The sequence below is a fragment of the Amycolatopsis stemonae genome (assembly GCF_054781455.1).
Genome location: NZ_BAAGUJ010000012.1, coordinates 168,101 through 225,771, shown reverse-complemented (window position 1 = coordinate 225,771; position 57,671 = coordinate 168,101). Strand labels below are relative to the sequence as shown.

At 72.5% G+C, this 57,671-nt stretch carries 47 protein-coding genes (2 of these 47 running past the window's edge); 36 read left to right on the top strand and 11 right to left on the bottom strand.

The annotated features are described in order from the left end of the window. The 7 genes in view from ACYVLJ_RS35675 to ACYVLJ_RS35645 are tightly spaced (at most 10 nt apart) and all read left to right on the top strand, a layout consistent with a single transcriptional unit that may run on beyond the window. On the top strand, positions 1-467 hold the 3' portion of the coding sequence (locus ACYVLJ_RS35675) for an amidohydrolase family protein (protein ID WP_460442000.1). 370 nt of this gene lie to the left of the window's left edge; the window shows 467 of its 837 coding nt (coding positions 371-837); the start codon falls outside the window, past its left edge; it ends in the stop codon at positions 465-467. A gap of 4 nt (positions 468-471) precedes the next feature. Then, positions 472-984 (top strand): MSMEG_0572/Sll0783 family nitrogen starvation response protein, encoded by a 513-nt coding sequence (locus ACYVLJ_RS35670; protein ID WP_003073383.1) that lies wholly within the window; start codon positions 472-474, stop codon positions 982-984. A 10-nt stretch (positions 985-994) separates the two neighbouring features. Continuing rightward, positions 995-2,065, top strand: a complete 1,071-nt coding sequence (locus ACYVLJ_RS35665) for an MSMEG_0568 family radical SAM protein (protein WP_460441999.1) — start codon at positions 995-997, stop codon at positions 2,063-2,065. Between the two features lies 1 nt (position 2,066). Then, a complete protein-coding gene (locus ACYVLJ_RS35660) occupies positions 2,067-3,437 on the top strand; it encodes an MSMEG_0567/sll0787 family protein (RefSeq protein ID WP_460441998.1) in 1,371 nt (456 codons plus the stop codon). Next, positions 3,434-4,264 carry a carbon-nitrogen hydrolase family protein gene (locus ACYVLJ_RS35655; protein ID WP_451976619.1) on the top strand — a complete coding sequence of 277 codons (831 nt, stop codon included), beginning with the start codon at positions 3,434-3,436 and terminating at the stop codon, positions 4,262-4,264. Before ACYVLJ_RS35660 ends, ACYVLJ_RS35655 begins: the two co-directional genes overlap by 4 nt. Beyond that, positions 4,265-5,095, top strand: a complete 831-nt coding sequence (locus ACYVLJ_RS35650) for a carbon-nitrogen hydrolase family protein (protein WP_460441997.1) — start codon at positions 4,265-4,267, stop codon at positions 5,093-5,095. Further along, on the top strand, positions 5,095-6,135 hold the full coding sequence (locus tag ACYVLJ_RS35645) for an MSMEG_0565 family glycosyltransferase (RefSeq protein WP_460441996.1): 1,041 nt from the start codon (positions 5,095-5,097) through the stop codon (positions 6,133-6,135). Before ACYVLJ_RS35650 ends, ACYVLJ_RS35645 begins: the two co-directional genes overlap by 1 nt. On the opposite strand, the gene ACYVLJ_RS35640 is transcribed toward ACYVLJ_RS35645, so the two are convergent. Then, entirely contained in the window at positions 6,117-7,715 is a 1,599-nt protein-coding gene (locus ACYVLJ_RS35640) for an FAD-dependent monooxygenase (protein ID WP_460441995.1), read from the bottom strand. The two genes, ACYVLJ_RS35645 and ACYVLJ_RS35640, sit on opposite strands and share 19 nt — an antisense overlap. A 234-nt stretch (positions 7,716-7,949) precedes the next feature. Here ACYVLJ_RS35640 and ACYVLJ_RS35635 point away from each other — a divergent pair, with 234 nt between their 5' ends. Then, positions 7,950-10,634 carry a BTAD domain-containing putative transcriptional regulator gene (locus ACYVLJ_RS35635; RefSeq protein WP_460441994.1) on the top strand — a complete coding sequence of 895 codons (2,685 nt, stop codon included), beginning with the start codon at positions 7,950-7,952 and terminating at the stop codon, positions 10,632-10,634. On the opposite strand, the gene ACYVLJ_RS35630 is transcribed toward ACYVLJ_RS35635, so the two are convergent. Genes ACYVLJ_RS35630 through ACYVLJ_RS35620 form a run of 3 tightly spaced genes read right to left on the bottom strand, consistent with a single transcriptional unit; the run spans position 10,627 to position 13,853 of the window. Beyond that, positions 10,627-11,157, bottom strand: a complete 531-nt coding sequence (locus ACYVLJ_RS35630; protein WP_460441993.1) for an SRPBCC family protein — start codon at positions 11,155-11,157, stop codon at positions 10,627-10,629. The genes ACYVLJ_RS35635 and ACYVLJ_RS35630 overlap by 8 nt on opposite strands. Further along, positions 11,154-11,366 (bottom strand): hypothetical protein, encoded by a 213-nt coding sequence (locus tag ACYVLJ_RS35625; RefSeq protein WP_460441992.1) that lies wholly within the window; start codon positions 11,364-11,366, stop codon positions 11,154-11,156. Before ACYVLJ_RS35625 ends, ACYVLJ_RS35630 begins: the two co-directional genes overlap by 4 nt. Before the next feature lie 48 nt (positions 11,367-11,414). Then, a complete protein-coding gene (locus ACYVLJ_RS35620; protein WP_460441991.1) occupies positions 11,415-13,853 on the bottom strand; it encodes an FUSC family protein in 2,439 nt (812 codons plus the stop codon). Between the two features lie 113 nt (positions 13,854-13,966). Here ACYVLJ_RS35620 and ACYVLJ_RS35615 point away from each other — a divergent pair, with 113 nt between their 5' ends. Then, positions 13,967-14,419, top strand: coding sequence for a MarR family winged helix-turn-helix transcriptional regulator (locus ACYVLJ_RS35615; protein WP_451976642.1), 453 nt, complete (start codon positions 13,967-13,969; stop codon positions 14,417-14,419). 122 nt (positions 14,420-14,541) lie between these two features. Here the strand turns inward: ACYVLJ_RS35615 and ACYVLJ_RS35610 are convergent, their stop codons facing one another. Further along, a complete protein-coding gene (locus tag ACYVLJ_RS35610) occupies positions 14,542-15,243 on the bottom strand; it encodes an AfsR/SARP family transcriptional regulator (protein WP_451976645.1) in 702 nt (233 codons plus the stop codon). Between the two features lie 512 nt (positions 15,244-15,755). Between ACYVLJ_RS35610 and ACYVLJ_RS35605 the strand changes: the two genes are divergently transcribed. Genes ACYVLJ_RS35605 through ACYVLJ_RS35505 form a run of 21 tightly spaced genes read left to right on the top strand, consistent with a single transcriptional unit; the run spans position 15,756 to position 39,677 of the window. Continuing rightward, positions 15,756-16,328 (top strand): Pvc16 family protein, encoded by a 573-nt coding sequence (locus ACYVLJ_RS35605; protein ID WP_451976651.1) that lies wholly within the window; start codon positions 15,756-15,758, stop codon positions 16,326-16,328. Then, positions 16,325-17,047, top strand: a complete 723-nt coding sequence (locus ACYVLJ_RS35600) for a carboxypeptidase regulatory-like domain-containing protein (protein ID WP_460441990.1) — start codon at positions 16,325-16,327, stop codon at positions 17,045-17,047. Before ACYVLJ_RS35605 ends, ACYVLJ_RS35600 begins: the two co-directional genes overlap by 4 nt. A gap of 22 nt (positions 17,048-17,069) precedes the next feature. After that, entirely contained in the window at positions 17,070-19,337 is a 2,268-nt protein-coding gene (locus tag ACYVLJ_RS35595; RefSeq protein ID WP_460441989.1) for a phage tail sheath C-terminal domain-containing protein, read from the top strand. Between the two features lie 17 nt (positions 19,338-19,354). After that, the gene (locus tag ACYVLJ_RS35590) at positions 19,355-19,813 is read left to right on the top strand and encodes a phage tail protein (RefSeq protein ID WP_451976660.1); all 459 of its coding nucleotides are present in this window, start codon (positions 19,355-19,357) and stop codon (positions 19,811-19,813) included. Positions 19,814-19,823: 10 nt separating this feature from the next. Further along, positions 19,824-21,296, top strand: a complete 1,473-nt coding sequence (locus tag ACYVLJ_RS35585) for a phage tail sheath family protein (protein WP_460441988.1) — start codon at positions 19,824-19,826, stop codon at positions 21,294-21,296. Further along, positions 21,293-21,793 carry a phage tail protein gene (locus tag ACYVLJ_RS35580; protein WP_460441987.1) on the top strand — a complete coding sequence of 167 codons (501 nt, stop codon included), beginning with the start codon at positions 21,293-21,295 and terminating at the stop codon, positions 21,791-21,793. The genes ACYVLJ_RS35585 and ACYVLJ_RS35580 overlap by 4 nt, the downstream gene beginning before the upstream one ends. 26 nt (positions 21,794-21,819) lie before the next feature. Beyond that, complete coding sequence (locus ACYVLJ_RS35575; protein ID WP_451976669.1) at positions 21,820-22,005, top strand: putative phage tail protein; 186 nt, start codon at positions 21,820-21,822, stop codon at positions 22,003-22,005. After that, positions 22,002-22,670: a CIS tube protein gene (locus ACYVLJ_RS35570; RefSeq protein WP_451976672.1), complete on the top strand. Its 669-nt coding sequence runs from the start codon at positions 22,002-22,004 to the stop codon at positions 22,668-22,670. The genes ACYVLJ_RS35575 and ACYVLJ_RS35570 overlap by 4 nt, the downstream gene beginning before the upstream one ends. Positions 22,671-22,683: 13 nt before the next feature. Further along, positions 22,684-23,877, top strand: a complete 1,194-nt coding sequence (locus ACYVLJ_RS35565) for a phage late control D family protein (RefSeq protein ID WP_460441986.1) — start codon at positions 22,684-22,686, stop codon at positions 23,875-23,877. Then, entirely contained in the window at positions 23,874-24,506 is a 633-nt protein-coding gene (locus ACYVLJ_RS35560; RefSeq protein ID WP_451976678.1) for a phage baseplate assembly protein V, read from the top strand. Before ACYVLJ_RS35565 ends, ACYVLJ_RS35560 begins: the two co-directional genes overlap by 4 nt. After that, positions 24,503-24,907, top strand: coding sequence for a GPW/gp25 family protein (locus tag ACYVLJ_RS35555; RefSeq protein ID WP_451976681.1), 405 nt, complete (start codon positions 24,503-24,505; stop codon positions 24,905-24,907). Before ACYVLJ_RS35560 ends, ACYVLJ_RS35555 begins: the two co-directional genes overlap by 4 nt. Beyond that, positions 24,904-26,811: a baseplate J/gp47 family protein gene (locus ACYVLJ_RS35550; protein WP_460441985.1), complete on the top strand. Its 1,908-nt coding sequence runs from the start codon at positions 24,904-24,906 to the stop codon at positions 26,809-26,811. Before ACYVLJ_RS35555 ends, ACYVLJ_RS35550 begins: the two co-directional genes overlap by 4 nt. Then, positions 26,808-28,850: a baseplate J/gp47 family protein gene (locus ACYVLJ_RS35545; protein ID WP_460441984.1), complete on the top strand. Its 2,043-nt coding sequence runs from the start codon at positions 26,808-26,810 to the stop codon at positions 28,848-28,850. Before ACYVLJ_RS35550 ends, ACYVLJ_RS35545 begins: the two co-directional genes overlap by 4 nt. Next, positions 28,847-30,769 (top strand): phage tail protein, encoded by a 1,923-nt coding sequence (locus tag ACYVLJ_RS35540; protein WP_460441983.1) that lies wholly within the window; start codon positions 28,847-28,849, stop codon positions 30,767-30,769. The genes ACYVLJ_RS35545 and ACYVLJ_RS35540 overlap by 4 nt, the downstream gene beginning before the upstream one ends. A gap of 15 nt (positions 30,770-30,784) precedes the next feature. After that, positions 30,785-31,981 carry a hypothetical protein gene (locus ACYVLJ_RS35535; protein ID WP_460441982.1) on the top strand — a complete coding sequence of 399 codons (1,197 nt, stop codon included), beginning with the start codon at positions 30,785-30,787 and terminating at the stop codon, positions 31,979-31,981. Then, positions 31,978-33,966 carry a coiled-coil domain-containing protein gene (locus ACYVLJ_RS35530; RefSeq protein WP_460441981.1) on the top strand — a complete coding sequence of 663 codons (1,989 nt, stop codon included), beginning with the start codon at positions 31,978-31,980 and terminating at the stop codon, positions 33,964-33,966. The genes ACYVLJ_RS35535 and ACYVLJ_RS35530 overlap by 4 nt, the downstream gene beginning before the upstream one ends. After that, positions 33,963-35,093 (top strand): hypothetical protein, encoded by a 1,131-nt coding sequence (locus ACYVLJ_RS35525; protein WP_460441980.1) that lies wholly within the window; start codon positions 33,963-33,965, stop codon positions 35,091-35,093. Before ACYVLJ_RS35530 ends, ACYVLJ_RS35525 begins: the two co-directional genes overlap by 4 nt. Before the next feature lies 1 nt (position 35,094). Continuing rightward, positions 35,095-35,619: a hypothetical protein gene (locus ACYVLJ_RS35520; RefSeq protein WP_460441979.1), complete on the top strand. Its 525-nt coding sequence runs from the start codon at positions 35,095-35,097 to the stop codon at positions 35,617-35,619. Then, on the top strand, positions 35,616-37,307 hold the full coding sequence (locus ACYVLJ_RS35515) for a hypothetical protein (protein WP_460441978.1): 1,692 nt from the start codon (positions 35,616-35,618) through the stop codon (positions 37,305-37,307). Before ACYVLJ_RS35520 ends, ACYVLJ_RS35515 begins: the two co-directional genes overlap by 4 nt. A gap of 1 nt (position 37,308) precedes the next feature. After that, the gene (locus ACYVLJ_RS35510) at positions 37,309-39,381 is read left to right on the top strand and encodes an ATP-binding protein (protein WP_460441977.1); all 2,073 of its coding nucleotides are present in this window, start codon (positions 37,309-37,311) and stop codon (positions 39,379-39,381) included. Then, positions 39,381-39,677 (top strand): hypothetical protein, encoded by a 297-nt coding sequence (locus ACYVLJ_RS35505; RefSeq protein ID WP_451976708.1) that lies wholly within the window; start codon positions 39,381-39,383, stop codon positions 39,675-39,677. Before ACYVLJ_RS35510 ends, ACYVLJ_RS35505 begins: the two co-directional genes overlap by 1 nt. 11 nt (positions 39,678-39,688) lie before the next feature. On the opposite strand, the gene ACYVLJ_RS35500 is transcribed toward ACYVLJ_RS35505, so the two are convergent. After that, positions 39,689-40,459 (bottom strand): hypothetical protein, encoded by a 771-nt coding sequence (locus tag ACYVLJ_RS35500; RefSeq protein ID WP_460441976.1) that lies wholly within the window; start codon positions 40,457-40,459, stop codon positions 39,689-39,691. A 52-nt stretch (positions 40,460-40,511) separates the two neighbouring features. Next, on the bottom strand, positions 40,512-44,105 hold the full coding sequence (locus ACYVLJ_RS35495; protein ID WP_460441975.1) for a phage tail protein: 3,594 nt from the start codon (positions 44,103-44,105) through the stop codon (positions 40,512-40,514). A gap of 363 nt (positions 44,106-44,468) precedes the next feature. On the opposite strand from ACYVLJ_RS35495, the gene ACYVLJ_RS35490 reads away from it, so the two are divergent. Both ACYVLJ_RS35490 and ACYVLJ_RS35485 read left to right on the top strand, forming a co-directional pair. After that, a complete protein-coding gene (locus tag ACYVLJ_RS35490) occupies positions 44,469-46,805 on the top strand; it encodes a molybdopterin cofactor-binding domain-containing protein (RefSeq protein WP_460441974.1) in 2,337 nt (778 codons plus the stop codon). 11 nt (positions 46,806-46,816) lie between these two features. Further along, positions 46,817-47,293: a (2Fe-2S)-binding protein gene (locus tag ACYVLJ_RS35485; protein WP_460441973.1), complete on the top strand. Its 477-nt coding sequence runs from the start codon at positions 46,817-46,819 to the stop codon at positions 47,291-47,293. A gap of 53 nt (positions 47,294-47,346) precedes the next feature. On the opposite strand, the gene ACYVLJ_RS35480 is transcribed toward ACYVLJ_RS35485, so the two are convergent. From ACYVLJ_RS35480 to benA, 4 genes are read right to left on the bottom strand one after another with little or no spacing between them, the layout of a single operon-like run. After that, positions 47,347-50,010, bottom strand: coding sequence for a helix-turn-helix transcriptional regulator (locus tag ACYVLJ_RS35480; RefSeq protein WP_460441972.1), 2,664 nt, complete (start codon positions 50,008-50,010; stop codon positions 47,347-47,349). 17 nt (positions 50,011-50,027) lie between these two features. After that, on the bottom strand, positions 50,028-52,613 hold the full coding sequence (gene benC / locus ACYVLJ_RS35475; protein ID WP_460441971.1) for a benzoate 1,2-dioxygenase electron transfer component BenC: 2,586 nt from the start codon (positions 52,611-52,613) through the stop codon (positions 50,028-50,030). A gap of 8 nt (positions 52,614-52,621) precedes the next feature. Continuing rightward, positions 52,622-53,128, bottom strand: coding sequence for a nuclear transport factor 2 family protein (gene benB, locus ACYVLJ_RS35470; RefSeq protein WP_460441970.1), 507 nt, complete (start codon positions 53,126-53,128; stop codon positions 52,622-52,624). Beyond that, a complete protein-coding gene (benA, locus tag ACYVLJ_RS35465) occupies positions 53,125-54,486 on the bottom strand; it encodes a benzoate 1,2-dioxygenase large subunit (RefSeq protein WP_460441969.1) in 1,362 nt (453 codons plus the stop codon). Before benA ends, benB begins: the two co-directional genes overlap by 4 nt. 206 nt (positions 54,487-54,692) lie before the next feature. Here benA and ACYVLJ_RS35460 point away from each other — a divergent pair, with 206 nt between their 5' ends. The 4 genes in view from ACYVLJ_RS35460 to catC are tightly spaced (at most 25 nt apart) and all read left to right on the top strand, a layout consistent with a single transcriptional unit that may run on beyond the window. Continuing rightward, positions 54,693-55,598, top strand: coding sequence for a LysR substrate-binding domain-containing protein (locus tag ACYVLJ_RS35460; protein ID WP_460441968.1), 906 nt, complete (start codon positions 54,693-54,695; stop codon positions 55,596-55,598). Further along, a complete protein-coding gene (locus ACYVLJ_RS35455; RefSeq protein ID WP_460441967.1) occupies positions 55,598-56,701 on the top strand; it encodes a mandelate racemase/muconate lactonizing enzyme family protein in 1,104 nt (367 codons plus the stop codon). The genes ACYVLJ_RS35460 and ACYVLJ_RS35455 overlap by 1 nt, the downstream gene beginning before the upstream one ends. Positions 56,702-56,726: 25 nt before the next feature. Continuing rightward, positions 56,727-57,578 (top strand): catechol 1,2-dioxygenase, encoded by an 852-nt coding sequence (catA, locus tag ACYVLJ_RS35450; RefSeq protein WP_460441966.1) that lies wholly within the window; start codon positions 56,727-56,729, stop codon positions 57,576-57,578. Beyond that, a protein-coding gene (catC, locus tag ACYVLJ_RS35445; protein WP_451976741.1) for a muconolactone Delta-isomerase crosses the window boundary here: on the top strand, positions 57,578-57,671 show its 5' end (the start). 188 nt of this gene lie beyond the right edge of the window; the window shows 94 of its 282 coding nt (coding positions 1-94); its start codon is at positions 57,578-57,580; its stop codon lies beyond the right edge, outside the window. Before catA ends, catC begins: the two co-directional genes overlap by 1 nt.

Below are 57,671 nucleotides of genomic sequence, written 5' to 3'. Positions count from 1 at the left end.
ACTCGGCCTGCAAGCCGCAGCTGGACAAGATCTTCGCCACCGCGCGAGCGCACGACCTCGTCGTGCACGTCCACACCTCGCCGGGCGCGGCGTCGGACATCGACGAGGTCGGCAAGCTCGTCGACGCCTACGCCGACGACGTCAAGCTGCACCTCGTGCACTTCGGTGGCGGGATGAGCGGGCACATCAAACTCGTCGGAGGCCGGTTCTTCGACTGGATCGCCGCGGGGAAGCAGGTCTACACGGACCTGTCCTGGGCGATCGGCTTCACCCCCCGCTGGCTCGTGGACGAGATCTCGCGGCGCGGCCTCGGCCACGACCGCGTGCTGTTCGCCTCCGACCAGCCGTGGGGCGATCACGAGGGCGAACTCGCCAAGCTGGCCGCCGCGGCCGGCGACGGCGAGCTCGCCGAAATGGTTTTCCGCGGCACTTTCGACGTGCTGTACGGACCGAAGAAAGGGAAATAGACCGATGGCAGAGCTGACCGAGACCGAGAAGACCAGCCTCGACGAGATCCCGCACCCGTCGCTGCCGCAGGGCTCCAACCTGTACGGCGGGACCAAGGTCTTCCCGGACTACCAGGCCGAACCCGGCCAGAGCTACTTCACCCTCGTGCACGGCATCGCGCACGAGTCGTCGGTGAGCTTCGTCGCGATCCTGCAGGCGACCCGCGCGCTGCGGAAGGGCTTCGAAGCCGCGATCTACTTCTACGGCCCGGGTTCGCTGAACTGCCTGGCCACGCGCGGCTTCCCGACCACCGGCAACGCCGCGTTCCCGGGCGAGCTGAACATCAACGACCAGCTCAAGACGTTCATCAGCGAGGGCGGCAAGGCCTACTGCTGCCGGTTCGGCCTGTCGCTGCACGGTGCGCGCGAGGAGGACCTCATCGAGGGCGTCATCCCGACGCACCCCCTCGACGTCCAGGACGCGCTGATCCACTACGCGCGCAAGGGCGCGATCATCAACTCCACCTACATGTTCTAGGGAGCGGCTCATGCGCGTTGGCATCGAAGAAGATCTGGACACCCGCGCCGACATCGCCGTCCGCGGGGTGCGTGTGGACGCACCTGTGCAGCGCAGCAAGGGCGCTGGGCCGAGCGACGACGGGCATCTGGTCGTCGACGGTGCCAACGCCACGCTGCCCTTGAACTCCGACAGCCCGTACGAAGTCCGCGAAGGGCGGATCTTCCGCGACACCATCGACCTCGGCCTCAGCGTGACGCCGGTGGGCCGGCCGAAGTTCTACGACCTGTCCACTTCGGACGGCGTCCCGTACCCGAAGATCGCCCTGATGCACGGGAAGGACGTCCTCGCGACGACCGTCGTGCAGACGTGCATCCGGTACGCCGAGGACCAGCGCTGCCGCTTCTGCACCATCGAGGAGTCGCTGCGGGCGGGGTCCACAGTGGCCGCGAAGACGCCCGCACAGCTCGCGGAAGTCGCCGAAGCGGCGGTGCGGCTCGACGGCGTCCGGCAGATGGTGATGACGACGGGGACGACGTCCGGGCCCGACCGCGGGGCCCGGCACCTCGTCCGGTGCGTCCGGGCGGTGCTCGACGCCGTCCCGGGCCTGCCGATCCAGGTCCAGATCGAGCCGCCGGGCGACCTCGGCGTCCTGAAGGACCTGCGGGACGCCGGGGCGACGTCGATCGGCATCCACGTCGAGTCCCTCGACGACGAGGTCCGGCGGCGCTGGATGCCGGGCAAGTCGACCGTTCCCCTGGCGGAGTACGAAGCCGCGTGGGCGGAGGCGGTCCGGGTCTTCGGCCGCAACCGGGTCTCGACCTACCTGCTGATCGGGCTCGGCGAGGACCCGGACGAGCTGGTCGAAGGCGCGGGAAGGCTCATCGACCGGGGTGTCTACCCGTTCGCCGTGCCGATGCGGCCGATGGCCGGGACGCTGGCCCGGCGGGACGGCGAGGTCGCCCCTTCGCCGTCGCTGGTCGCCGAAGTCACCAGCCGGATCGCGGCGTTGCTCCGCGCGGCCGGGATGACCGGCGCCGACCAAGGTGCGGGCTGTGCCGCGTGCGGTGCCTGCGGCCTGCTCAGCGCGGCGGGAGGCTGACGTGGACCACGACATCCTCGCGTTGCTCGGCGACGTCCGCAGCGTCGCCGCGCGCCCGGCGTTCGCCATCGCCGAAGCCGACCACAATGGACTGAGCGCGTACCGCGCGCTGCGGCACGAGGCTTTCGTGGCCCGGCAAGGGCTTTTCGTGGGGCACGACCTCGACGACCACGACACCGACCCGCGCACCCTGGTCCTGGTCGCCCGGGACGCGTCAGGGGAGGTGCGAGGCGGCGTCCGGCTCGGCCCGGCCACCGACGGCCCGGACCTCGGCTGGTGGCAGGGCGGCCGCCTGGTCGTCGCGCCCGGGTCGCCACCCGGGATCGGCTCGGCGCTGGTCCGCGCGGCCTGCGCGCGAGCCGAAACCGAAGGCGCACTGCGGTTCGAGGCCACCGTGCAGACCCGCACGGAACGGCTCTTCACGCGGCTCGGCTGGCAGCGGGTGCGGCCGGTGACCGTCGCCGGCCACGACCACGTGCTCATGCGGTGGCCGATCGGCCGGATCGCCGCCCTGGCGAGGGCGACCAAGGCCGCGCTCGGCCCGCTGCTGCGCGGGCTCACCGGCGTACCGGGCTTCGTCGGCGACGACGGCGTCCCGCTGCCCGGCACCGACGTCGTCGCGGCCTGCGACGCGATCATCCCGTCCATGGTCGAGCGCGACCCGGAATGGGCGGGCTGGTGCTCGGTGCTGGTCAACCTCAACGACCTGGCCGCGATGGGGGCCACCCCGACCGGCCTGCTCGACGCGCTCGGCGCACGCGACGCGTCCTTCGCCGCCCGTGTCCTCAGTGGACTGCGGAGAGCGAGTGAGGCGTACGGCGTGCCGGTGCTCGGCGGGCACACCCAGTTCGGCGTCCCGGCTTCGCTGTCGGTCACCGCGCTGGGCCGCGCCACCGAACCCGTGCCCGGCGGGGGCGGGAAGCCGGGACAGGGCGTCTGGCTCACCGCCGACCTCGGCGGCGGCTGGCGGCCCGGCTACACCGGACGTCAGTGGGACTCGACGAGCTTCCGCCGCACACCCGAGCTGCGTGCCCTGCTCGGCTCGGTCGCCGCCGCCAAACCGGCGGCGGCCAAGGACGTCTCGATGGCCGGCATCGCGGGCACGCTGGGGATGCTCGCCGAAGCGTCCGGCTGCGGCGCGGTGCTGGACGTCGAGGGCGTGCCCCGGCCGCGGGGAGCGTCCACAGGGGACTGGCTGACCTGCTTCCCGGGCTTCGCGATGCTCACCGCGGGCGCGCCCGCGCCGGCGGGCCCGGCGGTCACCGCGGACTGCGGCGAACTGGTCGCGGGCACCGGCGTCACGCTGCGCTGGCCCGACGGCGAACGGACGCCCGCCATCGACGGCGGCGTCACCGGATTGGGGAACTCATGACGACACTCAGGATGGCCGCGGTCGCCGCGCCCTTCGACCGCGACCTCGAAGGCGACTTCGCGCGCATCGAAAAGCTGATCGGCGAAGCGAAGGCCGAGGGCGTGCGCTTGCTGGCGCTGCCGGAGGCGGCCCTCGGCGGCTACCTCGCCAACCTCGACGGCGGGGCCGAAGGGCCGCCCGCGCTCGCCGCCGACGGGCCGGAGATCCGGCGCTTGGCCGCGCTGGCGGGCGACCTCGTCGTCACGGCCGGGTACTGCGAACTCGACGACGACCGCCGGTACAACTCCGCGGTCTGCGTGACCGGCGACGGAGTGCTGGGCCACCACCGCAAGGTGCACCAGCCGCTCGCCGAGAACGCCAGCTACGGCGCCGGGCGCGCCTTCACCGCGTTCGACACGCCGGTCGGGCGGCTGGGCATGCTGATCTGCTACGACAAGGCGTTCCCGGAGTCCGCGCGGGCCCTCGCGCTCGACGGCGCCGAGATCGTCGTCTGCATGAGCGCGTGGCCCGGCAGCCGGACCAACCCGGCCGCCGACCTCGCGCAGGACCGCTGGAAACGCCGGTTCGACCTGTTCGACCGCGCCCGCGCGCTGGAGAACCAGATCGTCTGGCTCTCGGCCAACCAGTCCGGCGCCTTCGGCGACCTCCGGTTCGTCTCGAGCGCGAAGATCGTCGACCCCGGCGGCGAGATCCTCGCCGACACCGGTGTCACCGAGGGCATGGCCATCGCGGAAATCGACGTCCCCGAGGCCCTGGCCACGGCGCGCCGCTCGATGGGGCACCTGGCGGACAGACGGCCCGACGCCTACCCGGTTAGTGTCCCGTGAATGGGGCAGATCCGGATCGCCGCCGTCGCCGCGCACTTCGGCCGCGACCTCGACTTCGACCTGCAGCGCATCGCGACGCTGATCGACCACGCGCGCTCGTCCGGCGCGGCACTGCTGGTGCTGCCGGACGCCGCGCTCGGCGGCTACCTCGCCGACCTGCGCCACCCCGACCCCGAAGCCCTGCCCCCGGCACTCGACCCGGACTGCGCGGAGCTGAAGACGGTCGCGTCCCTGGCCGCGGAGATGGTCGTCTGCCTCGGCTACTGCGAAGCCGACGGGCCGCGCCGCTACAACGCCGCGGTGTGCGTCACCGGGGACGGGGTGCTCGGGCGGCACCGGAAAGTGCACCAGCCGCCGGGGGAGAGCGTCGCGTACGAGCCGGGTGACGCGTTCGCCGCGTTCGACACGCCGGTCGGGCGGCTGGGCATGCTGATCGACTACGACAAGACGTTCCCGGAGTCGGCGCGGTCCCTCGCGGTCGACGGCGCCGACGTCGTCGCGTGCCTGAGCGCGTGGCCGACGAGCATCACCAACCGCGCGCCGCGGATGGCGCAGGACCGCCAGTCGCGGTTGTTCGACCTCTACGACCAGGCGCGCGCGGCGGAGAACCAGGTCGTGCTGGTTTCGTCCAACCAGACCGGCGCGATGGGCGGGATGCGGTTCCTCGGCCAGGCCAAGGTCGTCGGCCCGGGCGGCGAAATCCTGGCCCGCACGTGGTCGAAGGCCGGCATCGCGGTCGCCGAGCTGGACGTCGAGCTGGAGATCGCCAACGCCCGGCGCGTACTGCACCACCTGGGGGAACGGAAACCCGCGGCATACCGGGAGGCCTGATGCGCATCGCCCTGCTGAGCTACTCGACGAAGCCACGCGGCGGGGTCGTGCACACCCTCGCCTTGGCCGAGGCCCTCGCGGCGCTCGGCGAGGACGTCACGGTGTGGACGCTCGGCCGTGGCGGCGACGACGGGTTCTTCCGGCCGGTCGACCCGCGGGTGCGGTTGTCGATCGTGCCGTTCCCGGACGTGCCGGGCGAGTCGGTGGGGGAGCGGATCCTGCGGTCGATCGCGGTGCTGCGCGCGGCGTTCACGCCCGGCGAGTACGACGTCGTGCACGCGCAAGACTGCATCAGCGCCAACGCGGTCGACCGGTGCGTCCGGACGATCCACCACCTGGACACCTTCACGACGCCGGAGCTGGCGGCCTGCCACGAACGCGCGATCGTCCGGCCGTACGCGCACCTCTGCGTGTCGGAGGCGGTCGCGGCGGAGGTCCGCGAGGGCTGGGGCATCGAGGCGACGGTCATCCCGAACGGTGTCGACTACGACCGGTTCGCCACGGCTGAGCGTTCGTCGTCGCGTGGCCGGTACGTCCTGGCGGTGGGCGGGATCGAGCCGCGCAAGGGTTCGCTGGACCTGCTGGAGGCGTACGCGCTGCTGGCCGAGCCGGACGTCCGCCTGCTCATCGCCGGCGGTGAGACGCTCTTCGACTACCGCGACTACCGGACCCGCTGGGAGAAGCGCGCGGCGGAGCTGGGCGTCACCCCGGAAGTGCTGGGCCCGGTCGCGCACGACGAACTGCCGTCACTGGTGGCGTCGGCCGCGGTGTTCGCCTTCCCGTCCACCAAGGAGGGCTTCGGCCTGGCGGCGATGGAGGCGCTCGCGGCCGGGGTACCGGTGGTGACCCGCGACCTGCCGGTGCTGCGCGAGGTGTTCGGCGGGGCGGCCCGGTTCGCCGCGGACCCACCCGGCTTCGCCCGCGAACTGCGGTCGGCGTTGGCGGGCACCGATCCGGCACCCGGCCGGGCGCTGGCCCGCCGCTACACCTGGCCGGCGGCCGCCGAACGGCACCAGGCGTTCTACCGCGGCCTGTCCTGACCACCCCGAGCTTGGTCCAGCACCGCCCGTGGGTCACCGGGGGAGGACTCGCCGCGCCAGGCGACGTAGCCGTCCGGGCGGACCAGGACGTAGCGGGCGGCGTAGAGGTCGTGCAGGTCCGGGCGGTTGAGCCGGTACCGCTTGAGGGGCACCCCGGCCGTTTCCCACTCGGGTGCGGGCGGCGCGGCGATCTCCAGGAGCGTGAAGCCGGGGCCGAACTCGTCCTGGAGCGACCGGTCCCGGCCGAGCCACTGGTGCGGCAGCCGGTGGCCCGGAGCGGCGGACGGCCGGTACTCCGAACCGGTGGAGGCCGGCGCGGGACCGTCGTCGGGGACGACGAGCGGTGAATCGGGGTACGCGGTGCCGAGCACGAAGCCCAAGGTGTACATCTCGGCCGTCTTGGCCTGCCGGATCTGCTCCGCCGTCTTGGCGCGCAGGGCCTCGCCGTCCGGGCCGTCGCCGGTCAGGCCCGGCACGGCCAGTTCACCGGTCAGGACCTGCATGTTGCGCACGGCTTCGGCGATGGCCCGCTGCGCGATGGGACGGCGTTCGGTCTCGTAGGAGTCGAGCAAGGCCGCGCCCGCCCAGCCGTGCACGGCGGCCGCGAGCTTCCAGCCGAGGTCGGCGGCGTCGCCGATGCCCGTGTTGGCGCCGAAGCCACCCCACGGCGGGTTCTGGTGGGCGGCGTCGCCGGCCAGGAAACAGCGGCCGTCCCGGTAGCGGTCGGCCACGAGCATCCGGGCCGTCCAGGGATCGGTCGCGGTGACGGTGAGGGGCTCCTCGGCGCCGATCATCCGGTGGACCGCGCGCTCGTACCACGCGGCGTCGGCGTCTTCCGGGGCGTTGATGATGATGGCCCACCACAGGCCTTCGGTGTCCAGCGTGCCCATCAGGCCGTTGACCTCGGGATCGACGACCCAGTACTGCACGGCGCGGCCCAGGCCGTGGCGGGCCGCCAGCCCCGGCGCGTCGAAGATCACCTGCACGTTGCGGATCTCGTGGCTCCGCCCGGTCAGCGGAATTCCGCAGGACCGCCGCACGGTACTGCGCGCGCCGTCCGCGCCGACCAGGTACTTCCCGCGCACCACGTGCTCGCGCCCGGCGTCGTCCGTCGCGGTGGCGGTGACGCCGGTGGCGTCCTGGTCGACGCCGGTCAGGCTCCAGCCCCAGCGCGCGTCGACCGTCTCCCGCCGGGCGAGGGTGTCGCGCAACGCCTCCTCGACGTGGTTCTGCGCGCACCAGAGCGCGGGTTCGGCCAGCTCGGTCCGCTGGACGTCGCTGAGGGCGAAGACCCCGTCGAAGCGCTCGAGCCGGTAGCCCGTGAGCGAGGTGCAGAAGACGGCCGAATCGGCCCACCCGAACGGCAGCCGCGCGTTGTCGCGCACGGCGCCGGCGATGCCCAGCCGCCGGAAGATCTCCATCGAGCGCGGGTTCATCTGCTTGCACCGCGGCGAAGCCAGGCTCGGCTCCGGCCGCGGTTCGAGCAGGACGCACTCGACGCCCCGGGCCCCGAGCTCGTGGGCGAGGGTCAGCCCGACCGGCCCACCCCCGGCGATGACGACGTCCGTGCTGCTCGACATGACCTGCTCCCCGCGAGTCGGCGTGACCGGCACAGCGCAGACTACGACGAGCCGCGTCCCGGTGGAGGGCGCGACCCCCAACGACGCGCCCGCCACCGGGTCGCCCCGGCATTCCCCCTCTTCCGCCGTGGCCCTAGGGTTCCCGACGCCGTCCTCGTTTCGTCCTCGCGCCGGCATTCCGGGCTCCACCAGCGCGTTCCCGAGGGCGTCGGCCGGGCACACGAGGGGGATGCGATGAGGTTCCGGATTCTCGGGACGCTGGAAGTGCGCGCGCACGGGGACCGGATCTCCCTGGCGAGCCCGCGCCAGCAGCGCGCGCTCGCCGTTCTCCTGCTCAACGCGAACGCCGTCGTCCCGGTGGAGCGCATGATCGACGCGCTCTGGGAGGACGAGCCGCCGGCGACCGCCGCGAAGCAGGTGCGCAACTGCGTTTCCGCGCTGCGGAGCCGGCTCGGCGAGACCGGCGGGATGATCCTCACCGACGGTCCCGGCTACCGCCTGCAGACCGGCGTCGAGGACCTCGACTCGCTCCGGTTCCGCCGGCACGTCGCGGCGGCGCGGGGCCTCGCCGGGCAGGCGAAACTCGTCGACGCCGTCGAAGAGATCCGTGCCGCGCTTGCCTTGTGGCGGGGCCCGGCGCTCGACGGGCTGCGGACGACCACGCTGGCCGGCCGGGCCGCGGTGCTCGACGAACAGCGCGCCGACGCCGTGGAGCTGTGCGCCGAATGGCGGCTGCGGCTGGGCGAAACGGGCGAAGTCGTCCGCGAGCTGACCGAGTTCTGCGGCGAGCACCCGATGCGCGAGCTGTCGCACCTGCTGCTGATGCGTGCCCTGGCGCAGGAAGGCCGTTACGCCGAAGCGTCGACGGTGTTCCACGGCCTGCGCGGGCGGCTGGCCGACGAGCTCGGCGTCGACCCGAACCCCGACCTGCGGCGGCTGCACGACCGGATCCTCGCCGAGGCGGCCCCGAGCGAACCCGCGCCCGCGCCGGAACCGCCGGCGGAGCACCACTCCTTCGACCGCGCGGTCACCGAGCTGGCCGAAGCCGTCACGTGGCAGTGGCGTGCGGAGGCCGAGCTGCGCTCGCTGCACCGGCCGCGGCCGATCGCCCTGCGCTGGTCGGCCCTCCGGGGCGAGCGGCACGGCGCACTCGGCGACATCGCGGAAACGTTCACGGGGTTGCCCGAGCGGCAGCTGGTCGTGCTCGGCGATCCCGGCTCCGGCAAGTCGGTGCTCGCCTTGATGCTGACGCTGGAGCTGCTGCGCACCCGGGCCCCGGGCAGCCCGGTCCCGGTGCTGCTTTCGCTGGCCTCCTGGGATCCGCGGCGGGAGCACCTCGACCGGTGGCTCGCGGGCCGGCTCGCCGACAACCACCCGGCGCTGCTCAACGCCCGCCGGTACGGGCCGGACGCCCCCACGAAGCTCGTCCTCGGCGGGCACGTCGTCCCGGTGCTCGACGGCCTCGACGAGATGCCTGCCGACCTGCGCGTCACGGCGCTCGACGCCCTGGACCAGACCATGTCCGTGGGCCGCTCGCTGGTGCTGACCTGCCGCTCCGCCGAGTACGAACAGGTCGCGCACGAGTCCGCGACGGTCATGAGCGCCGCCACCGTGGTGCGGCTCGAACCCGTCGCCCGGGAGGAGGCGGTCACCTACCTCTCCGCACGGGAGGGCGCCGGCCGGGACCGGTGGCGCCCGGTGGCCGACCGGCTGCGCCGGGAACCGGACGGGCCGCTGGGCCGGGTGCTGCGGACGCCGTTGATGGTCGACCTCGCCCGGATCGGCTACGGCCGTCCGGGCGCGGACCCCTCGGAGCTGCTCGCCGCCGAAGACGCGGCCGCGCTCGAAGGGCGGCTGCTCGATTCGTTCCTCCCCAACGCCTACGCGCAGGTGCCCGGGTCTCCCGGGCGGAACCCGAAGATCAGCCCGTCCGGGCGGTACACCGCGGCGCAGGCGACCCGCTGGCTGGGGTTCCTGGCCCGGTACCTCGACCGCGCGCGCAGCCGTGACCTGGCCTGGTGGCAGCTCTACCGGTCGGTGCCCGTGCGGACCCGGTCGGGCTTGGTCGGCGTGCTGGTCGCGCTGTTCTTCGTCGTCACCGGCTGGGTGGACGACGGGCCGGCGCTGGCCGCGATCTACGGCCTGTCCTTCGGGGGCGCCGCCTACCTGACCCACCGCTTCGGGCGCGCGCCGGAGCCGTTGCGCACCGAGGTGCGGTTCGCCGGCGCCGCCGGGAAGTTCGCCGGGCGGTTCGCGATCGGTGCCGTGGTGGGCGTTCTGCTCGGCCTGGGCTGGTCGCTGGCCCCCGGTCTGGTCGTCTTCCTGGCGCTCGTGTTCGGGCTGGTGTTCGCGGTGCACGGGTGGCTCGCGAAGCCGGTCGACGCCAGCCGCGTGTCGAGCCCGCGGACGATCCTGCGCAACGAACGCACCGGGGCGATCGCGTTGTCCCTGTCTTTCCTGGTTTCGCTGGGGTTGTTCGACGGGATGGCGTTCGCGTTCACGGCGGCCACGCGGTTCCTGCCCGTGCTGGGTGGTCGTTACGACCTGGCGCTGGCCGTCGCGGGCGGGCTGGCGGGTGCGTTGTTCGGGTGGTTCATGGGCCGCGGCGTCGCGGCGGTCTGCTACGGCCTGGCGGGCGCGATCGCCGGCGGCCAGGTGTTCCCGCCGGCGACGAACCCGGTGGCGCCCTTCGTGGTCGGCGTGTGCTTCGGCCTGGGAATCGGCTTGGCGGTCCTGGTGACGCGCGCGTGGGGCACCTACTTCGTCCACCACGTTTGGCTCGCGGCGACGGGCCGGCTCCCGTGGCGCCTCATGCACTTCCTCGACGACGCCCACCGCCGCGGCGTCCTCCGGCAGACGGGCGGCGTCTACCAGTTCCGCCACGCCCGGGTGCAGGAGCGGCTCGCGGAAGTCACGTGACCCGCTCGCGGAGCCCGGCGGCCAGCCCGGCGACGGTCAGCAGGTCCACGAAGCCGCCGAAGTACTCGACGAGCCGCGGCCGCCGGGCACCGGCCAGCCGGAAGCGGAGGTGGACGCGCGTGCCGCCGGCTTCGGCGGTCAGCCGGATGGCCCAGCTGATCTCGAGCCGCCCGCGGGTGGAGCGGTGGACCAGCGCACGCGGCGGGTCGTGGGTGACGATCTCGAACGTCGCGTCGCGGCCACCCCAGTCGTCGATGACGTCGCCGGGGCCCAGGTGCTGGAGCGCGGGATCGAGGTGACGCAGACCGCGGCGGCTCCGCGGCACGAGCGTCTCGACCCAGCGGGGGAGGTACCAGCCGGCGCGGTGCTTGCCGAGCTGCGCGAACCACGGCCACACCCGCTCGGGCGGCGCGGGCAGGCCGAAGCCGCGGTCCATGACGACATCGGGGTGGGGGACGAGTTCGTCGCCGGGCGCGGGACCGTCGACTTCGCCTCGGCGAGGGGCGACTCCCATGACGTTCACTGCCGCGCTCCCTGCAGGCCGAGTTCCGCACACGTGCTCGCGGTGCCCGGAAAGACTCCCACCGCGCCCGCGCCGGCGTCGACGGTCGCGGTCACCCGGGCGATCATGACGTGCTGGTTCGGCGCGACGCTGCCGATGTCGGTGGGCTCGGCGCTTTCCCCGGCCTCATGGCTGTTCAGCGCGACCGCGGCACCGGAGATCGCGGCCACGGGTCGACCTCTGTTGTCGCGGTGAACCGACCGTGCGGGACCCGGCGGTCAACGGCGAGGCCGGAATCGACAAATCGGCTCGCGAGGGCTGCCGGGGACCGGGACCGCGCTGCAGGCCCTGACCGAGGAGGTCCGGCCCGCGGCCAGCCAGATGTCGTGCACCACCGTCCGGCCGTCGCAGGCCAGGACGGTCGACGCGGCCGGGGCGTGGCGGGCCGCCGCCGTGATCAGGACGTACGTGCCTGCCCGGGGTGCTTCCAGCGCGAAGCTGCCGTCGGCCGCCGAGATTGCGCGGGCCGTCTGGCCGCCGTGGGCGTCCACCAACGTCAGGGTGGCGCGGGGGAGCGGCGTGCCCGTCGCGCCGTGGACGCGGCCGTGGATCGGGGTGACGCGCGGGGGTGCCGGTTCCGGGAGGTGGCCCGGCTCGTCGCCGGTGGCGAGCTCGTGCAGCAGCCGGCGCAGGTGGATCAGCTCGAGCAGCACCGGCTCGTCCGCGCGGGAGCAGTGCCGCGCCAGCGCGACCTCCGCGAGGCCCAGCGGCGCGGCCGGTTCGCCGGTTTCGGCGACGGCCTCCGCGACGTCGGCCAGCGCGCGGGCCGGGGCGGCCAGGGACCGGTCGCCGCCGCGGCGCAGGTGGGCGACCAGGCGGTGGGTGTGCTGGACCAGCGTGGCCGTCAGCGTCAGGCGGTGGCGCATGGTGCGGGAGCCGCCGCCCCACGGCACGGCCGCGACGAGTGGTGCGGCCACCAGCCGGAGCTGGCGCAGATCGTTGTCCAGCACCCGGACCCGGGCGTCGAGGTCCGGGGTGCCGGCGTGGCCTTCGATGCGGTCCGCGACGGCGTCCAGCAGCTCGCCGAGCGTGCGGGCCAGGGCGCGTTCGGTGGTGCGGACGGTGTCGCGGGTGCTCAGCGGCGTCAGCACGAGCCCGACCGCGACGCCGACGGCCGCGCCGATCGCCGTCTCCTCCAGCCGCAGGACCAGCAGCCCGGCGGAGAACTCGTTGAGCACGCTGTAGAGCTGGCTCACCATGATCGTGACGAAGAAGATCATGTAGGCGTAGGAGAGCCGCTGCAGGTAGAAGCCGCAGAACATGCTGCCGACGATCACCGCCAGCACCGCCGCGGTGTGCCCGGCCGTCAGGTGGGCGAGCCCGATGCCGGCACCCAGCCCGACGAGCGTGCCCACGACGCGGTTGACCGACTTGAGGAACACCTCCGACCGGGTCGCGGTGCCGGTGAACGCGACGAACGCGGCGATCACCGCCCAGTAGTAGCGCTGCTCGGACAGCAGCCGCCCGAGCACGATCGCCAGCCCGCCCGCCACGGCCACCTGCACCGCCTGCCGGGTCGTGAAGTCCAGGCGCCGCAACGGGTTCCACGCCCGTCCGCGCGGTTCGACGTCACCCGCCGCCGCGGCCGATCCGGGCAAGGCGCCCATCGCGATCGTCACCGCGGGCTCGAATTCGCCGGTGCCGGCGAGACCGTCGCGGTCGGCGCGGCGGACGACGCCGAGGTAGTCGTCGACCGCCACGGCCACCAGCCGGACCGGGGACGTGCCCGCCCGCGCCAGGAGCGCCTCGGCGGCGCGTCCGGCGGCGGTGTAGTCGTTGCGGGCGAACAGGTCGAGCACGCGGGCCGCGGCCGCCACCAGGTCCGGGTCGGCGCCGGCCTGCTGCGTGCAGGCGGTGACGAGCAGGTCGATCGCGAGCTGCGCGTCCATCGTGGTGCGCCGGATCGAGGCCGCGGGGACGGCGTCCGGCAGCACGGGCACCTCGGCCGACCACGCTTCGATCATCAGGGCGGTCTCGGCGAGCCGGGCCTGGGCCGCGTGGACGCGGCGCGTGAGCCGCTCGTCCGGCCCGGCTGCCAGGAGGTTCGCGCAGCGCCGGACGACCTCGCGGGCCCGGGCACCGAACGCGCGGCGCGTGCGGGCGAGCGTGCGGGCCGGGTTGCCGCGCAGAACCGTCAGCGACAGCAGCAGCACCCAGGCGCTCGCGATGACGACGGCGAGCAGCATGCCCGGCAGCGCGGGCAGCGTCGCGTGCAGGAACGCGGCGAAGAAGTAGCCCATCCAGACCATGAAGCCGTAGAAGAAGAACGGCACGCCGAACCGCCGGACGAACACGGCGGCGAACATGACGACGACGAACACCGCGAGCATCAGGTCGGTGTGCGGCGCGACCAGCACGCCGACGACCATCCCGAGCCCCATCGCGACGGGGAACAGCGCGGCGGTGCCCACCTTCGGCCACGCCGCGGAGCCGCTGAGCGCCATCGAGCCCATCATCGCGGTGATGGCGCCCAGCAGGACGGCGACCAGCGTGGCCTGCGGCCCGGCGCCGGTCAGCGTCGCGTAGCCGTACTCGACGGCCAGGCCGGTCGTCATGGCGACGGCGGCCGAGACGGCGCTCCACAGCCTGGTCAGCCCCGGGTCCGAGCCCATCGCCTTGTCCCTGATCCGGTGCACCGCCGCCGACGCGCGTCCCATCCGAGTGACTGCTCCTACCTCCGCCGTCCGATGTCGGTATCATGCCGACAATTATCGGTATGGTACCGATATCAGGTGTGCCCGGGCAATCGGCCGAAGGGTAGGTTCACGGGATGGACGCGCTTGACCTCATCGAGGCCCACACCGCGGTCATGGTGCGCAACTTCGAGCTGCTCAGCCGCCGCACCGACATCTACGACGACCTCGACCGCGCGGGCTACCTCCTGCTGCGCACGCTCGAGGTGACGGGCCCGGCGGACATCACGACGCTCGCGGCGAGGCTCGGCCTGGACCCGTCGACGGTGGGCCGCCAGGTGTCGGCGATGACGTCGGCGGGCTTGGTGGAGCGCACCCCGGCCCCGGAGGACCGCCGCCGCGGCATCGTCGTCGCGACGCAGGAAGGCCGCACGCGCGCCCGCCGCGTCCACGACCGCCGCCGCGCCAACCTGGCGGAGATGTTCACGGGCGTGCCGGAGGACGAGCTGCGCGTGATCGGGGAGTCCTTCGCCCGCTACAACCGGGCGATCGCCCGCCAGTACGACGTGAGTGTGGTCCCGGAGTCCTGAGCGCCGGATTCCGTCAGCCCGGCCGCGATTTCGCCCAGAAAGCGCGGCAACGCGATCCGGAAATGCCGGTCATCGATGTTTTCACAATGCACGTAGTCCGTTGTGGACGGTGATTCACGAAATCAGTGCGCGGTCATGTGCGGCAGGAGGTGGCGGAGGGAGTCCGACGGTTCCAGGCCCAGTTCTTCGAGCAGCGTGCGGCGGCACTGCTCGTACTGGTGCTGGGCCGACGCGCGGTTGCCGGCCGCCAGGTGGGCGTCGATGAGGACGCGGTGCGCGCTCTCCCGCAGCGGCTCCGCGCGCACCGCCGCCAGGCCGGCCGCCACCGCTTCGCCGTGGCGGCCGGCCGTGGTCAGGCGCTTCGCCATCGCCTCCAGCGCGTACAGCCGCAGCTGGTGGTACTGCTCCTGCTCGATCAGCACCCACTCGTTGTCCGACCACTCGGGCAGCAGGTCGGCGGACAGGTCGTCGCGGGTCTGGCGGGTGAGGATGTCGTCGCACAGGCAGGACTTGTCGAGCAGGCAGTGCGCGCGGGCGACCGCGTCGTGGATGTCGACCGTGATGTTGCCCGCCAGCGCCATCTCGCTCGGTGACGCGTCGATGACCTGGTGGCCGGTGCGGGACGCGCGCCACAGCGACGAGCGCAGGTTCGCGTTCGCGCGGGGCGTCGTCGCCTCCGGCCACAGCGTTCTCGCCACGTAGGTTCTCGTCCGGGGCCGGTCCTGCAGGGCGAGGAAGGCGAGCAGCCGCTGCGCGCTCGACGACACCGGCACCCGGTCTTCCCCCACGAGCAGCGCGAAACCCTTGAGCAGTCGCAGTGTCACGATCTGTGTTGCTTCAGTGCGCATCGGCTCCCCAACCTACGCCGGCACCGTCGGATCCACCCCGCCGTTGAGACAATTCGCGATCCCGGTGCGAAACGTTACGGGGAATTATCGATCGGGTGGCGTCAACAGGGCGTCACGAAAACGTCATCGGCCCTGATCCGAGCGCTTCCAGCCACCTTTGCACGGCCGCGAGCACCTCTTCCGCCGACGTCACGGCGAGCCGTTCGGCTTCGTGCGTCCCGATCGTGCAGAGAACGCGGACCCGAAGGGCGTCCGGATCGCCGCCTTCCAACCACGCACGGAGAACCATGGTGCCGGAGTGTTCCTCGGGTGCCTCCACCACCGCAGGATGCGCGCCGCCTGTCACCGCGGCGTCGCGGGCCCGTCAACGCGGGCCTCGGGAACGCCGCCGTGACGCCGGGGCGACGCGCGGATCGCGGTCCGGCCACGCCACCCCTGCGATGCTGCGGCCCGGCACGAGGGAGCGCGTGCCGCAGGGGAGGACTGGCATGGGCGATTTCGGGGTCGTCGCCGACGTTTCGACGATCATCGTGGACCGGCTCACCGCGGCGCTGCGCGGACTGGATCCGAACGACCCGCCGACGGCGGTGCTCAGCGACCTCGAGGACCGGCCGAGCCGCGCCACGCTCACCGTCTTCCTGTACGAGATCGCCGAAGACCCGACTTCCCGCAACCGGCCGCCGGTCCGGTCGCTGCCGCCGGCCGCGCCCACCAGCCGCAAACCGCCGATGGCGCTGCTGCTGCGCTACCTGATCACGCCGTGGGGCGGCAGCCAGGCCACGCAGCACCAGATGATCGGGCGCGCCCTGCAGGTCTTCTACGACGACGCGATCTGGACCGGCGAAGAGCTGACCGGCAGCCTGGCGGGCACCACCGAGGCCCTGCAGTTCACGCTCACGCCGTTGACCCTCGACCAGAAGTCGTGGATCTGGTACGCGATCCAGAAGCCGTACCGGCTGTCGCTCAACTACGAGGTCCGGGTCGTCAACCTCGACTCGCTCGACGTCTCCGACCTCCGGCTCGTGCAGAGCCGCACGATCAACGGGGCGACCCTGCCATGACGCGCTTCTACCCGGTCGAGACCTCTGTCCTGCACAGCCCGGCCTGGTTCGTCCCGTTCGACGAATTCGCCCAGCGCGCGCGGTCCGCCGACGTCGCCGCCGCGCTCGACCGCTTCGACCCGGACACGAACACCTGGGTGCCGCAGGACACGGCGGCGATCCGCACGCCGAGCGCCGCGATCGCCTACCCGGAGCTCGGCCGCCGCCGGGGGCCGGGCGCCGAGCCGGAACGGTTCCGCGTCCGCTTCTCCGCCCTCGGGCTCGCACCGCTGTACCCGGCGGACGGCGCGGACTTCGACGCGGCACTGGCCGGCGTCGAGTTCGTCGCGCCGCCGTACGACGACGACACCCCGCCCGCCACCGGCAGCGAACCGCGGCTGGTCCGGCTGCTGCCGAGCGTGGCGTTCCCGTACGGGCCCGGCGTCCGCACGGTGTACGGCGTCGTCCTCGACCGGGCAACGCGGGCGCCGGTGGTGAACGCGCTGGTCGAGGCGCGCGGCACGACGAGCCGGGACGGCGTCGCGTGGCAGGAGCGGACCCTGGCCAACGCCGACGGCGCGTTCCGGCTCGCCCTGCGCTGGGAGGGCGACCCGGTCACCGGGCCGCCGCCCGAGCAGGTCTTCCACCTCACGGCCACCGAACGGCCGGGGCGGACCGGGGCGCTGGACGTCCGGCTGCCGGCCCAGCGCGACCGGCGGCACGTCATCGAGATCGCCTAGCAGGAGAGAAGGAGCGAAAACCATGCCCGAATACCTGAGCCCCGGCGTCTACGTCGAGGAGGTCGACGCGGGGCCGCGGCCGATCGCGGGGGTGAGCACCAGCACGGCGGGCATGGTCGGGGTCACCCAGCGCGGCCCGACCGACGGGAAGCCGAAGCTGGTCACGAACTTCCTGGAGTTCCGGACGACATTCGGCGGGTTCCTGCCCGAGCCGGAGCCGGCGATCCGCGACAAGTGGGCGGAAAACCCGGCCGAGGGCGGCCGCTGGTGGCTGTTCCCGTTGGCGGTCAAGGGCTTCTTCGACAACGGCGGTCAGCGCCTCTACGTCAAGCGGGTCGCGAGCGGCGGCGCGCTGGCCGCGTCCGGCACGGTCGGCTCCGGCCTGGTCAGCCCGGTCACCCGCGACGCCGCCGCCGGCGCCACGACGCTGGAGCTGGGCCACGTCGTCGGCTTCACCGGCAGCGACGACGTCACCGTCGTCCGCGGCAGCGACAACGTCGAGATCGGCACCGCGACGATCACCGCCTACGACGCCGCCTCCGGGCGGGTCACGCTCGCCACCGGGCTGGCGTCCGAGGTGAAGGCGGCCCGCGGCGACTACGTGCAGAAGGGCGCGCGCGACACCACGCCGGCGCTGCAGTTCACCGCCTCCAGCGCCGGGTCCTGGGGCAGGACCGCGCAGGTGCGGATCCAGCCGTCGGTGAGCGCTTCGCTGCCGGTGCTGGCGGACCCGGGTGAAGGGCCGCTGTTCGTCACCGCGGTCGCCGCCGACGCCGACCGCGACGCCGCGTCGATCCAGGTGAACGCCGTGCCCGGCCTCGACCCCGACGACCTGCCCGCCGACGTCTGGATCCTGATCGGCGACCGGCGGTTCAAGGTCACCGTCGCGCAGCCCGCGAACGGCCAGGTGACGCTCACCTTCCCGGACGGCACCACGCACGCGCCGTGGAAGGCCGGCCTCACCGTGCGCCGGGTGCGCCGCGCGAACACCGGTGCCGGCCCGGTCCTGCGGGTCAGCGGCTCCAGCCGGCTGTACGAGGCCGCGGCCACCCAGCTCGACACGGGCGACCGGCTGAGCACGCTGAACGTCGTGTCGATCCAGCCGGACGACGTCGTCACGTTCGACGCGAACACCCCGGAGCTCGTCTTCGAGACCGCCAGGGTCCTGCTGATCGAGTCCACTGTGGACACGCGGTTCACCGACCCCGGTGGCGGCTCGGTCACCGAGACGTTCCGCAACCTGCGCCTGACCGGCGCCGGGCCGGGGACCGTGGTGGGCACGCTGGCGAGCCAGTCGCGGCTGGTGCGGGCCACCACACTGGCCGGCCTGAGCACCGACCCCGCGAAGTTCCCCACCCCGCGCACCGGCGCCTGGCTCACCCTCGACCAAGACGGCACGGACGCCTTCGACGGGCTCGACGTCGGCGACTTCGTCGGCACCGACGGCGGGAGCGGCAAGCGCACCGGCATCGTGGCCCTGGAGGACATCGACGAGGTCGCGATCTGCGCGGTGCCTGGCGTCTGGTCCGGCACCGTCGAATCCGCGCTGGTGACGCACTGCGAGCAGCTCAAGGACCGGTTCGCCGTGCTCGACCCGCAGGACGGCCTCGACATCGAGGGCATCCAGGCGTTCCGGGAGCCGTTCGACACCAAGTACGCGGCGTTGTACTACCCGTGGCTGGTCGTCAACGACCCCTCGACCGGCCAGTTCGTCGAAGCGCCGCCGTCCGGGCACGTCATCGGGATCTACGCCCGCACCGACACCGAACGCGGCGTGCACAAGGCCCCGGCGAACGCGGTCATCCGCGGCATCCGGCTCACCGACGGCATCGCGCAGGACGTCACCAAGCGCCACCAGGACGTGCTGAACCCGCGCGGCATCAACGCGTTGCGCTTCTTCCCCGGCCTCGGCCAGCGGGTGTGGGGTGCGCGCACGCTGTCCTCGGACACCTCGTGGAAGTACGTCAACGTGCGCCGGCTCTTCCTGTTCCTGGAGGAGTCGATCGACGAGGGCACCCAGTGGGTCGTGTTCGAGCCGAACGACGAGTCGCTGTGGGCGCTGGTGCGGCAGACGGTCGCGAACTTCCTCACCACGGTCTGGCGCGGCGGCGCGCTCGCCGGCACCACCGCGGACGAGGCGTTCTTCGTCCACTGCGACCGCTCCACGATGACCGACGACGACATCGCCAACGGCCGGCTCATCTGCGTGATCGGCGTGGCCCCCGTGTTCCCGGCGGAGTTCGTGATCTTCCGGATCCAGCAGAAGACCCGCGAGCCCCAGCTCGTCTGACCCGAAAGGCAACGGAAATGCCACCAGTGACGCGGGACGATCCCTATGCCGCGTATAACTTCCTCGTCATCGTGACCAACGTCAGCGACGACGGCGTCGCGGTGAGCGGGTCGTTCACCGAGGCCAGCGGGCTCGACGTCGAGCTGCCCGTGATCGAGTACCGCACCGGCAGCGAGGACATCACGGTCCGCAAGCTCGTCGGGCTCAAGAAGTTCCCGAGCGCGCTGACGTTCAAGCGCGGGGTGACCGGCCACGTCGGTTTCTGGAACTGGGTGAAGGAAGCGCTCGACGGCCGCGTGCGGCGCACGTCCGGCTCGATCGTCATGCTCGACGAGAACCGCCAGGAGGTCATGCGCTGGAACTTCGACCGGGCCTGGCCGACGAAGTACACCGGCCCGTCGTTCAACGCGACCAAGAACGAGATCGCCATGGAGACGCTCGTGCTGGCCGTCGAGAGCCTCCTGATCGACGCGTGAAAGCAGGAACATGACCAGCGCGGCGCTTCCCGGCGTTTCCCTCACCTTCGACCGTGCGGCTTCGGACGACGAGCCGTTGCGCACGGACGTGGCGGTGTTCCTCGGCCGCACCCGGCGCGGACCGGTCGGCTCGCCCGTCCGCGTCGAGAGCTGGAACGACGTCGTCGGCGCGTTCGGCCCGCCCGACGGCACGTCGGCGACGCCGTACGCGCTGCGCGGGTTCTTCGAGAACGACGGCCGCACCGCGTGGGTGCTGCGGGTGTCCGGGCCCGCCACGCCGGCCAGTGCACTGTGGACGGACGGCTTCCTCGTGGTGGCCGCGAGTCCCGGCGCGTGGGCGAACGGCGGCCGGGTGAGCGTGCGGTACCGCGGCAGCAGCGTCGCGGGCCCGCCGGCGGTCACCGTGCGGGTGCTCGTGCCCGGCGAGCCGGCGGAGACGTTCGCCGGGATGGCCCCCGGTGAGGTGGTCGGCCGCGTCGCCGCGTCCCGGCTGATCCGGGTGGTCCCGGTGGCCGGGGCGGCGCCGATCCCGCCGGACGCACCGCTCTCGATGGCGTGGGAGCTGACGCTGTCCGGGGGCACGGACAGCCCGCCGGGGCGCGACGACTACGCGTCGGTGGTGACCACGCAGGCCGAGCTGCCGGAACCGGCGCTGGTGGCCCTGCCCGACCTCGGCGCCGACCTGACCGGGACCGAGCACACGGAGCTGGTGCTGAACCTGCTGGGCACGGTGGCACCGCTGCTGGACCGGCTGGTGCTGCTGGACGTCCCGCCGGACAAGTCCACAGTGGACGACGTGGTGGCCTGGGCCGGCGCGCTGGCGGGCTTCGGCGACGAGGCGCTGCTCGCCGCGGCGGCGGTGTACCACCCACCGCTGCGGGCGCCTTCGCTCGACGGCGCCGGGCTGCGGACGGTCCCGGCGTCCGGGCACGTCGCGGGCCTCATCGCCCGGCTGGACGCCGAGCGCGGTGCCGCGGTCACCCCGGCGAACGCCACCCTGCTGGACGCGGTGGACCTCGAGGTCGAGTACCCGGAGGCCCAGCAGGTGCGGCTGTTCGACGCGAACGTCGACCTCGTGCGCTGCCTGCGCGGCCGCGGCCTGGTGGTGTGGGGCGGGCGGACGCTGTCGCCCGACCCACGCCGCGTGTACGTCGCCCACCGCCGGCTGCTGCACCTGCTGGTGCGGGCCGTCCGGCGGGCCGCCGCGCCCCTGGTGTTCGAGGTGAACTCGCCGGAGCTGCGGCTGTCGCTGGTCCGCGCGATCACCTCGGTCCTGCTGGAGGCGTTCCGGACCGGGGCGCTCGCCGGCACCCGGCCGGAGGACGCGTTCCAGGTGGTGTGCGACGACTCGAACAACCCGCCGGAGCAGGACCCGGGGCAGGTCGTGTGCGAGATCGACGTCGCACCGGCCGTGCCGATGGAGTTCATCCGGCTCCGGCTCGTGCTGGGCCAGGACCGCGGTCTGGAGGTGATCGAGGAGTGACCACGCCCGTCGAGCAGCTGCTCGCGCTCAACGAGCCCCTGCCGAAGTTCCGCTTCGTCGTGACGCTGTCGGCGGCCGACGTCTACCTGCCGCCGGCGCAGGCCCTGCTGCTGCCGGTGGTCGCCGCGGGCGCGTTCCAGGAGGTCACCGGGCTCGGGGCGCAGCTGGAGGTGGTGACCTACGCCGAAGGTGGCCGCAACGACACCGTGCACCGGCTGCCGCTGCGCCACTCGTGGAACCCGATCACGCTCAAGCGCGGCGTGGTCCGCGACCGCCTGCTGTGGTCCTGGTACGAGACCGGCCTGCACGATTCGCTCGGCGCCCGCCGCGACGGCGCCGTGATCATGCTCGACGACGCCGGCGTGCCCGCGAAGTCGTGGATCTTCCACGGCGGGCTGGCCGCCAGGTGGAGCGGGCCGGACCTGCACGGCGAGCAGAGCGCGGTCGCGGTCGAGTCACTGGAAATCGCCCACGAGGGCCTGACGGCCGTCCTCTAGAGGACAGCGCTTTGAGGAGACACAGCGTGCCCAAGAACCTGATCATCCACAACCTCGAGGTGCGGTTCCAGGTGGAAGGCGACGACGGCGCCCTGTTCACCAGCCTGTTCAACAAGCACATCCAGGCGTGGGCGCGGCTCTACGAACAGGAGTGCGCCCGGGCGGAGCGCAGCGACGACGACCGCAAGATCGGCGGGGGAGCCCCGGCATGAGCGTCACCCCGTTCTCCGCGGTGAGCCAGGGCGCCGACGCGCACCTGGAGATCGAGCAGCCCGCGAACCCGCAGGGCGTGCCGAAGCGGATCCCGCTGAAGTTCAACCCGACGGACTACAAGCTGAGCAAGAGCAACACCTTCGCCGAGATCACCATCCCCGGCCTGGAGTCGCCGCCCATCCAGTACATCCGCGGCGGCAGCGAGTCGCTGACCGTGCAGGCGCTGGTGGACACCTCCGACACCCTCGCCGACGTCCGCAAGTCCTATGTGGACAACATCCGGCGGCTGATGCGGCCGCAACAGAGCCTGCACGCCCCGCCGATCGTCAAGTTCGTCTGGGACCGGACGGTGTTCCGGGGCGTGGTGGAGAAGCTGGACGTCAACTACGTGCTGTTCGCCAAGAACGGCGTGCCGCTGCGCGCGCAGCTCGACCTCACGCTGAAGGAGTACCGGCCGGCGCGCGAGCAGGACCTCGACCCGCCGCGGACGTCGCCGACGGTCGAGAAGAGCTACGTCGTCCGGCGCGGCGACACCTGGGACCGCATCTCGGCCGCGGTGTACCGGCGACCGGACGCCTGGCGGGAGCTGGCGCGCGCCAACGGCATCACCGATCCACGCGACCTGCGGCCAGGGCTGGTGCTGACCGTGCCCCGGCTGCCGTGAGAGGGGGAGTGAGATGACCGCGCCCGCGGGCACCCGGCCCGAGATCGCCGACCCCGACCGGTACGCGCCCGAGTTCGAGGTCGTCATCACGGGCCTCCAGGCCGACGCGTCGACCAAGAACGACATCATCGACCTCAAGGTGCACCGCGACCTCGACGAGATGTCCGGTTTCGACCTGGAGCTGAACAACTGGGACGACGTCGCGCTGAAGTTCAAGCACAGCGACTCGCCGCAGCTGCAGATCGGCACGCTCGTCTCCGTCCGGCTGGGCTACGCGGACAAGCTGTTCACCGTCGCCACCGGCACGATCAGCTCGCTGGCCCCGAAGTTCCCGGACGGCGCGTCGCCGACCGTCTCCATCACCGGGGTCGACGGGATGCTCGCGCTCAAGGACCGCAAGCCCACCAAGGACGAGGACAAGAACTTCGTCGGGAAGACGGACTGGGAGATCGCCGAGCAGATCGCGCGGCGCAACCACCTGGCGTTCAAGACGACCCACGAGGGCCCGCCGCACGACCTCGTGGTGCAGAAGAACCAGTCCGACGCGCAGTTCCTGATGGAGCGGGCCAAGCGGATCGACTTCGACTGCTACATCCTGCCCGACCCGGAGACGAGCACGCAGACGCTCTACTTCGTCAAGCCGACCGACGGCCGCGACAGCCGCCCGATCCGGCTGTTCCGCCTCGCCTACGCCCCGGGCCTGGCGACCGGGCCCACCGCGCAGCCGGCCGGGCTGGTGCCCAACCTCATCGACTTCACACCGACCATGACGATCTCCAACCAGGTCAGCCAGCTCACCGTGCACGGCTGGGACCCGGTCAAGGCCGAGCCGATCGAGTACGTCGCGACGGCGAAGGACCTGCCCGGCGGGCAGAACTCGGCCGACGGGCAGAGCGGGCCGCAGGCGGCCGAAACCGCGGCGGGTGGCCGTCAGGAAGTGGTGGTCGACGCGCCGGTGCTCAGCCAGGAGGAGGCCAAGGAATTGGCCATCGCGCTGCTGCGGGAGAAGGCCTACGAGTTCATCACCGCGACCGGCCGGGTGGCCGGGCTGCCGGAGCTGCGGCCGGGTGACAACCTGGAGATCTTCGGGCTCGGCAAGCGGTTCTCCGGCACCTACTTCGTCAAGCGCGTGGAGCACGCCCTCAACACCAGCGGCTTCTTCACGACGTTCACCGGGCGGAAGATCTTCCAGGGGGACAAGCAATGACGGCGATGCCACGCGCCATGCAGTACGACCAGCGCTACTACGGCGTCGCGCCCGCGGAGGTCGTGGAGAACGACGGCGACGACGAGGGCCGCGTCAAGGTGAAGTACTACTGGTTCGACAAGGGCGCGTCGATCAGCCCGTGGGCCCGGGTCAGCCAGCTGCACGCCGGCGGCGGCTACGGCTCGGTGTTCGTGCCCGAGGTCGGCGACGAGGTGCTGGTCGCGTTCTTCCAGGGCGACATGCGGCAGCCGTACGTGCTCGGCGGGCTCTACAACGGCAAGAAGAAACCGCCGACGGCGCACGACGACGGCCGGGACCAGAAGATAGTCCGCACCAAGGCCGGGCACCGGATCCTCTTCGACGACAAGGAGAAGGAGATCACCATCAGCACCGCGTCGGGCGCGACGGTGGTGCTGAAGGACAGCGGCGAGATCACCGTCGAGGCCAAGACCGTGACGGTCAAGGCGAGCGACGTCGACCTCGGTGGCGGCTCGACCGAGCCGGTCGTGCTCGGCAACGCGTTGCTGCAGGCGTTCGTCCAGCACACCCACCCCGCGCCGGGCGGTGTCACCGGTCCCGCGACGCCGCTCCCGCCGTCCGTGCTCGCGAAGAAGGTGAAGGCGACGTGAGCGAGCCCTTCCTCGGCACCGGCTGGCGGTTCCCGATCGTGCCCGACGAGGCCGGCCGGCTGTCCTACGCCGTCGGCGAGACCAGCATCGAGCACTGCCTGCGCGCGCTGCTGCTCACCGCGACGGGCGAGCGCGTGATGCGGCCGGACCTCGGCACCACGGTGAGCGAGTCGGTGTTCGCGCCCGGCAGCGTCCAGAACCTGCGCGAGCTGGAACGCTCGATCGCCGACGCGGTGCGGAAGTTCGAGCCGCGGGTGGAGCTGGACTCCGTGCTCGCCGAGGCCGACCCGGCCGGCGAATCCCGCGTCACGGTCTCCGTCGCGTACCGCATCCGGCGCACCAACACCAAGGCCAACCTGGTGTTCCCGTTCTCCGCCGGCCTGGCGGGGAGCACGCCGTGACGCTGCCCGTGCCGAAGCTCGACGACCTCACGTGGGCCGACCTGATGGCGGCCGTCACCCGCCGCATCCCGGCGGAGTCCGACGGCACGTGGACGCTGCACGCGCCCGTGGACCCCGGGATCACGCTGCTGGAGCTGTTCGCGTACCTGCTGGAACAGCGGCTCTACTGGCTGGACCAGGCCCCGGACGAACTGGTCGTCGCGATCCTGAAACTCCTCGACCTGGAGCCGCCGCGCCCGGCGCAGCCGGCGGCGACCGTCCTCGCGCTGACCACCGGCTCGCCGGAGCCGACCGTGGTTCCGCAGGGAACGGTCCTGGCACGCGACCCGGCCGCGGCGATCCGGTTCACCCTCGACGACGACGTCACCGCCTTCCCCGTGGCGGGCGAGGTCACGGTGGTGACCGACCGCGACCGCACCGCGGATCTCCTCGCCCGCCGCGGGGTTCCCTTGCTCGGCAGCGACGGCGCGCCCGCGTCGGCGCGCTTCACGCTGCCGCTCGACGGTGCCCACCCGGCGTCCGGCTGGCTGTCGCTGCTCTTCGAACTCGACTCGGCGCTGCCGCCGTCGTGGACGTCGGACGTGGCCGTCGCGCCACCGGCCGAGCTGACCTGGTCGTGGTTCCGGCCCAGCGGCGACGCCTCCGGGCCGTTCGAACAGGTCCAGGACGGCACCGGCGGGCTGCGGCGCTCCGGCGTGGTGCGCCTGCGCCCGCCGGAGGACTGGTCCACGACGGCCCGCGGGCTGACGGTGTCCACCAAGGCCGCCACCTACGCGTCGGCGCCGCGGCTGCTGAGCCTGACGGTCAATGTGTCGGCCGCCCGGCACGTCGAGAGCCGGACGGTGACCGGCCTGGCGGACCAGACCGGCGACTGGCTGAAGCTGCCCGAGCAGCGGCTCGTCCTGCCGGACGCGGCCGACCGGCTGCTGACCGCCGCCCTGGACCTGGGCGGTGAAGACTGGAAGTCCGCGGTGGACTTCACCTTCGGCACCTCCCGCGACCGGGTCTTCCTGCTCGACCGCCACGAAGGCGCGCTCGAGTTCGGCGACGGGCTCACCGGCCGGATCCCGCTGCGGTCCGGCGACTTGCGCGTCGACTACACGATCGGCGGCGGGCAGGACGGCAACGGCGGCCTCACCGACAACTGGCTGCCGGTCGACAACGCCCTGCCCGTGCGCGGTGCGAACCCGGTCCAGGCCGAGGGCGGCGCCGACCCGGAGACGGTCGCCCAGGCCCGGGTCCGTGCGGCGGGCGCACTGGGCGAAGTGACCCGGGCGGTCACCCCCGGCGACTACGTCACCCTGGCGGTGACCACCCCGGGCGTCGCGGTCGGGCGGGCCTACGCCTCGGTCGGCGAGCACCCGGGCTTCCCGTGCGCGCGGGTGCCCGGCGCGGTGACCGTCCACCTCGTCCCCGCCGTGCCGCGCGCGGACTTCGCCGCGCCCGACTTCGTCCCGGCACCACAACCGGATCCGGGCGCGCTGGCCGCCGTCGCGCGCCGGCTCGCCGGCACCCGCCTGCTGACGGCCGAGGTGTTCGTGAAGGTCCCGGCCTACCGGGACGTCCGGCTGCGGGTCGACCTGGCCGGCGCCCCCGCCGACCGCGTCAAGGTGTCCACTGTGGTCGGTGAAGCACTGCGCCGGTTCCTCGACCCGCTGGTGGGCGGCGAGGACGGGACCGGGTGGCCGTTCGGCGAGGCACTGCGGCCGTCCGGGCTGCTGCGGGCCGCGCAGCAGGCGCTCGGCGACCTGGCGGACGTCGCCGCCGTCGCGATCGGCATCGACGGCGCCGACCCCGCGGAGACCTGCGACGACGTGCCCCTGCGCGCCGGCGACCTGCCGGTCGTCCGCGAGGTGCGCACGCACGTCGTGCCCGTCGTCGAACCGGGGGAGGGCTTGCTGTGACCGGCGACGTCTGGTGGGCGCGCGATTCGGGCGAGGAGGGCCACATCGTGCCCGGCCCGGGGCCGTCCGGTGTGCAGCCCGAACTCGTCGACGCGACGCGGGAAGCCGTCCGCGGCGCGGTGCGCGACCGCATCCCGGGCTACACCCCGGACTGGACCAACCCCGACCGGCAGGACGCCGGCGTCGCGCTCGTGCGGCTGTTCGGCACCCAGGTCGAGCCCGTGCTCACCCGGGTGAACCGGCTGCCGGAGAAGATCCTTGCCGAGCACCTGAACACCGCGGGCGTGCGCCGCCGCCCGGCCACCGCGGCGGCCGCGTTGCTGGAGTTCACCGTGAAGCCGCCGGACGGCGCGTCCGTGCTGGTCCCGGCCGGGTTCCAGGCGGCCGCGTCCGGCGTCGGCGAGCAGGTCGTCTACGAAACCGACCACGACCTCTATGCCACGCCTGCCACGCTGAGCGTGCTCGCTGTGCAGCGCGGCGGCGCGCTGGAGCCGGTCCCGCTCGGGCCGAACGGGCCGGGCCGCCCGTTCGCGCCGTTCGGCACCGAGCCGCAGCCCGGCAACGCGCTGTGGCTGGGCCTCGACGGCGTCGCCGGCCCGTTCCCGGCGCTGTCGCTGGGATTCGTGATCGCGGCCGCGGCCCCGGCGCCCGCGTCGGCCGGCGGCCTCACCCCGCTTCCCCTGGCGCCGCAGCCGGTGCTGCGCTGGGACGTGCTGGACGGCGGCCGCTTCGTGCCCGCCGACGTCGTCCGGGACGAGACCGGCGGGTTGCGCGCGAGCGGCACCATCGAGCTGCGGCTGCCGCGGACGTGGGCGACCGGCCAGCCGCCGACCAGGCGGCCCGGCCCGGCGCTGCGGTGGCTGCGCCTGCAGGTCACGCAGGGCATCTTCACGGTCGCGCCGCCCCTGGTGTCGGGCCTGCGGCTCAACACGGTCGCCGCCACCGCCGCCCACACGATCTTCGACGAGCCCCTGGAACCGATCCAGGACGCCGCGACCCCGGCCGAGCAGCGGCAGCTGAGGCTGAGCCAGGTCCCGGTCCTCGCGGGCACCGTCGACATCGAGGTCGACGACGACCCGGGCGTCGACCTGTTCGGGACCGCGGGCGAGAACGCGGCGCCGTGGCAGGAGGTGCCGAGCCTCGCCGCGTACGGCCCGGACGACCGCGTCTTCGTCGTCGACTACGACACCGGCGTGGTCACCTTCGGCGACGGCGTCCACGGCGCGCCCGTGCCACCGGGCTTCCGCACCGTGCGAGCCGTGCGGTACCGCGTCGGCGGCGGCAAGGCGGGCGCGGTGGCGGCCGGCGCGATCACCGGCGTCGTGACCGCGCGGCCGTTCGTGACCGGGGTGAACAACCCATTCCCGGCCACCGGCGGCACCGACGCCGAGCCGGACGACGACGTGATGCGCCGGGGCGTCGGCGAGCTGCGGTCCCGCGGCCGGGCCGTCGCGCCCGCCGACTACGGCCTACTGGCGCTGAGTGCGCCGGGCGCGTCGGTCGCCCGCGCGAACGGCGTGCCCGGCCTGCACCCGGACTTCGCCGGCACACCCATCCCCGGTGTCGTCGGAGTCCTCGTCGTGCCGCCGATCGAGGACGGCGCCACCGAGCCGCCCGAGCCGAGCGCCGGGACCCTGCGTGCGGTGGCCGACTTCCTCGGCCGTGAGGTGGCGCCCGCCGGGATCACGGTCGTCACCGGCCCGGTCGCGTTCCGGCGGGTGGCGGTGGAGGCCCGGGTCCTGCTCGACGCCGGCCAGGACCGCGCCGCCGTGCTCGCGCGGGCGTCCGACGCGGTGACGACGTACCTCGACCCGGTGCGGGGCGGGGAAAACGGGGCCGGCTGGCCGTTCGGCGGCGCGGTGCGGCACACGGCGCTCGTGCGGCGGCTCCTGGCCGTCGACGGCGTGCTCGCGGTGTCCGGGCTCGCGCTCACCGTCGACGGCCTGCGCCTGCCGCCGTGCACCGACCACGCGATCCCGCCGAACGACCTGGTGTGGCCGGAGCGGCCGCTGCTGATCCCGGTGGAGGAGTCCCCATGACGTGCACCCCCACCCCCGGCACCTTCCGGCTGCTCGACGACGTCGTCGGGTGGGACCAGGCCGCGGTGGCCGGCGTCGTCGGGTTCGGCGACCCGGCGGGCGTCCGGCTGGCCTTCGACGGCCCGTCGCCGGCGGGGCCCACGCGGACCCAGTTGCTGCCGTGGTTCCCCGACCCGCGCCTGGCCCCGGGCTGCGCGCCGTGCGGCTGGTACCTGCTGTCCGGGAACCGGGTGCTGCGCCGGAACACCTGCGACGGCGGCTGGCCGCCGCTGTGGCCGCCCGGCTGCGACCCGCGGCTGCTGCACGAGCCGGTCGCCGTGGCCGCCCGGGGACACCGGATCGCCGTCGCCGGCTCCGGCAAGGTCTTCGTGTGGCGCAACGAAGGCGATCACCTGACCGCCGTGATCGGGCTCCGGCACGCCGGTGTCGTCGCGCTCGCCCAGGACGAGCAGGTGCTCGTGGCCGCCCGCGACCGGCTCCGGCGGTACGGCGCCGACGGCCGGCTCCTCGAGGTCGTCCGGACCGGCGTCGACGGCGAGATCATCGGGATCCGCACCGGACCCGGCCGCACGATCTGGCTGCTCACCGCGGACCACGGCCGGCTCCGCATCCACCGCCGCGACCACCACCGGTTCCGTGAGTCCACAGTGGACGAACTGGCCGCGGCGCTGCCGCCGAGCACCCTCGTCGCCGCGGACGACGACGGCTTCTGCCTGCGGGAGATGGGACCCGACGGCGAGGTGACGACGTGCTACGACTGGACCGGACAGCCGCGCGAGGAGCCCGCGCCCGGGGCCGGCCAGTACGTGCCGCAAGGGGAGTTCACCACCGGCCTGGTCGACAGCGGCATCTCGCGCTGCCGGTGGCACCGCGTTCGGGTCAGCGCGGACGTACCGCCGGGCACGGCCGTGTCGGTGGCGGTCGTGGTGTCCGAGGACGGCAAATTCGCCGAAAGCGACTGGCAGACCGCGCCCGCGGGCGTCACGGACTTCCTCGTCGACCAGCCGCCGGGCCGGTACCTCACCGTGCGCGTGCGGCTGTCCGGCGACTCCGCCGCGACGCCGGTCCTGCACCGGATCCGGCTCGACTTCCCGCGCTCCACCAGCGCGGACCTGCTGCCCGCCGCGTTCCGGCAGGACCCGGCCGCCGACGACTTCACCGAGCGGTTCCTGTCCCTGTTCGACGCCACGACGGCCGAGATCGACCGGGTCGTCGAGCGCTACCCGGCGCTGCTCGACCCGGCCGGGGTGCCGGACGCGGCGCTGCCGTGGCTGGCCGGGCTGCTGGGGTTGTCGTTCGAAGCCGGGTGGGACGCCGGGACGCGCCGGAAGCTGATCGCCGCCGCGCCCCGGCTGTACCGGCGTCGCGGCACGCCGTGCGGGCTGTCCGAGGCCGTCGAGATCGTCTTCGGGGTCGAGCCGGTGATCGACGAACTGGCCGGCGACCGCCACTGGGCGCAGGTGCGCGCGGCCGCGAAGCCGGCGACCGCCCGCGGCCTCGGCTCGGTGCGGCTGTTCGGCCGCTCGTCGTCCCGGCTGCGCCTGGACACCTCGACGCTGGGCGCGACGCCGCTGCGCGCGTTCGGCGACCCGGACACCGATCCCCTCACCGAGCACGCCCACCGGTTCCGGGTCCTGCTGCCGGCCGGGGCCGCGGACGAGGACGCGGTGCGGCGCCTGGTGGTGCGGCAGGCGCCCGCGCACACGAGGGGAACGGTGCGCACCGGCGGGGCGGGGTTCGTGGTCGGCACGCGGTCGACGGTCGGGGTGGACACCGCGTTCGTCCCGCTCCCGCCGCCCGTGGTGGGCGGCGCGCGCCTGAACCACGACGGAGTACTGAGGCCCGGACCACGGGGCGCCCGCCACGGGGTGAGCGCCGGTGTGGTGTCCGCGGTCGGGGTCCACACGCGAGTGTCTTGAGAGGACAGAAGAGAGATGACCGAGGCAACGACACCGGAGCAGCCCTTCCGCCGGCTGCGCTACTTCCACGGGCAGTTGCTCACCGCCCGCGACTTCCAGCGCGAGCAGGAGTACTTCCGCGAGAAGCTGAAGCTGCGCATGCGCTGCCTGCTCGGCTACGGCGTGGTGTGCGGGCTGTTCGTCGAACCCGCGCCACCGGAGGACGGCAAGGAGAAGGCGGAACACCAGGCGAAGGTGCGCATCACCGCCGGGCTCGGCGTCGACTGCGACGGCAACGAGATCGTCGTGCCGGGCGGCTGCGCGATCGACCTGTGGGAGGCCCTGCACGAGGACGAGCGCACCGGCGGCACGGTGTGGGTCGGCGTCGAGTACGCCGAGCGCCCGGTCGAGCCGACCCGGACCGTGTTCAACTCCGCCTGCGCGGACACCTCGGACTGCGACTTCGGCTACACCGAGGAGACCTACTGCGTCCGCGTCACCTCCCAGACACCGCCGAAGGACGAGCGCTGCGAGACCTGCTGCACGCCCTGCGAGCACAAGGTGCTGTGGCTGGCCAGGATCGACGACGTCGACTTCGCCCAGCCGGTCCGCGAGGACCAGATCCACCTGGACGTCCGCCGCTTCTTCGGCCGGCGCGTGCCGACCGTGATCACCGGGATCAACTGGCGGCACGGGCACACGTACACGGTGGACGAGGCGAAGGAGCTGCTCGGCACGCAAAAGGACGGGGGCGGGCTCGTGGTCCACTTCTCCGACGGCGTCCGCGTCGACAGCCTGCGCCGCGGCGTCGTGGAGATCCAGGTGATCGAGGGCGGCGCCGGCCGCAACGCCGACACCTGGTACATGGGCGGCCGGTTCGAGGAACCCACGCCGGAGGACGGCGAGTTCACCGACCACTTCCGGTACCGGCAGACCACCCGCGAGACGCTGCAGGACGGCGACCGCGTGCTGATCACGGTCCGCGCGGCGTTCATCCTCGACCACTGCTGCCGTCCGGTCGACGGCACCAACGTCGGCGGCCGGGTGCCCTTCGTCGGCGCGGCGACCGCCGAGGCCGACGCGGAATCGGGCCACGACCACCACCCCGAGCCCGAGCCCGACCCGACCGGCTGCCTGGTGCCGCCGACCGGCATCGGGCCGTGGACGTCCGGCACCGGCGCGGGCGGCGACGTCTTCGAGAGCTGGTTCTTCGTCACCGAGGAGCGGTCATGACCACCACCGACTGCGGGTGCGGGTGCGGCGGGACGTCGGCCTTCCCGGCCGCGTTCGCCCGGCCGCGGTTCTTCGCGGGCCAGTTGCTCACCGAGGACGACCTCACCCTGCTGACCGACTACGTGGCCGGGAAGGACCGGCTGCACAACCGGATGGTGTCCGGCCCGGGTGTCGTCTGCGGACTCGAAGTCACGTGCGACTCCTGTCCGGGTGGGACGGTGCTCGTCCACCCGGGACACGCGCTCGACTGCTGCGGCAACGACATCGTGCTGTCCTGCAAGGAAAAGGTCGACGTGCAGGCCCTCGTGCGCGAGCTGCGCGTGACGTCGCCGGGCGTCCACTGCGGCGACCCGTGCGACGACGACCAGCGCCACTTCGGCCTCTTCGTGCGGTACGAGGAGAGCATGGCCGACCCGGTCGCGCCGTTCGCCACCGAAGAGCCGTGCCCGACGCCGGGCTGCGTGCCGTCGCGGGTGCAGGAGGGCTTCCGGTTCGTCGTCAAGTGCGACACGGGCGACGACCACCGGTTCAACCCGGCGACCAAGCTCCTGGCGCAGATCGGCGACAAGGACACCTTCGAGCAGGTCCGGCTGCTGAGCGGGCGGCTCGAGCGTTACCTGGACCCGATGTCCGTCGCCGGCCCGGCGTCCACCCGGACGATCGAGTTCGCCGACGCCGACGCCGTCCGCTACGCCGACAACCTCCGGCTGCTGCAGCAGAGCGGCGAGGGTGTGCCGCAGCCACCGGCGGCCCGGCAGATGACCGAGTACGTGCGGGCGCTGGCCAGTGCCATCGCCCGGTACGACACCTACGACGCCGCCGGGCAGGAGGACCTCCGCACCAAGCACAACCTGGGTGACGTCGACGCCGCCCGACGCGTGCTCGGCTCGGCCTGCGACCTGCTCGCCCGGACGAACGCCGAGGACGTGTGGCCGGAGGCGGCGCACCGGTCGGTCGCGCTGTCGGTCGTGGCCGAGGCGAAGAGCCGGGTCGCGACCGTCGATCCGGACGCGCCCCTCGAAGTCCGCCTGCTGGCCCAGGGCACCCCGCTGAACAACGTGCTGGAGGCGGAGTTCCGGGCCGACCTCGTGCGGATCCGGGACTGGCTGCTCGGCCGGCTGGACCGGGTCGCCGGCGTCGCGGACTGCCTGCTCCACGACGACGTCCGCAAGGTCGCCGTCCCGCAGCCCCTGCCGGTCCCCGAGCCGGATCCGGCGCAGCACCTGGCGATCGCCGACCTGGGGCTGCTCGCGGACGCGGCCGGGAAGCTGACCACGGCCGTGCGCCGGTTCGTCACGGACGCGGCGTGCTCGACGCTGAACCCGCCGTGCGTCGACTGCTCCGACGAGGACGTGCTGCTCGCGCACCTGGAGCTGGACGGCTGCGACGTCGTGCGGGTCTGCTCGGCGACGCGGGAGCAGGTGCTGCCGGGCGGCTCGGCCTACGGCGAGTGGCTGCCGAAGCTGTACCAGCTGCGGCACTTCGCCGAGCAGGTGTGCTGCCAGCCGACACCGGTGTACGAACCCCCGAACGTGCCCGCGTCGGGCCCGATCCCGCGCCCGTACGTGCCCGAACTGCTCGAAGAGTGGCGGCGCAGCGGCCCGCTGGAGCAGATGTGGACGCTGCTGGTGACCCCGGCGCCGGGGGAGACCGTGCCGAAGCCCGTGCGCGAGCAGGTGTACACCGTGCCCGCCGAAGTGACCGACAGCCTGCAGGAGCTCAACGCCCTGCGCGGTCAGGTGAGCGATCTCGTCGCGACCGTGGAGGCCTTGCGGGGGCAGCTGGACACCGCCCGGCAGCAGGTCTCGGAGGTGCGCGACGAGCTGCCGGAACGGCTGTCCGACCGGCTTTCGGAGCTGGAGAGCGCGCCGGAACCGGAGTCCGGGGAGGAAGAGGAGGCGAAGCCGCCGGCCCGGCGGACCCGGTCGTCGACGAGCCGGTCCGGCAGCTCCGCCCGCAAGCCGCGGTCGGGTGAGACGTCGTGACCGGACCCCTGCGCCCGGAGTTCCGCGAAGGGCAGGTGCTCGCCGCCGCGGACCTGGCGGCGACCGTCGCCTACGCCCGCGCGACGGCCGTCCGGCACGCGCGCCTCGCGCACGACTGGGGCATCGCCGACGGGCTCGGCCTGACGACCGAGAACCGCACCGACCCGGCGACGAACGCCCGGTTCGTCGAGGTGAGCGTCCAGGCCGGGCTGGCGGTCGACGGGACCGGCCGGGAGATCGTGGTGCCGGCGGCGGTCGTGCTGTCGGAGGCGGACTTCGAGGCCGTCAACGGCGCCGACCGGCCGACGACCGAGCCGTACCCGGTGTTCCTCACCGCCGCCGACCGGGCGCAGCCGGCGACCGGGCCGACGTCGTGCGCGAGCTCGGCCGGGCCCACGCGGGTGGAGGAGTCCTACCAGATCCTCTTCAAGCGGCTCGGCGACGAGCGGCTGGTGGCCGACCAGCAGCCACCCGCCGTGAACGCCGCCCCGGCCGCCCCGCCGGTCCAGTGGCTGGTGCTGCTGGGTTTCGTCCAGTGGACCGCGGGCCACTTCACCGCGGTGTTCCCGACGGCCCGGGGGGTCGCGCCGCGGTTCGCCGGGGTGCGCGCGGACACCGTGTCGGCCCGGTCGGGCACGCTCGCGCTGCGGACCCAGCCCGCGGTGGGGGAAGGGAAGCCCGCGCTGGTGCTGTCCGGATCGGACGCGCCGACGCTGGTCTACGGGCTGTACAAGGGCACCGGCGAAGTCGACCCGCTGATGACCGTGGAGGCCAACGGGAACCTCACCATCGCGGGCAGTTTCTCCGGTCAGATCTCGGCGGGCAGCGTGCTGGCGATGTCGGGCAGCGCGACGGACGGCATGGTGCTACCGCTGCCGTCCGGGGTGACGCCCGAAGAGGTCGCCGACGGCCGCGTGTCGTTGCACGTGTATGTGACACCGCGGATCCCGCCCTCGGACAAGGGACTGACCGTGCCGGCCGAGGCCACTGTGGACGATCAGCGGCGGGTCCGGTGCCGGCTGCGGTTCTACGACCCCGCCGCGACCCCGGCGGCGGTCACCGAAGAACCCGGGTCGGTCGACTTCCTGGTCCTGGCCACGGTCGCGGCGACGAGCGGGGGTGGCTGAAATGAGCGTTTTCGCGGTGTACGAGTCGAGCACCGGCACCCTGGTGGGCGCGGTGAAGGCGATCGACGTCCCGGTGCCGGTGGCGGCCGCGCTGGTCGGCGACGCGCTGCCGGTGCGGCTGCCACTCAGCACGGGCGAGGTCGCGACCCTGGCCCTGCCGGGCGGGGAGCTGGCGGTGCACGAAGCCGACGACCAGCCGGCGGTGTTCGTGGAGCCGTTGACCTACGGTGTCGCGCTGCAGCCGAACCAGCAGCCGAAACCCACGCTGGTGAAGCTGGCGAAGGTGACCGAGCCGCTCAAGATCGACGCGACCGGGCTGGTCGTCAAGCTGCCGGAGAAGCCGGCGCAGGACACCGCGGTGTTCGCGCTGGTCTCCGACGGCACGGACACGCTGCCCCTGCGCGGGACCATCACCAAGGACAACGACCACGTGGCGCTCCCGGTCACGGTGGGCCCGGGCGCGCACGCCGTGCTGGTGCTGGTGGCGGGCCGCGCGGGCCGGCTGACGGAGGTCAAGACGCCGTGAGCGCTGTCGGCGAGATCACCGTGCACCGCTGCGTGGTGCGGGTGGTCCGGCGCGGCGGCTGGAGCTGGGGTCCGGACCCACGGGGGCTCGTCCGGCGGGTGCTCGACGCGCTGCCGGACCTGCTGGCCGCGGAGTTCGACGAGTACGTCACCGGCGACGGCCCGGACGTCGAGGTCACCGAGCCGGTGCGGCTGTCGGTCCGGCTGTCGGCGCGCGGAGGCCGGGTGCTGGTGCCGGACGGTCTCGTCTTCGAAGCCGTCACCGGTGGTCTCGCGCCCGGGTCGGTGCCCGTGCCGGTCGCGGTCCCGCCGCCCGGTCCGGCCTCGTCCGCCTCGCCGGATCCCGCCGACGAGGTACCCGGAACCGTCCACAGTGGTCCGGAGACCGAACCGCCGACGTTCGCCGTGTTGGTCGCGGAACTGGCCGCGCGGGACGAGCTGGCCGCGTTGCTCTCCTTGCTGCCTGAGGAAACCCTGGTTCGCTATCTCTCCGCGCTGCTGGTCTCCGACGGCTTCGAACCGCCCGGTGCGGTCGGTGGTGGTCCGGCCGCTGCCGAGGTGCCGAGCGGGCCGGTGACCGTGCTGGCGGCGGAACTGGCTCGCCGCCGGTCCCTCGCGCGGCCGCCCGAAACCCGCGCGGAGATCGCCGAGCTGGTGCGGTCCTCGGACGCGGTCGCCGAGGTCGTCCGCGCGGAGGTGGTGACCGCTGTCCCGACGGCGGCTGGGGAGACGAAGGTCAGCTCGGTGCTGCCGTTCCTGCTGGCCGGTCCGCTGGCGAGAACCGGCTACCTGGACGCGCTCGGCCCGGCACTGTCCGGAGTGGACCTGCTCGAGGAAGCCCCGCTGTTCGCCGCCGCCCTGGCGTACCAGGTGCTCGGTGCGCCACGGCGGGGCTGGCGGCGAACCCCGGAGGACGACGCCTCGGCCGCGGCGTTCGCCGGGTGTGCGTCGGTACCGGACCTGACCGGCTTCGCGCGGCGGGTCCGCCCCGCGTTGCCGGTGCTGGACGGCGTGCTCGCGCTGTCGCTCTGCCCCGGCCACGACCCCGCCGACCCGCTCCTGGTCACCGGCGTCGACGACGGCCTGCTGCTGGTCGACGCCGAGGGCCTGTTCCCGGTCGCGTGGGCGGCCACAGTGGACGGTCTGCTGCCGCACTGGATCGCGTGCGGGCGGCCCCCGGTGCTGGTCCGCGACAGCCCGCTCCCGCCGACGTGCCTGCGGGACCTGGCCGAGGCGGGCGTCCGGTTCCTCACCGACGTGCGTCCGGTGCGCGACGATCCGCTGACCCGGCTGCGCTGGCGAACTCCACTGTGGACGACCGGTGGCGTGGAACCCCGGCTGGCCGCGCACCTCGCCGCCGGCGGGCTGGACGAACTGGTGCGCGCGCTGTTCGTCGAGCGGCGGGCCGCGCCCCTGGCCGGCGACCGCGCGCTGGAGCGCAGTGTCGCGCTGGCGGCGTCCCTCGGCCTGGGCATGATCGCCTGGCAGCTGTGGGAGGGGGAGTCCCCCGTGCCGGCGCTGACGAGGTTCGCCGACCTGGAGGGCACGGTCCGGTTCACCCGCGACGCGGTGCGCGTGAAGCTCCCGCTGGGCCGCCGGCACGCGGACCTCGCGCGGGGCGGCCTGCTCGCCGACGTGCCGGACGTGGTCTGGCTGGGCGGCCGGACGCTGATCTTCTCGGGGGGCTGACGTGAGCGGAGTGGCGGTGGAGCACCTCCGGGTGCGCCTGGCGGAGCTGCACCTGGCGCTGCGGACGGCCGTCGCCCGCCAGTCCGAGGCCGCGGCGCTGCTGACGCGTCCGGACCTGACGCCGTTCTGCGTGACGGACGAGCAGGTGGACGGGCTGCTGGACCGCGTCGACGCGTTCGCGGAGGCGATGACCGAGCCGCCGTCGCCCCCGCGTCCGGAGCCGGAGGCTGAGCTGCACCTGCGTCGCCTGGCGGCCTCCCGTGGCGTGACGCTGCCGCTGGACGCCCTCGCGACCCGGTACGGCCTGGCGCGGGTCGAGCAGGACGCGCTGCTGCTGGTGGCCGCGCCGGAGCTGGACCCGGGCTACGAGCGCGTCTACGCCTACGTCGTGGACAACCTCAACCGGCGGGCGCCGTGCGTGGAACTGCTGGTCACGGTGATCGGGGAGACCCCGCCGGACCGCCTGGCGCTGCGTCGCGCGCTGGGGTCCGCGGGCCTGCTGCGCCGCTACGGCCTGCTGCGGGCGTTCGGCGACGCGCCGTCCGAGCTGGCCCAGGAGCTGGCGCTCGGCCCGGGGGTGTTCGAGTACCTCGTCGGCTGGGGCGGCGACGTCGGCATCCTCGGCCACGACCCGGGCGAGGTCACGCGGCCGGAGCGTCCGGTGGCGTCGCCGTACCTCGGGTCGCGGCGGCTGACGACGCTCGGCCGCGCGCTGGCCGCCGGTGACGTCGACGTGGTCGGCCTGTGGGGCTGCCCCGCCGACAGCCAGGTCGACGCGGCGCGGGCCCTGGCCGCCGCGGCCGGCAAACCCCTGCGTCACCGGACCGCGGACGTCGCGGCGGACCTGCGCACGGCGGCCGCGCTGGACGCGATCCTGTGGGTGCGGACCGAAGGTCTCGGCCCGCGCCCGGACGAGGCGCTGGTGCGCTCGGAGGTGCCGCTGTGCCTGACGGGCGTGACGCCGTGGCGCCCGCCGGGGCTGCTGGCCGCGCGCACGTACGGCGAGCTGACGATCCCCGCGCCGGGTTTCCCGGAGCGCCGCGCGATGTGGTCGTCGGCGTTCCCGGTGCTGGACGAGGCGGTGCTGACGGACCTGGCGGCCCGCTACCGCATGAGCGGCGGCGAACTGCGCGCGGTGGCGGCGGTCGCCGACGCGGACGCGCGCCTGTCCGGCAACGGCCACCCGATCACGGCCCACGTGGAGCCGGCGATCGCGACGGTGACCCGCGGTCGCACGAGCGGTGCCGTCCGGTCGATCATCCCCCGCCGCGGCCTGGCGGACCTGGTGCTGCCGGAGGCCCAGATGGGCCAGATCACGGAGATCGCGTCGGCGTTCCGCGCGTGGCCGCGCATCGCGGAGTCGTGGGGTTTCGCGGCGAAGTCGGCGACCGGCGGGGTGAAGGCGCTGTTCACGGGCGAGCCGGGCACGGGCAAGACGATGTCGGCGGAGGTCGTCACCGGGATCCTGGGGCTCGAGCTGCTGAAGGTGGACCTCGCGCAGGTGGTGTCGAAGTGGGTGGGGGAGACGGAGAAGAACATGGAGGCGGTGTTCCAGCAGGCGGAGGACAGCCACGCGGTACTGCTGTTCGACGAGGCGGACGCCCTGTTCGGCAAACGCGGCGAGGTCAAGCACGGCACGGACCGCTACGCGAACCTGGAAGTGGGCTATTTGTTGCAGCGCCTGGAAGCGAGCGACGGGCTGATCATCTTGACGAGCAACCTCAAGGAGAACATCGACCCGGCGTTCACCCGGCGCTTCCACTTCGTGGTCCACTTCCCGCGCCCGGGCGTACCCGAACGCCGTCGCCTGTGGGAGCTGGCGTTCCCCCCGGAAGCACCGCTGGCGGCGGACGTGGACGTGGACGTGTTGTGCCGCTTGGACATGACGGGCGCGGGCATCACGTCGGCAGCCCGCACGGCAGCACTGTCGGCGGCCGACGCGGGCAGCGCGGCGATCGCCATGCGCCACGTGGTCCGGGGCGTGTCCCGCCAGTTCCAGCGCGAGGCGCGCTTGTTCCGCCCGGCCGAGCTGGGCCGGTATGCTGAACTCCTGACCGACAACGGGAGTGCGTGATGCACGAGCTGATGCCACCGCAGACCAAGCCCGCGGTTCCGGTCACCGCCCACGAGCTGAGCACCGCTGCGGCGGCGGACCGGGGCAAGAAGAAGCTAGTGCTGGTCCCGGCGGTGATCGGCAACGCCCAGGCGGCCAAGACGGCCATGGACGGGTCTTCGAAGACGGTGCCTTCGCATTTGGCGTCGACGTTGGCGGCGGGCCAGGACCGGGTGGGCAACGCGGCGATCGCCGGGGCGGCGCTGCGGGTGGTGCCGATGGCGGTGCCCCACAAGGCCGCTTGCCCGGGTTGTTGACTCGTCAGACCTCAGCCCTTCGAGCTGGACTCGTGCAGCATGTCGATCACCTCGGAGCCCGGGTAGGGCACGTTGGCTGGCCACGTTGCGACGAGTCGTTCCAACAAGGGGTGGAACCGCGTCGAATCCAGGTGGGCCAGGTTGAAAGCGGCACTTACCTGGACGTCGAGGTCGTCGATCTCGAGGGCCCGCAGGAGCACTTCGGTGATCTGGTCCGCAGCCGACCCGGCCAGCGCGTCGAGGGCGGCGGCCCGCTCCTTTCCCGGGCGGCCGGCGTCGTGGACGATGCCGGTGAGGGTCTCGGCGAGCACGGGATTCGGCGTGGTCGATCGTTCCATCACCGTGCACGCCGCGGACAACCCGGCCTCCCGCACACTGACGCCGGTCGCTCCCGCCAGGGCCGAGGCCACCGGTTCCGCGTCCGTCTCCTCGGCAAGGTTCAACATGGCGCCGAGGGCGCTCGCGTGGTTCGCCCCGGCTTCGTCGATGCCGCTCTCGTCCGCGGGAAGGGGGGCTTGCCGGAGCAGTTGGCGTGCTTTGTCGAGCACTTCTCCGGCAAAGGGCGAGTACGGGTTTCCGGTGCCGTGCCGACTGGACATTTCCGCGTAGTCGTAGTGGTCGAGTGCGACGCCGATCGCGGCGGTCCGGTCGCTGCGCAACAGCGTCAGAAACGCGCGCGAGACGGTCTCCGGGTCCCTCGACGACTCGAGTTCCGCGCGAGCCTCGTCGAGTGGTGCATCCCCTAGGTGGACGCCCTGCCAATGGTAGGTGTCGAACGTCATCCTGCTCGCCTCGGTCGACGGGTGCGGCGCGTGAGCCTAGCAGAAGGCGGGATCACAACCACGTGATGGCATCGCGAGGAATCTCGCCCTTGATCAGCACTTCCTGTGTTCTGATGACGTCTTCCAGGACCTGTCGCAGCTTCGGGCTGCCCGGGTCGCTCAGGTTCCACAGGTCTTGGCCCTTTCTGGACGTCAGATCGAAGATGATCTTCGAAGGGATCTTGAACAGATCGATGCTGATCCGGCCGTACTGACCGCCGAGTGATTCTTCTTGCGGGTTGGTGATGTCGCCCGATTCGATCTTGGTGGTCGAGATGAACGGTGACGGCTTCTTCCCGCCGACGTGTTGCACGATGGTGGTCTTGGCGCGAGTGCCGGTCGGCACGATACCCAGGTCCTTCTTGCCCAGGCGTTTCGCGTCGGCCGCCGAGATGTTCCTGGTGATGTGCCGCGGCACATACTGTTCCGCGCTGTCGTGCACGTACTCGGCGCCCGCGGAGTTCTTGAACAGGACCTGGCCCGAGCCGGTGCCCACCTGCGTGTACTCCGTGGCGTGCCGGAACTCGCCGACAGCTGTCGGCTTTGTCTTCGTGCCGGGACGAGTGAGGTAAAGGACCCAAGAATCGCGCATGTGCCGCCACTCGACCTGGTAGCCCGGTGCCAGGTGGGCTTGCGCGGCGCTCGAAGTCAGGGCCTGGACTTCCGCGATTTTCGCCTTCGGCGGGAGGCTCTTGAGGGCCTCGCCGACGGCTTTGCGCAGATCGTTCGCGTCGTCCTTTATGGAGAACAACTCGAACTTCGCCTCGGGGTTGACCGTGGCGACGACGTCCCAGGCGTGTTTCCCGCCCTGGGGAGTGGCCTCGAGCGTCGTCAGGCGGTGCTTGCGCCGGATCAGCCTGAGGCGCAGTCCGAGGACCAGGCTCAACCGCACTCCGCCGCTCATCAACGACTTCGTCTCGGCGACGGCCTGGTTCAGCCGGGCTTCCTTTTCGGCGGGTGTTTCCTCCTTCTTCTTCTTGTCGGCACGGCCGGGCTTTTCGCCGTCCCTCTTCGGCTTCTTCTTGCCGAACCTGTCCTTGAGCTTCTTCGCAAGCGCCTTGACCTTGGCCCAGACCTTCTTGGCCAGCCCGACGATCTTGTCGATCACCCAGTCGATAGCCTTGTTCACCGGCCGAGCGAGCTTCTGGAAGACCTCCTTGACCTTCCCCGCGATCCCGCCAACGCCCAGCAACGCCGCCAACGCCCCGATCAGCACCGGGATCGACCGCGCCAGTGACTTCTCGACCAGGCCGGCCACGCCACCGCCGCCGCCCTTGGCGATGGAGATCACCGCGTCCAGGACCGTGTTGACGAACTCCAGGATCTGGCGGCCGTTCGTCACGATGAACTTGACGATGTCGATGATCATCTTGCAGGCGCGGATGAACGCCGATGCCGGGTTGAACAGGGAAATGATCCACGTGATGCCGGCGATGACGATCGTCGGCAGCAGGAACGACACCAGGTTGTCGATCAGGTTCTGCTTCAGGTCGCCGACCCGGGTCTTGAGGTCGTCCCACAGTGCGCGGATTCCGCGTTTGCGGACCTCCAGCACCAGCGGCAGCGCGTGTTCGCCGACCTCAATGGCCGTCATTGCTTCCTTCGGCAGCTTGCGGGCCAGGCGGGCGCGCAGGTTCGCCCACGTCAAGCCGAGCAGGCTCGCGATCATCAGCAGGATGCCGATGACGTCGAAGGTCGTCGGCAGCGTGATGCCCGCCGTCGCCGCCGTGCCGAGGAGCCACGAAAGCACCCCTTGCTGCAGGTGCATCAGCGCGTTGTTCTTGAACTGCTTGAGCCCGCCGCCGACCGCCGAGATCAGGTTGCCCAGGAAGCCGATCGGGTCGCGCAGGATGCCCATCACCGCCTGCGCCGCCTTCGCCAGCACCCCCAGCAGCAGGTCCTTCAGCTCCAGGATCGTCTTGATGACGCCCTTGATGCCGTCCAGGGCCTTGTCGACCAGCCCCTTGTTCTTCTCCTTCTCCGCGGCGATCTCGTCGTCGACCGCCTTGACCGCGTCGGTGTACTTCGTGGCCAGCGTGTCGACCAGTTCGGTGCTCTTGTCGTCGACCGACTGCGTCAGCTCGTCGAACTTGTCGGCGAACCCGGCGGCCGCCTGCTTGCCCAGGGCCTTGAGGTCCTTCGGGAGGCTGTCGACGGCTTTCTGCAACTCCGTGCGGCCCGTGGCGATGCGCTGCTTCGCCCGCGTCAGCTCCCGGCCGATCGTGTCCGCAACGGCCGAGATGACGCCGCGCATCCGCTTGACGTAGTTGTCGCGCGCCTCGACGAAGATCTGGTTCGCTTCTTCGGGCAGGCCGAACAGCTTGTCGTGGCCCCACTTGATCAGGCCCCACGCCCCGCTGTAGCGCTTGTCCTTGTACTCGTCCATCTTGCGCCGGTGTTCGGCGGTGAACGCGTCGCGCGCTTCCTTCTCGCCCTTGGTGAACTGCTCGTCGACGAGCTTGTCCAGTCCGGTGAGGATGCCCTCGACGTCGGTTTTCATCGTGTCGAAGACCCTTTGCAGGGTGGCCGTCACCTGCGCCCGCTTGTCCTCGTCGGACGACTTCGCGGTCTTCTTGCCACTGCCGACCTGCCGGCCGGTGCGCACCCGCTGGCCGGCGATCGCGCCCATCGCGGCGGCGCCGAAGTGCTGGGCCTGCGCGGTGGTCCGGCGCAGCTGCTGCGACTCGTTCTTGCGGAGCTCCGGCGGCGTCGCCTCCGAATGCTTCTCCGCGGCCTTCTTGTCCTTCAGGGCCGGGGTGAACGCCGGATCGGTGCCCAGCTGCTTTTCGGTGACCTGGTTGTCGGCCATCTCCTGGTCGACCTTGGCCGGGCCCGCCGACAGGTCCGTCGCCGACGGCGGCAGCTTGTCCGGGGCCGCCTTCGCCGGGTCGGGCGTGGCCGGCGTGCCGGGCGGGCGGTCGTCCGCCATCGGGACGACCTGCTTGGGGACGGCGGCCGAGGTGTCCGGGGGAGCGGCGGTCGTGTCGGCGATCTGCTGGGCCGAGTCCGATTTCCCCTCGCCGACCTTGCCCTGCACTTCGGCCTTGATCTCGGCGGGCTTGCCGGAGTCGGCGAACTCGTCCGCCTGCTCCAGGTTCTTCGGCGCCTTCTCCGCGATGGCCTGCTCGACGGCCTTGATGAACGCTTCCTTGTCGAACTCCTTCGGCTTGGCGTCGTTCATCTTCTCGGCGTTGGCGGTCTTGCCCTGTGCCACCTCGTCGTCCTTGGGCGGCACGGAGGCGTCCTGCGCCGACGTCGCTTCCTTGCCGGCCGGCGGGTGGGACGCCGCGACCGTGCGCTTCTTGTGCGCGATGTCCTTCTTCAGCACGGCGAACTTCGGGTCGGACCCCGGGCCCCGTGCCAGGCCCGCCGCCACCGCGCCGTTGCCGACCTTGTCCTGCGACTGCTTCTGCGACGGGTCGGCCAGCGGCTTCTTGTCGCCCGCGCGCAACGCGGCGAGCGCCGCGGCGTTCGACGGCGGCAGCCCCGCCGGTTTCCGCTGCGGCGGACGTTCCTTCAGCGCCACGGGCGCCGTGGCCGGCGTCGTGGCCGGTGCCGTCGTCGTCACCGCGGGCAGCTTCGCGCGAGCCGTCGGTGGCGGTGGCATGGGACAGCTCCTCCCACTCCGAACCCTCGGAAAGCGTGGCAGCAGGCCGTCACCAGGACGTCGCGAAAACGTCTTCGCGCCGATCGGGCGAGATTGGGCCCGCAGGAGCGGAGAGAAGCACGGAAAGTGACCGCGGATGCGGCTGCGGGCCGGTCGGAAAACGGCTACAGCGGGAACGAGCGACGTCGCATCCGGTTATTCACTCTTTCCGGTGAAGCACCCGAGGATACGCAGGTCAGGGGCCTGGAAGTGTCCAAAAGTTGGACACCCACTGCTCCATTTGCCGGGCATGGTGATGTCTCACCACTTCCCGAACCCGGTGGAACCCCTCCCACCGCCCCACCATCTCGAAAGGGGAGCAGTGTGACCCTCAGCCACGACGCTCCGGACGTCGGGGACACGCCCAAGGGCGTCTCCCGCCGCGGTTTCTTCGGCTACGTCCTCGCCGCCGGCACCCTGGTCGTCGCCGCCGACGTCGCGCAGAGCACGCCCGCGGCCGCCGCCGTGCCCTCCCCGCCGCAGCCGCCCGAGCTCTACGACCTCAACGACGCCCTCACCGACGCCGCCCTGCCGACCTCGCAGCTCGTCACCGTGACCGTCCACCCGGACGGCACCGCGTCCTTCGAGCTCCCGCGGATGGAGGTGGGCCAGGGCATCACCACCTCGACCGCGATGATCATCGCCGAGGAGCTCGACCTGCCCGTCGAGAAGGTGCGCGTCAGCCTGGCCCCGGCGCGCCCCGAGCTCGTCTTCAACCAGCTCACCGGCGGGTCGAACACCACGATCTCGACGTTCACGCCGATCCGCGTCGCTTCGGCGATCGCGAAGCTGCAGCTGCTCGAGGCCGCCGCCATCCTGCTCGGCTCGAACGTCGCCCTGCTCAAGTCCAAGGCCGGCGTGATCACCGCGCCGGACGGCTCGTCCGCGACCTACGGCCAGCTCGCCTCGAAGGCCGCCGCGAGCCAGACCAAGCAGGTGAAGCTCGATCCGAGCCAGCTCAAGCCCGCGACCGCGTTCAAGGTCCTCGGCCAGCCGCAGAACCGCGTCGACGCGCTCGACATCGTCACCGGCCGCAAGCAGTTCGCGATGGACATCGACGTCCCGGGCGCGCTGCCGACGATGATCTGCCGGCCGCCGACGCTCAACGGCACGCCGAAGGCGATCCAGAACAAGGCCGACGTGCTGAACCTGCCCGGCGTCACCGACGTCGCGATCATCCCCACCGGGGTGGCCGTCCGCGCGGAGACGTTCGGCCAGTGCATCGACGGCGTGCGGGCGCTGAAGGTCGACTGGGGCGCGGGCAGCGTCGAAGGCCAGGACGACGAGTCCGTCCTGGCGAACCTGCGCAAGGCCGAACTGCCGCTCGCCGTGCCCAAGGTGCCGCTGCTGACCAAGACCGTCGACGTGGACTTCGAGTTCATGTTCCGCTCCAGCGCCGCGCTCGAACCGTACTGCGCGGTGGCCGACGTCCGGCCCGGCAGTGCCGAGATCTGGGCCGGCCTGAAGTCGCCGATCGTCGCCCAGGGCGAGGTCGCGCAGGCGGTCGGGCTGCTGCAGACGCAGGTCAAGGTCAACGTCATCACCGGCGGCGGTTCGTTCGGGCACAAGCTGTTCGGCAACCACGCGGTGGAGGCCGCCCAGGCGTCCAAGGCGTTCGGGAAGCCGGTGCGGCTGATGTGGCACCGCGCCGACGAACCGCGCCAGGGCCGGCTGCACCCGATGTGCACTTCGCGGCTTCGCGCCACGATCCTCGCCGGCAACGTGCTCACGTTCGAGCAGCGGGTCACCTCCGTCGAGACGTCGTTCCGGCACGGGCTCGGCGAGATGCTCACCGCCGTCGCGACCAAGCTGCCCACCGGGCTGGGCAACCTCGGCGTCGCGGAGACCGTCTTCGCGCTGACCCAGGAGGTGCCGTACAACTTCGGTGTCGTCGACCAGCTGCTCACCGAGACCGACCAGCGCTTCAACACCGGCTCGATGCGCAACGTCTATTCGCCGGACACCGGCTGCGCCGCCGAGCTGATGGTCGACATCCTCGCCAAGACGATGGGCAAGGACCCGCTGGCGTTCCGGCTGGAGTTCCTCAAGAGCGACGTCGTCAAGGGCGTGCTGCGCAAGGTCGCCGACGTCGGCAACTGGGGTCGCAAGATGCCCGCCGGGTTCGCGCAGGGCATCGCGATCCACAAGGAGTACAAGGGCGCGAGCGCGTGCCTGGTGGAGCTGGACTGCCGGCCCGAGACGGTGAACCGCAAGATCCGCGACGGCGTGGGCGGGCCGCGCGTCACGAAGGCGGTCATCGCCATCGACGCGGGCCTGGTGGTGAACCCGCGTGGCCTGGAAGCGCAGATGACGGGCTGCTTCGCCGACGGCATGGCGCTCGCGCTGACCAGCAGCGTGCACCTCAAGGACGGCCACTTCCTCGAAGCCAGCTGGGACAACTACTTCTACACCCGCCAGTGGAACATGCCGACCGACTTCACGGCCATCGTCATGCCCTCGCACGGCGAGCAGCCCGGCGGCGGCGGGGAAGCCGGGGTGGCGTGCTCGTACGCGGCCGTCGCGTGCGCCTACGCCCGCGCGACCGGGAAGGTCCCGAAGCGGTTCCCGATCAACCACGACGACCCGATCGGCTTCGAGGTCAAGTCGTTCGTCCCGCCCGTGCCCGAGTCGCCCACCGACGGTCTCGACCACACCTACTGAGGAGAAGATCGATGAGCAAGCACACCTTCGTCCTCAACGGGAAGCCGGTGACCGTCGACGTCGACGACGACGTGCGGGTCCTGTGGGTGCTGCGTGACGTCCTCGGCGTGCGCGGGCCCAAGTACGGCTGCGGCATCAACGTCTGCAAGGCCTGTACGTCGCACTTCAACGGCAAGGCGTTCAACCCGTGTTCGGTGCGGGTGGCCGACGTCAAGGCCACCGACGAGATCACGACGATCGAAGGCCTGCCCGCCACCGTGGGCGCCGACCTGCACCCGATGCAGGAGGCGTGGCTGCAGTACGACGTCGCCCAGTGCGGCTACTGCCAGCCCGGCCAGATCATGGCCGCGGTCGCCAAGGTGAAGCAGGTTCGCGCGGAGGGCCGGGAAATCGCCGAGAGCGACCTGGACGAGATCCGCAACGTCTGCCGTTGCGGCACCTACGCGCGCATCCGCGAGGCGATCAAGGCCGGCGCCGCGAAGATGTAGTCCCGGCGCGGAAGGTGGCCGGAGCCCGCGGGTTCCGGCCACCTTCCGGCGGGTCAGGCCCCTTCGGCCGGGGCGTTGTACCGGGCCGCGAGCGCGGTCCGCGAGCGGACGCCGAGCTTCGCGTAGACGCGGGTCAGGTGGTACTGGACGGTCTTGCTCGACAGGAACAGTTCCGCGGCGACCTCCTTGTTCGACATCCCCTGGGCGACGAGCCGGGTGACGGCCTCCTCCTGCGGCGTCAACGTCGAGTCCGAACGCGCGAGGTGGACGCCGCCGGCCTTCAGTTCGCGGTCGCAGCGGTCGACGTAGGTCGTCGCGCCCATCGCGGCGAAGCCGTCGCGGGCGGCGGTGAGGGCGACGTCGGCGCGGGCGCGGCGGCCGAGGCGGCGCAGGGTCTGGCCGTAGCCGAAGTTGATGCGGGCCTGGTCGTAGCGCAGGGGCAGGGTGGCGATCCGCTCGAGGGCTTCGTCGAACGACGCGGTCGCGGCGGCGACGTCGCCCCGGACGCCGTGGAGCCGGCCGCGGGCCGCGGCGAGGCGCGCGCGGGCCGAAGCGTGGTCGCGCTTGGCGGCCAGTTTTTCTTGCGGCACCAGGAACTCGCCGGCTTCGTCGAGCCGGCCGAGCAGGATCAGGGCGTGGGCGTACATGTCGTGCCAGGGCCAGTGGCCGGGCTCGTCCGCACTGGACGACGGCGCCGGGCGGGTGAACGGGTGGAGCGAGCGCAGCACCCCGGCGTGGTCGGCGCGGGCTTCGGCGACGTGGGCCCGCGCCAAGTGGCTCGGGAGCCGCATGATCGGGTAGTCGCTCGCGCCGGGGGCGCTGTGCAGGAGCAGCGCCTCGGCGGTGTCCCACTGGCCGCGCAGCGCGTGCACGGCCACGGCCGTCCACGACAGCAACGGGCCGGTCAGCAGGATTCCGGTGCGCTCCTGCAGGTGCAGGGCGTCGCGCACGGTGGTGAGCGCGCTGTCGAGCTCGCCGGTGAGGAACTGCGTGCGCGCCAGCCAGGCGCGGGCCCACAGCGAGATCCGCGCTGAGCCGCCGAGGTAGCTGGTGGGGATCGCGGTTTCGAGGTCGAGGCGGGCGTCGTCGAGCCGGTCGGTGAGCAGGTTGAGCCAGCCCCGCGCCATCGTCGCGCGCTGGGCCTGCGCGCCGTGACGCAGGCGGGTGGTGAGCTGCTCGTAGTCGCGCCGGGCCTGCTTCGCGCGTCCGGTGGCGGCCAGGCCGAGGCCGCGGATGGCGGCGGCCTCGACGGCCGGGGGCGTGTCGGCGCCCGCGAGCTCGATGGCGCGGTCGGCCCAGAGGACGAGGTCGCGGCCGTCGTAGCGGGCGAGGGCGTCGAGGACGTAGCGCTGGCAGATGAGGGCCGCGGTGTCCGGGTCGCGCCCGGGGTTGACGATGTCCCACGCGCGGCGCAGCCGGGTGCCCGCTTCGGCGGCGCGGCCGCGGACCACGGCCAGGTAGCCGAGGACGGCGTCCCGCAGCGGGGTTTCGCGGGTGCTTTCGACTTCGGGGACCAGGGCCGCCGCGCGGAAGACGTCGCCGGCGCCGATCAGCGCGTCGACGGCCCGGGTGATGCGGGCCTGCCGCAGCCGGGGGTCGTCGGTCAGCCCGCCGGCGTCGCGGAGCAGGGTCGCGGCGGTGCCCCAGGCGCCTTCGGCGGCTCGCTCCCGGGCCAGGTCGTCCAGCCGGGCGGCGACGGCGGCGTCGGGTACCGGGCTGGCGGCGGCCAGCAGCCGCAGGGCCCGGACCGGGTCGTCGACCAGCACCGCGACCCGCCGCTGGAGTGCGGCGCGCACGGCCGGGCCGCGCTCGCCCAGGCCGGCGGCCCGCACCATCGGGTCGGGCGGGCCGGCTTTGGTGAGCCCGCGCGGAGCGAGCCGGACGAGCCCGGCGGCGGCGGTTTCGTCCAGCAGTTCCAGGGGATCGGTGTCGAGTTCGGCCAGGGCGAGGACGTCCTGGACCGGCGTGTCGGTGCCGAGGACGGCCGCCGCTTCGGCGAACCGCCGCGCGGCCGGCGAGCACGCCGCGAGGTCGCGCCGGACGCGCGCGTCGACGACGGCCGGGGCGGGCAGCGTGGGGTCGAACCGGGTCCAGGTCGTCCTGGGCAGCTCGGTGAGCAGCTCCACCACCGGCTTCGGCCGGCCGAGGCTGTGGCGCAGCAGCCGTTCGGCGATCGAGGGGTGGAGCGCGACGCCGTAGGACGCGGCGAGTTCGCTGATCTGCGCGGCGTCCAGCGGCGGGATCAGCGGGTGGTCGGTCGCGATGCGCGGCAGCAGGTCCAGCGCCGCGGCACCGGCCCGGGGGTCGCCGGTGGTGGCCGTGGCGATGACCCGCAGGTGCGCGTCGGAGTGGTGACGCAGGGCGGAGGCCAAGGTCTGCAGGGACGCCTCGTCGGCGAGGTGCGCGTCGTCGATGACGAGCAGGGTGCCGGGCTCGAGCCGGCCGGCGAGTTCGCCGGCGGTCCGGAGCGGCTCGGACGTCGGCAAGCCGGGGAACGCCTGGGTGAGCAGGGCGTACGGGTACCCGGACTCCCACGCCGCCGCGGTCATGCGGTGGCGGGGTCCCTGGTGGCGCTGCGCGAGCTGCTCGGCGATGGCCGACGTGCCGATGCCGGGCGGCCCGGCCAGCAGCACGAACCGGTGGCCGGTCCGGAGGCCCTGCTCCAGGCCGGCCACGAGCTCCGCTCGCCCGATCAGCGGCTCCGCCGGTCGTGTCACGTCCACCTCACGCGGGTTCAGCCGAGGTCGCCCCCGGCCACGGGCAGGACGGTCCCGGTCACGTACGAGGCCTCGTCGGAGGCCAGGAACGCGATCGCCGCGGCCTGCTCGTCCAGCGTGCCGTATCGCTTGAGCAGCGACGACTCGAGCGTCTGGTCGACGTGGGCCCGGAACCACGCCTGCTCACGCTCGGTCTCCAGCGCCGAGCCGCCGCGGGAGACGCGCCGCGCGGGGGCCTCGGTGCCGCCCGGAGCGACTGCCACGACCCGGATCCCCGCCTCGGCGTACTCGAAGGCGAGCGACGCGGTGACGGCGTTGACCCCGCCCTTGGCCGCGGAGTACGGGATGCGGTGGATCCCGCGCGTGGCCGCCGAGGACACGTTGACGATCACGCCGTGGCCCCGGGCCGCCATCGACGGCAGCGCGGCCCGGCAGGAGAACAGGGTGGTCAGCAGCGAGCGCCGGATCTCGGCTTCGATCTCGGCCGGGGAGAACTCGGTGAAGGGCTTGAACCAGATCGCCCCGCCGACGTTGTTGACGAGCACGTCGATCCGGCCGAACCGGGCGAGCGCCGCCTCGGCCACGGCCTGCGCGCCTTCCCACGTCTCCAGGTCGGCGACCACGGCCTGGCCCGCCAGTTCGCCGGCCACGCCTTCGACGAGGTCCGAGCGGTCGGCCAGGACGACCGAGCCGCCTTCGGCCGCGATCCGGCGCGCGGTGCGCTCGCCGATGCCCTGGGCGGCGCCGGTGACGACGACGACCTTGCCGTCGAAGCGGCCGGGCGTGACGAACCCGCGACGGGGGTCCGGGCCGGCCATGGCCCGCCGGGTGGTGACCTTCGAGCGGTCCGCGTGTTCGGCGATGAGCCGCCGGGCGGTGGTGCGGTCGCCGGCCTCGAACGCCGTCACGATGTCGAGGTGGTCCTGGGTGCAGCGGGGGTGGCACCAGGTGGCGCCCCGCAGCGTGGTTTCCATGTGGCCCTTCACGCCCAGGGCGCGGTAGGCCTGCAGGAGGTGCTCGTTGCCGGTGAGGGTGAACAGGTAGTCGTGGAAGGCCGCGTTCGCCTCGGTGTAGGCGGCGGCGTCGACGAACCGGTCACCGTCCACAAAGGGCACGGCCGATTCGGCGAGCAGCCGGTAGCCCGCGAGCTGCCGGGTGGACAGGCGGCCGATGGTGAGTTCGAGCGCGCCGAGTTCGAGGGCCTGGCGGGCTTCGAACACGGCGTCCGACTCGTGCACCGACGGATGCTCTTCGCCGATTTCGTAGTGGCCCGGGTCCGTGGGAGCCGGGGGCACGGCGAAGATTTCCTGCCCGGCGAGCGCCCGGGCCGCGGGGTTCGCGAGCACCGGTTCGCCGACGTCGAGCCCGCGCGTGCCGCCGCCGTCGCCGGGCCAGATCGGCTGGCCGCCGATCGTGCGGGCGGTGGCGGCGTCCTCGGCGGCCGGCCGCGCCGCACCGCCGTTCAGGGCCGCGAGGGCGGCCTCGGGCAGCACGGTCTGCCCGGCCAGGGTGCGGCTCGCGCCGGGCTGCTCGGCCGGCCGCGGCGCGGGCAGGACGACCGCGGGTTCCGGCTCGGCCGCGACCGGTTCGGCGCTGCCGGCGGCGAGGGCGAACTTCTCGTAGTAGAAGCCCGTCGGTTCGAACCCGGCGTCGGAGAAGTGCGTGCGGACGGCCTCGACCATCGGCGGCGGGCCGCAGAGGTAGACGGCGACGTCGCCGTCGTGCAGGTGCTCGTCGCGGATGAGGGTGGTGACATAGCCCTTGTGGGGCGCGGTGCTGCCCGGGTCGGCCACGCAGTGGTCCCAGGTGAGGTTTTCGACCTGGGCGGCCAGTTCCTCGAGCGTCTCGACTTCGACGAGGTCGTCGTCCGTGCTGACGCCGTAGACCAGGTGGGCGGGCCGCGTCGAGCCCGCCGCCCGCAGCGTGCGCAGGATCGACAGGATGGGCGCGAGCCCGGTGCCGCCGGCCAGCAGCAGCACCGGCCGCTCGGTCTCGCGCAGGAAGAAGCTGCCGTGCGGACCGGTGAACGTCAGTTCGTCGCCCGGCTTCGCGCGCTCGGTCAGGTACTCCGACATCACGCCGCCGGGGGTGAGCTTCACCAGGAACGTCAGGTTCTTCTCGTCGGGGGCGTTGCTGAAGGAGTACGAGCGCGTCTCCTCCGTGCCCGGCACGGCGATGTTGACGTATTGGCCGGGCAGGAACGCGAGCTTGTCCCGCTCCGGCGTCTCTAGGGTGACGGCCACGGTGGTGGGGGAGAGCCGGTCGAGCGCGGTGAGCGTCGCCGGGTAGGTCGCGGCCTGTGTCTTGGCGACCGCCGAGGTACTGGCGATCCGCAGGACCAGGTCGGACCTCGGTTTCATGCTGCACGGCAGCACGTAGCCGCGCTCGGCTTCGTCCGCGGAGAGCGCGTCGTCGAGGTAGGTGCCGCCGTCGAACTCGCCGGACTCGCAGAACGCTTTGCACGTGCCGCAGGCGCCGTCGCGGCAGTCGAGCGGGATGTTGATGCGCTGCCGGTAGGACGCGTCCGCGACGGTCTGGTCCGGCCCGCAGGTGATGAACCGGGTGACACCGTCCTCGAAGGACAGTGCTACTTGGTGCGTCATGGCGGGCCTCAGATGTGGTAGACGTCGACGACGTGGTGGATGTAGTCGTTCTTCAGCACCACGGTCTTGCGGCGGATCAGCGGCGCCGGGCCGGAGAAGTCGATGGTGTAGAACGATGTCCCGTAGTACGGGTCCACGGTCCTGTACCGGAAGTACATGGTGTGCCAGTTGAACCGGACGTCCACGAGGTCCCCGCGCCGCTCGATCAGCTCGACGTTCGTGATGTTGTGGCTGGTGCGCGGTTCCGGGATCGACGTCGCGCTGGAGCGCTCGGTGCGGATCCGGAACACCCGGTCCTCCAGCCCGCCCTTGTCCGGGTAGAAGATCAGCGAGATCGACGTCTGGGGGTCTTCGGTGAGCAGGTCGTCGTCGCCCCAGGACGGCATCCAGTAGACGACGTCGTCGGCGTAGCACTCCAGCCACTTCTCGAACTCGCGGTCGTCGAGGTAGCGGGCTTCGCGGTAGAGGAACTGTTCGATGTCGTGCTGGGTGATCGTCTTTTCGGCCGTGGTCATCGGGTTTCTCCTCGCTCCGCGGCGATCGCGGCCCGCATGGTTTCGCGCCAGTAGCCGTGCTGGACCGGGTACAGGCCTTCGTCCTCGTTCTTCTTGCCCGCCGAGATGACGCCCTTCATGTCGAGGGCCTCGGCGACCTCGTCCGGGCCCGTGAGCCAGTGCTGCGCGCCGCGGCTCATGTCGTTCCAGGGCGCGGCGGTGGCGCGGAAGGTGAGCTGGCAGGAGCGGAACTCCTCCAGGTCGTCCGGGGTGGCCATGCCGGAGGCGTTGAAGAAGTCCTCGTACTGGCGGATCCGCCACGCGCGGGCGTCGGCGCTCTCGCCCTTCGGCGCGATGCAGTAGATGGTGACCTCGGTCTTGTCCGGCGCGATCGGGCGGAAGTGCCGGATCTGCGTGGAGAACTGGTCCATCAGGTACACGTTGGGGTACAGGCAGAGGTTGCGGGAGCCGCGGACCATGAACTCGCCCTTGGCGTCGCCGAACTTCTCCTTCAGCTCGGCCATCCGGTTCCACAGTGGACGGTCCTGCGGGTTGCCCGCCCACGTCCACAGGCACAGGTGGCCGTTGGGGTAGGACCAGTAGCCGCCGCCGGACTTGCCCCAGCTGCCGGCGTCGAGGGTCTTGGTGCTGTTCTTGGACTCGCCGGTGTTGCGGCGCGCGGTCGTCGCCGCGTAGTTCCAGTGCGTGGCGGTGACGTGGTAGCCGTCGGCGCCGTTCTCGGCCTGGACCTTCCAGTTGCCGTCGTAGGTGTAGGTCGACGCGCCGCGCAGCACTTCCAGGCCGTCAGGGGACTGGTCGACGAGCATGTCGATCACCTTGGTCGTGTCGCCGAGGTGCTCGTCGAGTGTCGTGACGTCGGGGTTGAGGCTGCCGAAGAGGAACCCGCGGTAGGACTCGAACCGGGCGACCTTCGTCAGGTTGTGGGAGCCGTCGGTGTCGAAGGAGTCGGGGTAGCCGGCACCGTCGGGGTCCTTGACCTTGAGCAGCTTGCCGTCGTTGCGGAACGTCCAGCCGTGGAACGGGCAGGTCAGCGTGGTGCGGTTGTCGGTCTTGCGGCGGCAGATCATCGCCCCGCGGTGGGCGCAGGCGTTGATCAGGCAGTGCAGTTCGCCGTCCTTGTCGCGGGTGATGACCACCGGCTGACGGCCGATGTAGGTGGTGAAGTAGTCGCCGGGGTTCGCCAGCTGGCTCTCGTGGGCGAGGTAGATCCAGTTGCCCTCGAAAATGTGCTTCATCTCGAGCTCGAAGACCTCTTCGTCGGTGAAGATCCGCCGGTTCGCGCGGTAGACACCCGCCTCGGGGTCTTCGACGACGGCGTCGGCGACGACGGCGGACACGTGCTCCAGCATCTCGGTCATGGATCCTCCAGCGGCGCGGATCGGCTCTGATCGTCCGAACCATGACAGACCGTGCGACCCGTCACACCGGACATCTGCCTAGATCTGACCCAGGGTGCGATTGATAGGTACTGTTTATCAATCGGTCGAAATAAAGTCTTTGTCTTCGATCAGCTTCCTCCCTACCGTGAGGAGATCGGCGGCAACGGCTCGTGAGGAGGTCCGCCATGGAACTGCGCCACCTGCGTTACCTCGCCGCCGTCGCCGAGACGTGCCACTTCGGCCGCGCGGCCGAGCAGCTGCACATCGCCCAGCCGGCACTGTCGCACACCATCCGGCAGCTGGAGGACGAGCTGGGCGTGGCGCTGCTGGCCCGCACGACCCGGCAGGTCCGGGTCACCCCGGCCGGCGAGTTCTTCCTCGCCGAAGCCCAGCGGGTGCTCGCGGCCGTCGACGCCGGGGTGCGCGGCGTCCGGCGGATCGGCGAAGGCAAGCTCGGCCTGGTCCGGATCGGCTTCACCGGGACCGCCGCGTTCTCCCACCTGCCGCACCTGGCCCGGGCGCTCGCACAGCGGGTCCCGCAGGTCGAGCTGGAGGTCCGCGCCGACCTGCTCACGGCCGAGCAGTGCGAGCTCCTCCGCACCGGCACGCTCGGCATCGGCGTGCTGCGCCCGCCGGTCACCGGGGACGACATCGACTTCCGCGTGATCGAGGCCGAACCGCTCATCCTCGCCGTCCCGGCCGACCACCGGCTGGCCGTCGAGCCGGTGGTGGCGATGACCGACCTGCGGGCCGAACCGCTGGTCACCTACACCGGGCGCAACTCGGTGGTGCACGAGGCGGTCGCGCGCAGCTGCCGTGAAGCGGGTTTCACCCCGCGGCAGCAGCACGAGGCCCCCGGCACCGCGGCCCTGCTCGCGCTGGTCGCCGGCGGGCTCGGCATCGGCGTCGTGCCCGCGTCCGCGCGGTCCCTGCCGCTGGCGGGCGTCGTCTTCCGGGACCTGGCCGGGGCCGCGACCGTCGAACTGGCGCTGGCCTGGCACCGCGAAACCCCGTCCCCGCTCGTCTCGACCGTCCTCGCCGCGCTCGAGGACGTCTTCCCGTCCACCCGACCACCGGCAGAGGTCAGCTGATGAAGATCACGCACGTCGAGGCGATCCCGTTCGCGATCCCCTACCGCAAACCGCTGCGGTTCGCCTCCGGCGAGGTCCACGCCGCCGAGCACGTCCTCGTCCGGGTGCACACCGACGACGGCGTCGTCGGCGTCGCCGAAGCGCCGCCGCGGCCGTTCACCTACGGCGAGACCCAGGCCGGGATCGTCGCCGTCGTCGACTCGATCTTCGCGCCGCAGGTCACCGGGCTCAGCCTGCTCGACCGCGAAACCGTCCACACGCGACTCGCCCGCACCGTCGGCAACCCGACCGCCAAGTCGGCGATCGACATGGCCATCTGGGACGCGCTCGGGCGCAGCCTCGACGTCTCGGTGACCGAGCTGCTCGGCGGCTACACCGACCGGATGCGCGTGGCGCACATGCTCGGGTTCGACGAGCCCGCCGCGATGGTCGCCGAAGCCGAGAAGATGCGCCAGACCCACGGCATCACGACGTTCAAGGTCAAGGTCGGCCGCCGCCCGGTGTCCCTCGACACCGCGGTCGTGCGCGCGCTGCGGGAGCACTTCGGCGCCGGCGTCGACCTCTACGTGGACGGCAACCGCGGCTGGACCGCCGCCGAGTCGGCCCGCGCCATGCGGGAAATGGCCGACCTCGACCTGCTCTTCGCCGAGGAACTGTGCCCGGCCGACGACGTCCTCGGCCGCCGGTGGCTCGTCTCGCGGCTGGACGTCCCGTTCATCGCCGACGAGTCCGCCGTGACGCCCGCCGACGTCACCCGCGAGGTCCTCGGCGGCTCGGCGACGGCGGTGAGCATCAAGACCGCCCGGACCGGCTTCACCCGGTCGCAGCGCACCCACCACCTCGCCGAGGGCCTCGGCCTGGAAGTCGTGATGGGCAACCAGATCGACGGCCAGCTGGGCTCCCTGTGCACGGTCGCCTTCGGGGCCGCCTTCGAGCTGACGTCACGCCGCGCGGGCGAGCTGTCCAACTTCCTCGACATGAGCGACGACCTGCTCACCGAGCCGCTGTGCATCAGCGACGGCGAACTCGCCGTCCGGCCCGGCGCCGGCCTCGGCGCGTCGATCGATCCCGAAAAGCTCCGGCGCTACCGCCAGGACCGCTGACCCCACCACGAATCAAGGAGCATTCATGACCGCCATCCACGAGACCGCGACCGCCGCGGCTTCGGGCGCCAACGCCACCGAGCGCTTCAAGAGCGACAAGTTCGCCGGCGTCGCCGGGACACCGCCGGAGCGCGTCAGCCTGCTCGCGCGCGAAGTCCTCGAAGCCGTGCACGGCACGATCCGCAAGCACAAGGTGACCTACGACGAGTACAACGCGCTCAAGTCGTGGCTGATCGGCGTCGGCGAAGACGGCGAATGGCCGCTGTTCCTGGACGTCTGGGTCGAGCACGTCGTCGAAGAGGTCGCGACCGAGCACCGCGAGGGCAACAAGGGCACCATCGAAGGCCCGTACTACGTCCCCGGCGCCCCCGAGCAGGGCGCGCGAGGTTCGGTGCCGACGCGGGAGAACGAGCCCGGCACGCCGCTGACCTGGACGGGCCGGGTCACCTCGACCGACGGGTCCGCGCTGGCCGGGGCGAAGGTCGAGCTGTGGCACGCCGACGCCGACGGCTTCTACTCCCAGTTCGCGCCGAACATCCCGGAGTGGAACCTGCGGGCGTCCTTCACCGCCGACGAGTCCGGCCGCTTCGAGATCCACACGGTCCGCCCGGCCCCGTACCAGATCCCCACGGACGGCGCGTGCGGCAAGCTGATCGCGGCGGCCGGCTGGCACGCGTGGCGCCCGGCGCACCTGCACGTCAAGGTGTCGGCCCCGGGCCACGAACTGCTGACGGCCCAGCTGTACTTCCCGGGCGACGAGCACAACGACGACGACATCGCCTCGGCGGTCAAGCCGGAACTGCTCCTGAACCCCCGCCCGGTGAACGGCGGCGAGGCCATCGAATACGGCTTCGTCCTCGACCCGGAGCGGTCCTGATGCTGTACCACGTTCGCATGGACGTCCACCTGCCGGCGAACCTGGACCCGGCCACGCGAGCGGACCTCATCGAGCGTGAGAAGGCGTACAGCC

What these genes read in the sequence shown, in the direction of transcription:
- ACYVLJ_RS35670 (WP_003073383.1), top strand. Translation starts at nt 472, where the DNA reads ATGGCAGAGCTGACCGAGACCGAGAAGACCAGCCTCGACGAGATCCCG.
- ACYVLJ_RS35665 (WP_460441999.1), top strand. Translation starts at nt 995, where the DNA reads ATGCGCGTTGGCATCGAAGAAGATCTGGACACCCGCGCCGACATCGCC.
- ACYVLJ_RS35655 (WP_451976619.1), top strand. Translation starts at nt 3,434, where the DNA reads ATGACGACACTCAGGATGGCCGCGGTCGCCGCGCCCTTCGACCGCGAC.
- ACYVLJ_RS35650 (WP_460441997.1), top strand. Translation starts at nt 4,265, where the DNA reads ATGGGGCAGATCCGGATCGCCGCCGTCGCCGCGCACTTCGGCCGCGAC.
- ACYVLJ_RS35645 (WP_460441996.1), top strand. Translation starts at nt 5,095, where the DNA reads ATGCGCATCGCCCTGCTGAGCTACTCGACGAAGCCACGCGGCGGGGTC.
- ACYVLJ_RS35640 (WP_460441995.1), bottom strand. Translation starts at nt 7,715, where the DNA reads ATGTCGAGCAGCACGGACGTCGTCATCGCCGGGGGTGGGCCGGTCGGG.
- ACYVLJ_RS35635 (WP_460441994.1), top strand. Translation starts at nt 7,950, where the DNA reads ATGAGGTTCCGGATTCTCGGGACGCTGGAAGTGCGCGCGCACGGGGAC.
- ACYVLJ_RS35620 (WP_460441991.1), bottom strand. Translation starts at nt 13,853, where the DNA reads ATGGGACGCGCGTCGGCGGCGGTGCACCGGATCAGGGACAAGGCGATG.
- ACYVLJ_RS35615 (WP_451976642.1), top strand. Translation starts at nt 13,967, where the DNA reads ATGGACGCGCTTGACCTCATCGAGGCCCACACCGCGGTCATGGTGCGC.
- ACYVLJ_RS35605 (WP_451976651.1), top strand. Translation starts at nt 15,756, where the DNA reads ATGGGCGATTTCGGGGTCGTCGCCGACGTTTCGACGATCATCGTGGAC.
- ACYVLJ_RS35600 (WP_460441990.1), top strand. Translation starts at nt 16,325, where the DNA reads ATGACGCGCTTCTACCCGGTCGAGACCTCTGTCCTGCACAGCCCGGCC.
- ACYVLJ_RS35595 (WP_460441989.1), top strand. Translation starts at nt 17,070, where the DNA reads ATGCCCGAATACCTGAGCCCCGGCGTCTACGTCGAGGAGGTCGACGCG.
- ACYVLJ_RS35590 (WP_451976660.1), top strand. Translation starts at nt 19,355, where the DNA reads ATGCCACCAGTGACGCGGGACGATCCCTATGCCGCGTATAACTTCCTC.
- ACYVLJ_RS35585 (WP_460441988.1), top strand. Translation starts at nt 19,824, where the DNA reads ATGACCAGCGCGGCGCTTCCCGGCGTTTCCCTCACCTTCGACCGTGCG.
- ACYVLJ_RS35570 (WP_451976672.1), top strand. Translation starts at nt 22,002, where the DNA reads ATGAGCGTCACCCCGTTCTCCGCGGTGAGCCAGGGCGCCGACGCGCAC.
- ACYVLJ_RS35565 (WP_460441986.1), top strand. Translation starts at nt 22,684, where the DNA reads ATGACCGCGCCCGCGGGCACCCGGCCCGAGATCGCCGACCCCGACCGG.
- ACYVLJ_RS35560 (WP_451976678.1), top strand. Translation starts at nt 23,874, where the DNA reads ATGACGGCGATGCCACGCGCCATGCAGTACGACCAGCGCTACTACGGC.
- ACYVLJ_RS35540 (WP_460441983.1), top strand. Translation starts at nt 28,847, where the DNA reads ATGACGTGCACCCCCACCCCCGGCACCTTCCGGCTGCTCGACGACGTC.
- ACYVLJ_RS35535 (WP_460441982.1), top strand. Translation starts at nt 30,785, where the DNA reads ATGACCGAGGCAACGACACCGGAGCAGCCCTTCCGCCGGCTGCGCTAC.
- ACYVLJ_RS35530 (WP_460441981.1), top strand. Translation starts at nt 31,978, where the DNA reads ATGACCACCACCGACTGCGGGTGCGGGTGCGGCGGGACGTCGGCCTTC.
- ACYVLJ_RS35520 (WP_460441979.1), top strand. Translation starts at nt 35,095, where the DNA reads ATGAGCGTTTTCGCGGTGTACGAGTCGAGCACCGGCACCCTGGTGGGC.
- ACYVLJ_RS35505 (WP_451976708.1), top strand. Translation starts at nt 39,381, where the DNA reads ATGCACGAGCTGATGCCACCGCAGACCAAGCCCGCGGTTCCGGTCACC.
- ACYVLJ_RS35500 (WP_460441976.1), bottom strand. Translation starts at nt 40,459, where the DNA reads ATGACGTTCGACACCTACCATTGGCAGGGCGTCCACCTAGGGGATGCA.
- ACYVLJ_RS35495 (WP_460441975.1), bottom strand. Translation starts at nt 44,105, where the DNA reads ATGCCACCGCCACCGACGGCTCGCGCGAAGCTGCCCGCGGTGACGACG.
- ACYVLJ_RS35485 (WP_460441973.1), top strand. Translation starts at nt 46,817, where the DNA reads ATGAGCAAGCACACCTTCGTCCTCAACGGGAAGCCGGTGACCGTCGAC.
- benC (WP_460441971.1), bottom strand. Translation starts at nt 52,613, where the DNA reads ATGACGCACCAAGTAGCACTGTCCTTCGAGGACGGTGTCACCCGGTTC.
- benB (WP_460441970.1), bottom strand. Translation starts at nt 53,128, where the DNA reads ATGACCACGGCCGAAAAGACGATCACCCAGCACGACATCGAACAGTTC.
- benA (WP_460441969.1), bottom strand. Translation starts at nt 54,486, where the DNA reads ATGACCGAGATGCTGGAGCACGTGTCCGCCGTCGTCGCCGACGCCGTC.
- ACYVLJ_RS35460 (WP_460441968.1), top strand. Translation starts at nt 54,693, where the DNA reads ATGGAACTGCGCCACCTGCGTTACCTCGCCGCCGTCGCCGAGACGTGC.
- ACYVLJ_RS35455 (WP_460441967.1), top strand. Translation starts at nt 55,598, where the DNA reads ATGAAGATCACGCACGTCGAGGCGATCCCGTTCGCGATCCCCTACCGC.
- catA (WP_460441966.1), top strand. Translation starts at nt 56,727, where the DNA reads ATGACCGCCATCCACGAGACCGCGACCGCCGCGGCTTCGGGCGCCAAC.